Below are 57,671 nucleotides of genomic sequence, written 5' to 3'. Positions count from 1 at the left end.
GCGCCGCCCCTTCTCCGGCGACGGAGAGAGGCGAGCCTCCGGAGGCTCGTGGCTCCGCGTGGCTTCCGGAGGCTCCGCGTCGAGTCGGCCGGCGTCTCGCGGACACACCGGCGGCCGACCCGCCTGGTGGAGGTACGGGAGGGACGGGAGGAGGCGGAGCGGGCGCGGTTGCCGGGACCGGTCCCGGCCGCTTCTCCCCCGGCCAGGAGTAGCCTGGTCGTACCGAGAGCTTTTCGCGCAGCGCGGTCAGCGGTGCCGTTCCCGGCGAGCGACGCATCGGGCGGCCTCGCCGCGGCGCCCGGGACGGGATCGCACGATGGGACGCAGCACAACGCCGGCTGCCGACGCGCACACGTACGGGATGCCCATGCCCCGCCTGAGCCTCACCCGGGGTGTCGGCAGCGGCCCGCTGGACGGCGCCTGGTGGCCGCGCTGTGGCGCCCTGGAGCTTGAACTGCCCTCGCTCGTCGGCGAGTTGGAACCGGTTCCGGAAGCCCAGGTGCGGGTCACCGTGGACCTCGCCGACTGGCCGGACGCCCCGCGGACGGTCATGGCGCCCGGCCGGGTGATCGCCGTGGAGCCGGCCGGCCCGGGCAGCGGGGCGCACGTCATCACCCTGGACTGCGGCACCGCGGGACGCCTGGCGCTTCTGGTCGTCCCGCCCGAGGAGTCCGCCGGGACGGCCGCCCGGCTGCTCGCCGCCGCCGACGCCGAGCACCCGCTGACCGCCGGGCGGATACCGGCGCTCGCTCCTGCCGGTCGCCCCAGGGACAGGGCAGGGGAGACGGGGTGAGGTCCGCGGCGCCGGGGCCGGGGGAATCCCCGACGGGCCCGGCCGAGGGGCCGCGACCCTCCTCCCCGGGTGAACCGCGGACCCCTCCGGGCGAAGCTCCCGCGCTGTTCGAGGAGTGCCGCATCGTCCGCGCGTACGGCGAACTGGACGCGCAGACCGTGGCACCACTGGTCCGTGCCCTGGCCGAGGTCCGCGCGGCCCGGCCCGGACGGCTCCTGGTCATCGTGGACCTGAGCGAGGTCACCTTCGCCGACTGCAGCATTCTGCCGCCGCTGTGCCAGGCGTGGGCCGACTGCCGCGCCCGGGGCGGCTGGATCCGCGTCGTCTACGACAACCACACGACCCACCTGGTCTTCCGCAGCACCGGCATGCTCAGCCGCTTTCCCGCCTACGCGAACGCACAGGACGCCTGGGAGGGACGAACGGCCGACACGACGGCGTACCGTGCCCGGATCAGGGCCCTGCTCGACGGCCGGTGACGACGTGCGGCGGCTCACCGGGTTGCGCGTGGACGGCCGGCGGACGGACATCGGGGTGCAAACGGAAGAAAGTCTGTCACGGCGAGGCCACATGTCCGTGCCCGGCGGCGCTAGGGTTGTGGGACGACGCAGATGGCGCTGATTCCTTCGATGCACAGGTGCCACGCACACCTGGGTCCCTCGTAGCGCTCCCGGAACGAAGGTGTCATGCCCGCCGAGAACGGCCCCGTCGTCGGCAACCTCGACGACGACGACTACCCCGCCTACACCATGGGGCGGGCCGCCGACGTGCTCGGCACCACCCCCGCCTTCCTGAGGGCCGTCGGTGAGGCGGGGCTGATCACCCCCCTGCGGTCGGAAGGCGGCCACCGCCGGTACTCCCGCCGTCAGTTGCTGGTCGCCGCCCGCGCTCGCGAGCTGGTCGGCCAGGGCACCCCCATCGAGGCCGCGTGCCGCATCATCTCCCTTGAGGACCAGCTGGACGACGCCCTCCGCACGAACCGGGAAATACGCCGGAAGCTGGACGAGGGCGACGCGCATATCTAGTTCCGCCGGTACAGAAATACGGACTCCGACGGGACAGGAATTGCCCGACGGGTGCGAAAACCTATGGCCGGTTCCTCCCGGACTGTGTTAACGTGATAGCAGTTGCAGTTTTGGTTGCCAGAGAATTTTTTCTTTGCAGAGCTTTCCGGATCTTTCCGGAGGGGTGATCATCGCGGCGACTCGGGTCCGTAAAGTGCGGATTCCGGTACTGCCCCCCGAGGGAGATTCAATATGGCATCTGGCACCGTGAAGTGGTTCAACGCGGAAAAGGGATTTGGCTTCATCGAGCAGGACGGCGGCGGCGCTGACGTGTTCGCCCACTACTCGAACATCGCCACCTCCGGCTTCCGTGAGCTTCAGGAAGGCCAGAAGGTTACCTTCGACGTCACGCAGGGCCAGAAGGGCCCGCAGGCCGAGAACATCGTTCCCGCCTGACGCCGACGCGAACGCCGCGGGCCACTGGCCCGCGCATCACATGGCTGGGGCCCGCGCTCTTGGGGTGCGGGCCTCAGCCATTGCATTGCCCGGGCACCCGGGCCCGGAGACCCGGGCAGCCGGCCGCCTGGAAACCGATTCCGGGATCTCTGGATCGATGACGGCCCCGGCTTCGAACCGAGAGGCCCCGCTTTCCGATTTTTTCTTCGGCCCATTCTTGTGATTCCTCGTACGGCCGCCCGCCGTCGGACGGAATTCCTCGATACGCCGCATCGAGGAAGGTTCCTTCATGAACCGCACCCGTCGCACCGGCGGCAGTTCCGGCCGCCACCGCGCGGACCGGAGTACCACGCGCTCCACGGCCCCTGCCCGCGACAGCCGCTTCCGAGCGCAGGAGTCGGGCCGGCCGCGTCCGGGCACCGGGCGCAAGAGCGGCCAGGGAGCGCACTCCGCCGCACGACGGGAGTTCACCGCGCCGGTCACCCTGACCGAGCCGCTGCCCGCGGTCGAGGCGTTCGCCGAACTGGACATGCCCGCGCGGCTGCTGGCCGCGCTCCGCGCCGAGGGCGTGACCGTGCCCTTCCCGATCCAGGCGGCCACCCTTCCGAACGCACTCGCCGGCCGGGACGTCCTGGGCCGGGGTCGTACGGGCTCGGGCAAGACCCTCGCCTTCGGCCTGCCGGTGCTGGCCCGCCTCGACGGGCAGCGCGCCCAGCCCCGGCAGCCGCTCGCCCTCGTCCTCGTCCCCACCCGGGAACTGGCCCAGCAGGTCACCGACGCGCTCACGCCCTACGCCCGCGCCCTGGGACTGCGGCTCGCCACCGTGGTGGGCGGTATGTCGATCGGCCGTCAGGCGAGTGTCCTGCGCGGCGCGGCCGAGGTCGTCGTCGCGACACCCGGCCGTCTCAAGGACCTCATCGAGCGAGGAGACTGCCGGCTGGACCGGGTCGCCGTCACCGTCCTCGACGAGGCCGACCAGATGGCCGACATGGGCTTCCTGCCGCAGGTGACCACACTGCTCGACCAAGTCCCTTCCGGCGGGCAGCGGTTGCTGTTCTCGGCCACCCTGGACGGTGACATCGACCTCCTGGTGCGCCGCTACCTCCACGACCCCGTGGTGCACTCGGTCGACCCGCCGGCGGGCAGCGTCACCACCATGGCGCACCATCTGCTGCACGTGCGCGACGGGGACAAGGACACCACCGCGACCGAGATCGCCGCCCGCGACGGACGCGTGATCATGTTCCTGGACACCAAGCACGCGGTCGACCGGCTGACCGAGCACCTGCTGTCCGTCGGAGTGCGCGCCTCGGCGCTGCACGGCGGCAAGTCCCAGCCGCAGCGCAACCGGACGCTCGCCCGGTTCAAGGACGGCCACGTCACGGCCCTGGTGGCCACCAACGTCGCGGCCCGCGGAATCCACGTCGACCAGCTCGACCTCGTCGTGAACGTCGACCCGCCCGGCGACCACAAGGACTACCTGCACCGCGGCGGCCGCACCGCCCGCGCGGGCGAGTCGGGCACCGTCGTCACCCTCGTCCTGCCGCACCAGCGCCGGGCGATGGACCGTCTCATGGCCGACGCGGGCATCACCCCGCGTACCGCGCGGATCCGTCCCGGCGCGGCCGAACTGCATGCCATCACCGGGGCCCGGACCCCGTCCGGCGTGCCGGTCACCATCCCCGCACCGGTCGCCGAACAGCGCGAGGGCAAGGGATCCGCCGGCCGTGGCCGCCGGGGCCGGGCCGCCGGACGAGGCGGGAACGGCCGGGCCGCGGCCCCGGCGCGCCGCTCCGCCTCCGGGCCCACCACATAGCCCAGTCACGCGGAACGCGCGCCCCGCTCCCAGCAGTCACGCCGAGACGCCGCCCTCCTGCCCGCCCCGACGAAGAGGAGAAGCCCTTGACGCAGACGACGCCGGTTCCGCCCCGAGCACACCGGTCAGGCAAGGCCGACGGCACCGGTCTGACCGCCCGCGACGCCATGCTGCACGCCCCCGGGCCGCAGGTCGACGACCACATGGCGGTCGACGTGGCCCTGTCCGTGCTCATCGGCGCCCGGGTCCCGCACCTGCTCCTGCAGGACGAGGACGGGCGGTGCACGGGCCTGGTCACCCGGGCCCAGCTCGCCGCGCACCGCGGCGGCTCGTGGTTCAGCGACCGGACCCGGCTGCGGGACATCCCGCTCGACCGCGGACCGTTCACCGCGTCGACGGCCGCACTCGGCGAGGCGGAAGCCGCCATGCGGATACGGATACTGAACGTCTCCCCCGTGGTCGACGAACACGGCTACGCCTTGGGCGTCCTCGCGCTCACCCCCTGACCCTCCCGTTGACCGTCCCGTCCGGCCGCCGTCGCGCGTCCGGCCTCCCCAGAGCCGTTCCCCGGCGTTCCCACCCATCCCCGCGGAGGAATCCATGCGCTGTGTCATCGCCCGTTTCCCCTTCGACCTGACCAAGAGCGAGGTCGAGCAGTCGATGGACGGCATCACCCCCGAACCCGTCACCGGCGTGTCCGTGACCATCGACGGCCAGATCTACCCCGTGATGCAGGTCGGAGAAGTGATCACCAGGCAGAACCGCCGGGACTTCACGTCGTTCGAGATGCGCCGCGCGCTGACCCGGCTCGGCTTCACCTGCCACGACGCGCGCCCGGTCGCGCCGCCCCGGGACGCGCGGGCCGACGAGGACGCGCTCGGCTGGTGACGAACTCCGGGGTGACGGCGACTCAGATGCCGTTCGCCGGCCGGAAAACCGAGGATCCGGCGGAATCCTGCGCCGTGTCCGGCTCCGGCACCGGGGCGGGTGCTGAAGCCGGGGCGGGCTTGCGCAGGGCGAGGGCGGCCAGCGCGGAGAGAACGGTGAGCGCGGCCGCGACCCAGCCGGAGACGCGCAGACCGTCGATGACGTCGGAGACCGGCGGATGCGCGCCCGCGCGGATGTCCAGCCCCGCGTCGGCGACGGCCACCAGCACGGCGAGCCCTATGGCACCGCCGACCTGCCGGAACGTCGACACCAGACCGGAGGCCACACCCTGCTCGGCGGGCGGCACACCCTGCGCGGCGGCCACGAACATCGGCGGGAAGCCGAGCCCGCCGCCCAGCCCCCACACCAGCGCTCCCGGCAGCATCCACCCGTACGACCCGCCGTCGGTGAGGCTCGCGGAGACGCCGGCGAGCCCGATCGCGGTGAGCAGTACCCCGCTCACCACCGCGGTGCGCACCCCCCACTTGCCGATCACCTTCGGGGTGACCTTCAGGGCGGAGAACATCGAGACCGCCGTGGCCGGCACGAACGCGAGGCCCGCGTCCAGGGCGTCGTAGCCGAGGCCGTTCTGCAGGTAGGTGGTGAACAGGTAGTACGTGTAGCTGAGCGCGCCCTGGAAGACGAAGATCACGATCATCGTGGTGAGCAGGTTGCGGTTGCCGAACATCCGCAGCGGGACCAGCGGATCCCGGGTGCGCGCCTCCAGCACCACGAACAGCACGAGCAGGACGGCGCCGACCGCGACGGTGCCCGCGCCCGCGAAGCTGCCCCAGCCCTTGTCCGGCCCGCTGACCAGCCCGAAGACGACGAGGGTCAGGCCGGCCGTGGCGACCAGGGCGCCCAGCAGGTCGAACTTCTTGTCCTTCGTCGCGGAGGGCGGGTCGGCCACGAGCACCCGGGGTGCCGCCGCGGCGGCGATCAGCGCGAGCGGCACGTTCACGAAGAACACCCAGGACCAGCCCAGGTAGTTGGTGAGCACACCGCCGAGCAGCGCGCCGACCGACAGGCCCGCGCCGCCCGCCGCGCCCCACACGCCCACCGCACGGTTGCGGTCACCGCCCTCGGCGAAGTTGAGGTAGATCAGCTTCAGCGTGGCGGGGGTGACCAGGGCACCGCCGAGCCCCTGCACGAAGCGCGCGGTGACCAGCAGCCCCTGGTCCGAGGAGACCCCGCCGACCAGGGACGACAGTGCGTACAGGGCCATGGCCAGGGAGAACATCCGGCGCGGCCCGAACCGGTCCACGGCGCGCCCGCCCAGCAGCAGGAAGCCGCCGAGGCCGACGACATAGGCGCTGACCACCCACTGCAGCGACTGCGCGTCGAAGCCCAGTTCGCGTCCGATGTCAGGGAGCGCGATGAAGACGATGTTGACGTCGATGGTGGCGATGAGCTGTGCGAAGGCGAGCAGCGCAAGCCTCAGGCCCAGCCGTCGGCTCACCTGGTCCGGTGCAGCGACCATGGTCGTATGCCCTTCTTGAAGAACGGAACGGCGGAACAGAAGATCCAGGGGGTGGTGTTGGTCGTGAGAGCGCGAGCCCGACGGGCGACCCCACCTACTCTGAAGTGAGCGGGACATGTCCACGAGGGCCTCAAGTGACAGACGTGCGGAGGATCGCGCCATGCACCGGATCGCCCTGCTCGCCGTGCCTCCCGTGACAGCCGCCGAACTGTCCATCCCGGAGATGGCCCTCGGTCTGGCGCAGGTGGACGGGCGGCCCTGTTACGAGGTGGTGCCCTGTACCGCGCAGGCCGGGACGGACGTGGGCACCGGCCCCCTGCAGATCGTGCTGCGGCACGGCCTGGAGGTCCTGGAAGCGGCCGACTCGGTGCTGGTGGTGGGCGCGGGCGGCCGTGAGGAGGCGGATCCGGAACTGCTCGGGGCGCTGCGGGAGGCGGCCGCCGGGGGCAAGCGGATCGCCTCCGTGTGCGGCAGCGTCTTCGTGCTGGCGCAGGCCGGACTGCTGGACGGGCGGCGCGCCACCACGTACTGGACGTACGCGGCCGAACTGCGCCGGCGCTTCCCCCGGGTGACCGTCCTGCCGGACGTGCTGTACCTGCAGGACGGGCCGGTGGTGACCTCGGCCGGGCTGGCCGCCGCGCTGGACCTGTGCCTGCACATCGTCCGTACCGACTTCGGCACCGCCGTGGCCAACGACGTGGCACGCCTGGTGCTCGCGGCGCCGCTGCGTTCCGGCGAACAGACGCAGCTCATCGCGGAACCGGTTCCCGTCAGGCCGGGGATCTCGCTCGCCGACACCCGGGAGTGGGCACTGCAACGGCTGCACGAACCGCTCACCCTCGCCGACCTGGCGAGGCACCACAGCAGTAGTGTGCGGACCGTCATCAGGCGGTTCCAGGCCGAGACGGGACAGACGCCGCTGCAGTGGCTTCTGGACCAACGCATGGACCGGGCACGGGAGTTGTTGGAGACTACCGATCTGGCACTTGATCAGGTCGCGCAGCGCAGCGGCATCGGTTCGGTGGATTCGCTGCGCCGGCACCTGGTCCGCCGGTCGGGCCTGACGCCGAGTGCCTACCGCGCCGCGTTCGGCCGGACCGACCACGTCCGGTGGGCGGCCGGGAGGGGCGGGCCCGGTCATGTCCGGCCGGGAATCGCCTGATCCCCGGTGCGGACCGGGTGACAGCACTGGGATTTCCCGGAAGGGGCCACCTATGCTGGCGCTCGGCAGGACAGGGGGAGGGTCAGCTGATGGACTGGTTCTGGTGGGTTCTCATCCTCTTCTGGACGGGGGGCTTCGCATGGGTCGCCGACAACGTCCGTACCGCACTGCGCAATCGGCATGAGCGGAAGGTGCAGTTGCTGGAGGTGGCGAAGCAGGAACGGCTGGCCGTCGAAGCCGCGAACAAGCCGCCGGAGGCGGTCTGCGGATGCACCCACCACCTCGCCAAGCACGACAAGCAGGGCCGGTGCCACGAGCGCGTCGAGGTGCCGACGGCCTGGGACGAGAACAAGAATCCGCTGCGCTACGAGGCCGGGCAGTGCAACTGCCAGCAGTACGTGGGACCGCAGCCCCTGTCGCAGGTGTTCGCGGAGGACCTGACGGACCGGATCTGACCAGGACGGACCGGATCCGAGCCGCGTGATCGCCACTGGCCGAGCGGGGCGCACGGCCCCGCCGCCAGTGCGCTACCGGTCCTCGGGGGCGTGCTACTTGCTTGCGGCGAAACGCATCAGGGCGTGCTCGTCCCCCTGCTTGATCTTTCCCGTCACGTTGATCACCTCAAGCTTCCAACTGCCGCCGACCCGCATCGCCTTGGCGACGGCGCAACCGTTGTCCTGGGTGAGCAGGCTCGGCCAGATGTCGGCGACCTGCTGAGAGCTGCCCCCGGTCGCGTCGTAGACCTTGAAGCTGATGTTGCGTGCCTTCTGGAAGGAACTGCCCTTCTTGTAGGCGGCGGCTATGAACACGATCGACGTGATGTTGGGCGGGATGCGGGCGAACTCGACGGTCACCGTCTCGTCGTCTCCGTCCCCGCGCCCGCTCTGGTTGTCGCCGCTGTGGACCAGCGAGCCGTTGCCCATGGGGTCGAGTGAGTCGAGACCCGCGAGGCGCACCGGGTCCCCGCCCTGCATGGCGATGGCGATCAGGTCGAGGTCGGTGCCGGTCGTGCGGCGCAGCCTGCCCAGCACCCCGCCGCTGCTGCCGGCGGTGGGATCCCATGAGACCCCGATGGACAGGTGGGTGACTCCGTCCAGGTCCGCCGGGCCGTCTTCCTTGGTGAGCGTGATCATGTATGGCTCATCCTTGTGTCAGAGGGACTACAACACGCAGAGTGTGCACGGCACTCCCGTGGTTCCATGCGCCGGGTCCGGGCCGAGCGCGGCGGCGCCCTCCGGCAGCCGTATGCCGCCGCAGCCGTGCAGGCCACCGGGGCGGGACGTCGCCCCGCTCCATCCCGGGCGGTGACCAAGGTCCGCGAGGGTCGCTCGACTCCCCTCGACGGCCGCAGCCTCTCTCACATGGCGCGCAGGCCCCGGTCGGCGAAGGTGATCAGCCACTCGAAGCTCTCGTCGATGTCGGCGCTCCACTGGAAGCCGTTGTCCGCCTGCAAGGTCGCGAAGCCGTGGCACAGGCTGCGGAGCATCCGCAGGGCGTGGTCCACGTCGGACGCCGGGATCTCGTAGCCGCGCAGGACCGCCATGAACGCGCCGAGCAGCCGCTGCCCCGCGGTGGCCAGCGGATCGTCCGGGCCGGACGGTTCCACGCCGATCGTCGCGGCGTAGCGGCCGGGGTGCGCCAGGACGAAGGCGCGGAAGGCGCGCGCCGCGGCCGCCAGGGCGTCGCGGCCCGCGTGTCCCTGGACCGCTCCGCCGACGGCGTCGGCGGCCTCGCCCAACGCCCGTACCGCGATGCGCCGGTTGAGGTCCTCCTGGCTGCCCACGTGCTTGTACAGGGACGGGGTCCGCACGCCCACCCGCTCGGCCAGCAGGCCCATCGTCAGGTTGGCGAAGCCCACCTCGTCGGCGAGGGCGGCACCGGCCGTGACCACGGCCGCCGGGTCCAGACCGGCCCTAGGCACGGGCGGCGGCCGGTCGGAGGAAGGAGAGCATGAGCGAAACCACCTGGTCGGGGAACTGGTCGTGCGGGTAGTGCCCGGCACCCTCGATCATCTCAAGGCGGCCGAGGCCGGCCGGCAGGGCATCGACCACCGCCGAACCCTCGGCATGCGGGTCGGCCCAGTCGGGGTCGAGCGTGCCCATCACGACCAGCACCGGGCAGCGGACGTCGCCGAGCCGCTCGCCGGCGTCGGCCGGAGCGGTGCGGCCCATGCCCTGCAGGGCCTTCATCCGGCCCGGCTCGCGCAGCAGCGAGTCGATGCGGCCGAGCCGCTCGGTCCAGTCGGCCGGCTTCACGCCGGGGTAGGCGACGTCGAGGTACGAACGCCAGAGCGGCACGCTGCCGAACGCGCCCGCGCCGAGCAGGCGCAGCATGCCCTGCCGGAAGCGCTTGACCCGCAGGTCGCCGAGGCGGATCGACTGCTTGCGGGTGAACGGCGCCAGCTCGACGACCGCGGTGATCAGTGCGGGCTCCTGGGCCGCGGCGACGGTGGCGGCGCCGCCGGAGATCGAGTGGCCGACGAGCACGGCCGGGCCGCCCAGGTGGCGGATCACGGCGAGCAGGTCGCCGGCGATGGCGGTGCGGCTCCAGGCCGGCCAGCCGACGCCGGACTCGCCGCAGCCGCGCAGATCGACCGCGGCGACCCGGTAGCCCGCCGCCACCAGCCGCGGGATCACGGCACGGTAGGCGGCGCGGCTGTCGCCCATGCCGTGCGCGAGAACGACCAGCGGGCCGGACCCCGCCACCTCGTAAGCGATCGTGCCGCCGTCGACGGCGAGGAACTCGGTCATGACATCCTCCACATGGCTAACGTTGTTAGCTAAAAGCTAATCCCGTTAGCCATCCTTGTCAACGGCGAAGCCGCGGCAGGCCGGCGTACCCGTCCGCCGGCCTGGCCGGCGGCATCGGCCGAGGCGCCAACACGCGTACTGTGAACCGGTCTTGAGGGCGCCCGATCTCCCGACCGGGCGCCCTTGGACGGAACCGCGTGCCCTCTTCGCCTGTCCTCACTTCAAGGCGATGTCGACAGAGAACGGAACAGCATGACCTTGCAGAGACGGAAGTCCGGGCGGCGGCTGGTGCCGGCCGTCGCCGGAACCGCCGTGGCGGCCGGGGTATTGGCGCTCCTGCCGTCCGGAGCGCAGGCGCAGACCGAGACCCCCCGGCCGTCCGGTGCCCAGGCCGACTTCGCGGCCGCGGCGACCAAGTACGACGTCCCCCTGCCCGTGCTCATGGGGGTCACCCGCGAGGAGTCCGGCTGGCAGTCCCACCCGGGCTACAGCGACAAGGGCGGTTACGGCCTCGGCAACCTCACCGACGTGACGACGGGCATGCTCGTCGACGGAGCGGCCGGCGCCGGCGGCCGCTCGGACCTGGCCTCGCTGGTGAACCGGGCCGGCATGCACACCCTGCGGACGGCGGCGAAGCTGACCGGCATATCCGAGTCCCGGCTGCGGACCGACCGCGGGGCCAACCTGGAGGGCACGGCCGCCCTGCTGGCGTCCTATCAGAAGACCCTCACCGGCAGCCTGTCGGAGAACCCGTCCGACTGGACCGCGGCCGTGGCCAGGTACAGCCGGCTCACGGACGAGAAGGCCGCCACCGAATACGTCGAGGACGTCTTCGGGTCCATCGCGTCGGGTGCCGAGCAGCAGACCGCCGGGGGAACGCTGAGCCTGCCCGCGGACGAGGCCGCCGAGCCCGAGCTGTCCCAGCTGGACAAGCTGGAGCTGAAGAGCGCGGCCGCCACCGCCGGCGCCGAGTGCCCGTCCTCCATGGACTGCACGTACGCGCCGGTCGCCGTCACGGGCAGCAACGGCCAGGTGTCCGACCGGCCCGCGAACGGCATCCAGATCGACCGGATCGTCCTGCACACCGCCGAGGGCTCCTTCGCCAGCGCGCTGGCGACCCTGTCCGCCACCGGCGCGGTCGCCTCCGCCCACTACCTGATGGACACCGACGGCAGCACCACGCAGCTGATGCCGGTCGAGGACATCGCGTACGCCGTCGGCAACTACCACTACAACCTGCACTCGGTCTCGATCGAGCACGCGGGCTTCACCGCGCAGGGCGCCCAGTGGTACACCGACGCCACCTACCGGCAGACCGCGGAGCTGGTCGGCTACCTCGCCCAGCAGTACGGCGTGCCGCTGGACCGGCAGCACATCCTGGGCCATGACAACGTTCCCGGCTCGCTCGACTCGAACCTCGCCAAGCAGCACTGGGACCCGGGCACGGCCTGGGACTGGAACCGCTTCATGAAGCTGCTCGGCGCGCCCGCCGGCACGGGCCGGCACGGTGTGGGCCAGGCCGGCTCGGTGGTGACCATCGCTCCCGCCTTCGAGAAGAACATCCAGTCCTACACGGTCTGCCCGGCCGACGACCCGTCCGGCGCGACGACGGCCTGCGGTGAGGTCGCGCAGCCGTCGAACTCGCTGTTCGTGCGCCAGGCACCCGCCGCCGACGCACCGCTGCTCCTCGACCCCGACGTGCACCCCGGCCTGACGGCGGGCACGGACGGGATCAGCGACTGGAGCGACCGTGTCCAGGCCGGTCAGCAGTTCGTGGTGGCCGACCGCGAGGGAGACTGGACCGCGATCTGGTACGACGGCCAGGAGGGCTGGATCTACAACCCGTGCGGGCGGAACACCGTCCCGACCACGGGCGTGACGGTCATCGCGGCCGTGGGCCCCGACGCCGCGCCGCTGTACGGCCAGGCGTACCCGGCGGCGTCCGAGTACCCGGCCGGCCTCTCGCCGTCGAGGCAGGTCGCGCTCACCGCGCCCGGCTACCGGATCCCGGTCGGCCAGGCCTACGTCGTGGACCAGCCGGCCGCGGCCGCCGACGACTTCTTCACCTCGGGCGCCGTGGTGAAGGGCGCGGTGAAGTACTACCAGGCCCAGTTCAACAACCGGACCATCTACGTGAACGCGGCCGACGTGACGGCCACCGAGGCCGGCTGACCCCGGACCCCGTACACGGGAGAACCCGAACACCGAGACGTGCCCGGAGCCGAACGGCTCCGGGCACGTCCGCGTCCGAGCCCGGCCGCACACGCGTGCCGCCATGGTGACGCAGTCACATTTGCGCCGCGGTCCGCTGAGCGGACTCCTGCCGTTCTGGAATCGGAATGCCGGCCGAACAATGAACCAACTCGATTCCAGGGGCTCCGCTGAGAGGCGGGCCCGCACACCGTTCAGGCCGACCTTCACAAGAGCCGGCTTAGCAGCGTCCTGTTGACCGTGTCCTCGCTGTACCGAGGACGTCACCGCGCACCGGCCCCACTCCGGCGCCCACCCGAAGCCGGGCCATGCCCTCGGCTTTCCGAACCCGCACCCACTCGGGGACCGCCCTGCCGTTCCCGACATCGCGCGGACTCGTACCGCGATTCGATCCCCCGACGCCGGAGGTTCCGTTGACACGCTCGCGCCTTACTCTCACAGCCACGGCCGGTGCCGCCGGGCTGGCGCTCCTGACCGCCGCGTGCGGCGGCGGGAACAGCGCCTCGTCCGGTACCGCGAAGGCCCAGAACCCGGACGTCCTGACGGTTGCCTCGGCCATCGCGCCCAACAGTCTCAACCCGGCTCTGGGCGGTTCCGCCGACCCGCAGCAGTACTACTTCGAGCTGGCGTACGACACGCTGATCCGTCAGACCGCGGACGGGAAGTACGTACCCGACCTCGCGGTCAAGTGGGGCTACGTCGGGTCCGGCAGCAAGACCTTCGACATCACCCTGCGGTCCGGCGTGAAGTTCAACGACGGCTCCGCACTCACCGCCGCGGGCGTGAAGAAGTCGCTCCAGTACTACGCCAAGGCCGGCGGTCCGCTGGCGGCCGACCTGGCGCCGGTGGGATCGATCGACGTCCTCTCCCCTCTCAAGCTCCGCCTCCACCTCAAGACGTCCGATCCGCTGATACCGCTCTATCTCTCCAGGCCGACGACCGGAGAGATCATCAGCCCCACCGGTCTCGGCAGGACGGACGAACTCGGGACCACGACGCACGGCGCCGGGCCGTACATGATCGACGCGTCGCAGACCGTCTCCGGGCAGACCTACACGTACGTCCCCAACCCCACGTACTTCGACAAGTCGCGGGTGCACTGGAAGAAGGTCGTCGTCAAGGTCATCAAGGACGAGAACACCATGCTCAGCGCCTTCCGCTCCGGGGAGGTCGACTACGCGCTCGGCGACTCCACGACCGCCAAGTCCGCGAGGTCCGCCGGGTTCCAGGTCCTGTCGAGCCCCTACTCGGTCATGGAGCTGATGGTCATGGACCGCACGGGTGCCATGGTCAAGGCCCTCGGTGACCTGCGGGTACGGCAGGCCATGATGTACGGCATCAACCGCGACTCCATCGCCAAGGCCCTGTACGGCACGTACGCCAAGGGCTGGGACTATCCGGTCCTCCCGGACACGAGCGGCTACACCCGGGGCAGCGAAGGAAAGTACGCCTACGACGTCACCAAGGCCAAGAAGCTGCTGGCGGACGCGGGTTACCCAGGCGGCTTCACCCTGCCCATCACCGTGAACCTCACGGGCGTCGGGGAGTCCCAGGCCGCGGAGGCCTTCGCCGCGGAGATGGCGAACATCGGGATCAACGTCAAGATCAACGTCCCGGCGAACGTCAACGAGCTCTACTCCACCTACACCAAGTACCCGGCGATGATGTTCGACTACGGCGCCGGAATCGCCCCGCCGTACGCCCAGGGCAACGACCTCCTGTACAGCTGGGGCAACCCGTTCAAGGCCGCCGACAAGCAGCTCGACACGCTCTACGGCCAGGCCGCGTCCGCGTCGACCGCCCAGCTCCAGGAGCAGGGCTGGCAGAAGTTCGAACAGCGCCTGTCCGACCTGTCCTGGACGATCCCGATGGCCTCCTTGCAGAAGATCGTCTACGCCCGGCCGGGTCTGAAGGGCATCGACCTCTCGTCCACGAACCTCACGCCGGACCTGACGTCCCTCCACGCCGCCAAGTGACCCCACCGAGAAAGGCACCACGTCATGTGGCGAACCAGCGGAATGCGGATCGTGCAGGCCGTCCCCCTGCTGCTTTTCGTCTCGGCGCTCACCTTCTTCCTCCAGCTGTTCGTACCGGGTGACGCCGCCCGGTCCATCGGAGGACTGAACGCCTCACCCCAGGCGGTCGCCGCACTGCGGCACCGCCTCCACCTCGACCAGCCGGTCTGGGAGCGCTACTGGGCCTGGCTGAAGGACGCGGTGCACGGCGACCTCGGGCAGTCGATCAGCAGCAACGAGTCGGTCTCGGGAGCGCTCAACACCCGGCTGGGGGTGACGCTCTCCCTGGTGATCGCGACCACCCTGCTCGCGCTGGTCGTCGGAGTCGTCCTGGGCATGGCCGGCGCGCGCGGCGGGCGCGCCACGCGGGTCACCGCGGACATCGCGTCCATCGCCGGTATGACCGTCCCCGCGTTCTGGGTCGGTCTGCTGGGCATCTGGATCTTCAACACCCGGTGGGGCCTGCTGCCGGCGAACGGATACGTGTTCTTCGGGACGTCCCCCGGCGGCTGGCTGCGCTCGCTGCTGCTGCCGGTGGCCGCCCTGGCCTTCGCGCTGGTCACGGTGATCGCCAAGCAGACGCGCGAGCAGCTCGCCGACGTGCTGAGCCGGGACTTCGTACGGAACCTGCGGGCCAACGGCGTCAGCGAGCGGTCGATCCTGTTCAAGCACGCCCTGCGGCACGTCTCCGTCACGGTCCTCACCGTGGCGGGCAACAACCTCATCGGACTGCTCGGCGCAGCCGTGGTGGTCGAGGAACTCTTCGGCCTGCCCGGTCTGGGCAGCGCGGCGGTCACGGCCGCGTCCAGCGGCGACATCCCGGTCATCCAGGGAGTGGCGGTGTACTTCACCCTCATCGTGGTCGGACTGAACCTCCTGCTCGACCTCGCCGTCGGCCGGCTGAACCCGCAGGCGGTCGCCGCATGAACGCACAGGAGACCTCGATGCCCGACGTGTCGGTCCTGCGTCGCGTCCTGCGTCGCGTCCTGCGCCGGCCGCGCATCGCGATCCCGGCCGTGATTCTGCTCCTGGAGCTGATCGCGTCGTTCGGCGCCCGCTGGCTCGCGCCGTATCCGCCGCAGCAGGCGGACTTCACCGCGGCGCTGGCCGGGCCGAGCGCGAAGCACCCGCTCGGCACCGACCGGCTCGGCCGCGACGTGCTGTCGCGGCTGATGTACGGCGGCGCGGACACGTTCCGGGAGATCGCGATCGCCGTGGTGATCACCCTGGTGGTCGCGGTGCCCCTCGGCCTGGTCATCGGCCTGCGCCGGGGGCCGCTCGACGCGGTGCTGATGCGGACGGCCGACGTGGTGATGTCGATCCCCGGCATCATCCTGCTGCTGATCGTGCTGGCCCTGTTCGCGCAGAGCATGACCGCGGCCATGGTCGTGATCGGCCTGCTGTCGGTGCCCGGCATGATGCGGGTCGTCCGGTCGGCGACACTGACGGTCGGCCGGGAGACCTACGTCGCCGCGGCGCGGGTGTCCGGGCTCGGCACCTGGCGCGTGGCCCGCCGGCACGTGCTGCCGAGGATCACCGGCCTGATCCTGGTGAACGCGGCGCTGGCATGCGTGGGCACCCTGCTCATCGCGTCCGGCATCAACGCCATCGGTCTCGGCGTGAAGCCGCCCGCCCCCTCCTGGGGCGGCATGATGGCCGACGCCTCGCAGACCCTGAACGAGAGCGTCTGGCCGGCCATCCCGACGGGCGGGCTGATCGCCGTCACGGCCGCGGCGCTGATCGTCCTCGGCGACGGCCTGCGCGACATGCTCGCCGAGCGCTGGTCCGGCGCGTCGGCCGCGGCGCCGGCCCGGCGCCGCAGGGCATCCGGCCCGGCCGTGGCCGCCGCGGCGGTACCCGAGTCCGACGACGCCTGGCTGCCGGCGGAGCCGAACCCGGTCGTACGGCTGACCGGCGTGACCGTCACCGCGGACACCGCGGCCGGTGCGGTCGACCTGATCAGCGACGTGAGCCTGACCGTGGGGCAGGGCCGCACGGTGGGACTGGTCGGCGAATCCGGCTGCGGCAAGTCCATGACCGGGCTGGCGCTGCTCGGCCTGCTGCCGAACGGGGCCCGCGTCTCCTTGGGCACGGTCGAGATCGACGGCGTCGACGTCGGCTCGTTCGACGCGGTCAAGTGGCGGGCCCTGCGCGGCGGCACCATCGCCTTCGTCTCGCAGGAGCCCATGGTCGCCCTCGACCCCCTGTTCACGATCGGCCACCTGCTGCGCGAGGCGGTGCGCACCCACGAGAAGCTCTCCCGCAGGCAGGCCACGCTCCGGGCCCGGGAACTGCTCACCCAGGTCCAGATCCCCGATCCCGACCGGGTCCTGAAGCTGCGCCCGTCGCAGATCTCGGGCGGCATGGCGCAGCGCGTCTCCATCGCCGTCGCGCTGGCCGGACGTCCGCGCATCCTCGTCGCCGACGAACCGACCACCGCGCTCGACGTCACCGTCCAGCGCGAGATCGTCCAGCTGCTGCGCACGATCCAGCGGGACACGGGCATGGCCCTGCTGATGATCAGCCACGACTGGGACGTCATAGCGGAGGCCTGCGACACCGCCCTCGTCATGTACGCGGGCCAGGTGGTGGAGGCCGGTCCGACGGACCGCGTCATGACCGCGCCGGTCCACCCCTACACCCGCAGGCTGCTCGCCGCGAACCCGCGGCTGGCGGCGGTGGGCGAACCCATCCCCACCATCCCCGGCACCGTGCCGCCCCCGGGACAGTGGCCCGTCGGCTGTCACTTCGCCGACCGGTGTCCCGACCGGGTCGACCGGTGCACGCAGGCGCCGATCGCCCTCACACGGCCCGGTGACGACGTCGTCGCCCGCTGCGTCCTGGCAGGCGAAGAGCTGGAGGTGTCCTCGTGACGACGACCGACGCGACCGACACGACCGACACGACCGACGCGACCGGACGGCCGCTGCTCGACGTCCGCGGCCTGTCCGTGTCGTACCACCGCCGCGGCAAGGGCACTCCGGCCATCCGGGACGTGTCCCTGGACATCCGGCCGGGCGAGACCGTCGCCCTGGTCGGGGAGTCCGGTTCCGGCAAGTCGACCCTGGGCCGTGCCGTGCTCGGTCTGACGCCCGCCACGCGCGGCACGATCCTCTTCGACGGCCAGGACGTCACCCATGCCGCCGGTGCCCGGCGCAGGGAGCTGAGCAAGAGCGTCCAGGCCGTCTTCCAGGACCCCAACGGTTCCCTCAACCCGGCGCTGACCGTGGGCCAGACCCTGGCCGAACCCCTGCTGGTGCACTCGCGTGACGAGCGGTCCGTGGTCCTGGAGCGGATCCGGGAGGTGCTGGCGCTGGTGGGGCTGCCGGGCGAGGCGGCCGGCCGTTACCCGCGCCAGTTCTCCGGAGGCCAGCGGCAGCGGATCGCGATCGCCCGCGCCCTGGTGATGTCGCCCAGGCTCATCGTGTGCGACGAACCGGTCAGCGCGCTCGACCTGTCGGTCCAGGCACAGGTCCTGAACCTCTTCACCACACTCCAGCGGGAGACGGGCGTCAGCTACCTGTTCATCTCCCACGACCTCGCCGTGGTCCGGCATCTCGCCCAGCGGATCGTCGTCCTGTACCGCGGCGACGTCGTGGAGAAGGGCACGACCGAGGAGGTCTACGCCGACGCCCGACATCCCTACACCCGACGGCTGTTGGCGGCGGCCGGGATCGAAGGGGCTCCGGCCCCTTCCGCCCGCTGACCCGGAAACCCCCCGACTTCGGCATGCGGAGGCACACATGCGGCAGTTCACCGACCGCTTCGGCGTCACCAGGCCCCCGGAGCGGTCCGGGTTCAGCGCCGAACGGCTGGGGCGGATCACCGAGTTCTTCGACCGGCAGACGGAACTCGGGGTCGTCCCGGGATGGTCGGCGCTCGTGGCCCGGAACGGAGAGCCCGTGTACGCGGCGGGCGGCGGACTACGGGACCTCGAACTCGGGCTCCCGGTCGAGCCCGGAACGCTGTGGCGTCTCTACTCCATGACGAAACCGGTGACCTCCGTCGCCGTCATGATGCTGGTGGAGCGGGGCCTGCTCGGACTCGACGACCCGGTCGGCGCGTACATTCCCGAGTTCACGGACATGACGGTGTACGACGGCGGTTCGCCGGGGAGTCTGCGGGTCCGCCCGGCCGCCCGCCCGGTGACCGTGGGCCACCTGCTCACGCACACCGCCGGGCTGACCCTCGGGCTGGCCCACATGGACCCGGTGGACGCGCTGTACCGCCAGGCGGGCCAGGACGTGCTTCCGCTGCCGGGCACGACACTGGAGCGGATGTGCGCCGACGTGGGCGGGCTGCCGCTGCTGTTCGAACCGGGCACCGCGTGGAACTACTCGCTCGGCGTCGACGTGCTCGGCCGGATCATCGAGGTCTGCAGCGGCGAGAGCCTCGACCGGTTCATCGAGGCGAACGTGCTCGGCCCGCTCAGGATGACCGACACGACGTTCTCGCTGGCGCCCGAGCGGGTGCCGGACCTGGCGGAGATCTACAGCCCCGACCCCGCTTCGGGCCGGCTCGCCGTGAACCAGGAACTGCGGTCCACGTTCCGCCGGCCGGCGGAGTTCCCCTCCGGCAGCGGGGTGCCCGGACTGGTGTCGACCCTGGCGGACTACCACCGGTTCGCCGCCATGCTGGTGCGCGGCGGCGAACTCGACGGCGAGCGGCTGCTCGGTCCCCGCACGCTCGCGTTCATGACGGCCGACCACCTGCCCGGCGGCGCCGATCTGAACTCGTTCGCGAGGTACCCCGACGACGAGCACCGCGGCTGTGGTTTCGGGCTGGGGTTCTACGTCGTCACGGATCCCGTCCGCGCGGGTTCGTTCGGCAACAAGGGGGAGTTCGGCTGGTCCGGAGCGGCGAACACGCACTTCTTCGTGGACCCGGTCGACGGCGTCACCGCCGTGTTCTGCACCCAGGTCGTCACCTGGGGCAGGCACCGGCCGCCCGTCCGCCGCCAGTTGAGGAACCTCGTGTACCAGGCCATGACCACGTGAACCGGCCCCGGCCGGCTCATGGCGCGGGTAGTTCCACGGCGATGCGGAGGCCGCCGGCCGGGCGTGGGCCGAGGGTGAGCCTGACGCGCAGGGCCGGCCAGGGTGCCCTAGGGCCTGTCTGACAATTCCCGTCGTCGCCCGGAGGGCGGCCTCGCGGCGTGCCGGGCGTAGGCCCTCGTACTGGACGTACTTGGGTCTGCGCCCGGTGCGGCGAGAGTGCGTGCATGGCGTCGCGAGGCAGACGGGAATTGTCAGACAGGCCCTAGCCACGTCCGCCCCCCCTCGGGTCCGGCCGCCGGCCGCGTGGCGATGCGGTACCCGGCGCCGGGCACCGTGGCGATGATCCAGGGTTCGCCGAGACGCTTGCGCAGTGCCGAGACCGTGATGCGGACGGCGTTGGTGAACGGGTCGGCGTTCGCGTCCCACGCGCGTTCCAGGAGGTCCTCGGCGCTGACGACACCGCCTTCGGCGGCGACGAGGACTTCGAGCACGGCGAACTGCTTCCTGGTCAGCGCGACATAGCGCCCGTCCCGGTAGACCTCCCTGCGGAACGGGTCAAGACGCACACCCGCGATCTCCCGTACGGGGGGTCTGCTGTGGGCGCGTCTGCGGTCGAGCGCCCTGAGCCTGAGCGCGAGTTCCTGGAGCTCGAAGGGTTTCGTGAGGTAGTCGTCGGCGCCGAGTTCGAACCCGGACGCCTTGTCGTCGAGACGGTCCGCCGCGGTGAGCATCAGGATCGGCATGCCGCTGCCGGAGGCGACGATGCGCCGGGCGATCTCGTCGCCGGAGGGTCCGGGGATGTCGCGGTCGAGGACGGCGATGTCGTAGCTGTTGATGTCCAGCAGCTCCAGAGCCGTGCCGCCGTCGCCCGCGATGTCGGCCGCGATCGCCTCCAGACGCAGGCCGTCGCGGATGGCTTCGGCCAGGTAGGGCTCGTCCTCGACAATCAGCACACGCATGCCTTCGAGGCTACGAGCCGGCACCTGTCGTCGGCGTATCGAAAACCGCATACGCGCCGGCAACACGGCGTCGCCTCGGCTGGCGGTGTGCATCGAGCCCTGCCCTCGGCACGAACCGTGTCCCGCCGGATCCGACGGCCGGCTCGCCCACCGGTTTTCCCGTCACTTCGTGAAGGTGAGGTACTTCCAGGCGCCGTACGTCGTCGTGTTCACGCTGTCGCCCGAGCCGCTGATGTACGAGTCGCGGACCCGGAAGCGGTAGCCGGTGGGCGGGGTGCCCGTGAGCGTGACGACGGACTTCCCCGAGGAGTCGAGCCTGAAGTACTCCTTGTCCGTGGTCTGCCAGACGCCGTCGTAGTGGACCTGGACCTGCAGCAGCTGCTTGCGGCCCGGGTACGCCGTCATCGTGGTCGTGACGACCGGGTCCTTGGACTGCCTGAAGAAGTAGTACGTGTGGCCCCACGTGTACGTGGTCCGGTAGGCACCGGCGAGTGTCGAGGAGACCTTCACCCGCGCGCCGACCGAGCTTGTCACCGTCCTCGGCGCGTAGCGCGCGTCGCCCGCGAACTTCGCCGTCAGCCTGGTCTTCCGCTTCAGGGTGACGGCGACCGAGAGGTTGCCGGCGGAGTTGACCGTGCCCGACTTCACCAGGGTGTCGGGCTTGTCGGAGCCGGACGGGTCGGCCCAGATCTCGACCTTGCGGTTCTTGTACGTCGAGCCCAGGTGCGCGGTGAACGTGACGGACTTGGCGTAGTCGTACGCCTTGCCGTTGTTGTTCAGCGTCAGCGTGGGCGTGGCGCGCGAGACGTCGACGCTGTCCGAGGCGGTCGCCGCGGTGTGCGTGGTGTCACCGGCGTACGTCACCGTGTACTTCACCTTGCCGCCGGCCGGCGGGGTGTCCGTGAAGGAGTACGAGCCGCCCGTGCCGAGGTACCTGGTGCCGAGGGACTTGCCGTTCGGCGAGTCCAGGTCGGTGCGGGTGACCTGGAGCGGGGTGCCCGCGGGCAGCGCCAGGTTCGCGGTGAGCCTGCCCTTGACGGTGAGGGACTCGGCGCGGGCGGCCTTCGCCGGGGCGTCCGCCGTCAGGGTGGGGGCGTACAGACGGGGCGCGTCGACGGTCTGGAACCGCATGGCGTTGGCGGACCCGGTCAGCACGAACAGCCGCGAGCCGTCGGCCGACCAGATGGTGGAGTGGCCGCCCGGCATCCAGTCGCGCGACAGGTTGCGGACGCTGGTCGGCTGGGCCGGGTCGGTGCTGAAGACATACGTGTCGCCGACGTCGTCGGTGTCGAGGACGGTGGCCGCGACCGTGCCGTCCGGGGCGATGTCGACCGTCTTTGGTGCCGAGACGGTCGGGAAGGTGCGCACCTCGGACAGGTCGGAGAGACGGTACTCGGTGAGCGCCCGGGTCCCGGGTCCGGCGACGACCACGTTCTGGCCGTCCGGAGTGAGGGCCGCGTCATTGAAGAAACCATTCTTCTCGGCGGAGACGCGGATCACCGGGGTGCCGGAGGAGATGTCGTAGACGATCATCGGGCCGGAGCTGATGCCCGCGTCCAGCGCGAGCAGCGTGCCCGGGTTGTCGGGGTCGGCGCGGAGCACGGGTGGGCTGGAGAAGTCGTGGCCGGCCGCCAGGTCGAGGGTCACCGTGGGTGTCGCGGCGCTCAGGTCGACCTCGCCGAGCCCGGAGTCCCACTGGTCGCCGTAGCCGAACCACAGCCGGCCGTCGGCGTAGGCGAGGTGGGCGGGGACCGTCTTGTCGCCCGTCGGGTACTCGGCGCTCTGCGTGAGCTGCGCGGTGTCGATGGCGACGATCTTGTCGGCGCCGTAGACCGCGGCCCACAGCGTGCCGGAGTCCGGGCTCAGCTCCAGGTCGAGGACCTGGGACAGGCCGGTGAGCTTGGTGACGACCTGGCCGGTGAAGTCGGTGACGACGATCTGGTTGTCGTAGGCGTCGCTGATGAACACCCGCTGGTGGACACCGTCCACGACGGTGTCGTTCACGCCCCAGACCGGTATGGGCGTGCTGGAGTCGGCGGCCGCCGGTGCGGCGAGTACCACGGAGCCGAACAGGGCTGCCAGGGCGGTGGCGGCCGGAAGAGTGCGCAGACGCACGGTGTCGATCCCCCCGGAACGAAGATGAGCGCAAGTGGGTGCCACCCGTGCGTCCGCTGTGCGTGAACCATGGGCCGTGGGTGGCGAGTGAGCGAAGAATAGATGATGTCCCGGTAAAGCGCGGCGCAGGGGTACCCCTCGGTTCATCGGGTCCCGGAACCGTCGCAGAGGTCGAGGATCCTGGTGAACGGCCTGCGGAGCACCACGGCCATCGGCTCCGTGTCGTCCTCGGCGTACCGGGCCAGTCCGGCGCGCGCGACGCCCGTGTCCTCGCGCGGGTCCCGCCCCGCCAGGACCGCCTCCAGGGCCCGCCCGGCGGCCTCGGCGACCGGGAGGAGACCGGTCCGGGCCCGGGAGAGGGCCGGGGCGGGCCCGTCGCGCACGCTGAAGAACTCGACCTCGGCGGCCAGGGCCAGGAGATGGGGCACCGCCTGGACGGCGCGGTCGATCCGGTCGCCCAGTTCGGCCACCTCGGCGCGGTGGCGGCGCCGCAGCGGATTGAACCGCATGGCCATTTCCGCCTCCCGCGCCTGCACCCCGTAGCGGCGCAGCCGGTCCGCCTCCGCCTGCGCCGCCGCCCGGTTCGCGGACGCCGCGTCCGGTGACCCGATCGCGCGCGTGCTGCGTACGAGGCTCTCCGCCAGGCCGGCCGCACACTCCCGCGCCAGCGTCGCCACCTCCCGGCGGGGGTCCCGCGGCCAGAGCACCGGACCGAGGACGGCGGTGACCGCGCCCCCCAGCGCGTTCTCCCACAACCGCGCGACGCCGTACGCGTCCGGCGAGGGATTGGCGAAGACCAGCAGCGAGGTCACCGCGACCTGCACGTTCAGCGTGGTCCCGGAACTGACGACGGTTCCGCAGAGCAGGGCGAGACCCATCACGACGGCGAGGACGAGCGTGCTCGGCCGGAAGAGGCTGACCACGGTGACGCCCAGGGCCACTCCGGCCATCACACCGAGGATCCGCAGCAGCAGTGCCGTCAGGGAGGAGGCGGAATCACCGCGCAGGCACAGCAGCGGAACGATGGCGGCGAACACCGGCGGCTGATCGGCCCCGGCCCACAGTGCCGCCTGCCAGCAGAGCACCGCGATCACCAGGATCCGGGCCGCCGTCGGCCCCTGCACGCGGAGCCTCCGGCGCACCTGTGCCCACGGGGAAACGCCCGTCACCTGCCCACCATAGGCACACACCACGGTCCGCCGCCCTCCGGTGACGCCCCGTGTCCGGTCTCCCCGTCGGTGCCGGAGGTCACCCGGTGGTGTGAACTTCTTCCCGTATACCCTTAGTTGCCTGGGAAGAAGCGGTTTTGGGTTGCTCTGTCCGGCCTAGGCTCCGCGGACATGTCGCTGTGGCTGCTCAACCATTTCAGCACCTTCACGCTGGCCGTCGTCACCGTCGGCGGGACCGTTCTCCTGGCCGTCACCGGCAGCGTGCTGTTGCGGCGCAGGTACCCGTCGCTGGCCGGCGGAGAGCACAACGACATGGTCGGCGTGACGCTGGGGATGTTCGGGGCCATCTACGGGATCATCCTCGCGTTCGTGATCGTCACGCTGTGGACGCAACTGGAGGACACCCAGACCATCGTCGCCTCCGAGGCCACCGACGCGGCGCTCATCACCCGCGACGCCGCCGCGTTCCCGGCGTCGGTGCGGGCCCGTCTCGACGCCGCCATGAGCGGTTACGTCCACGCGGTCGTCGAGGACCAGTGGCCCCGGATGCGCACCGGGCACCCCAGCTACGGGGCGACGGAAACCCATCTCCGGGCCGCCTTCGACGTGTTGCAGACGTACGACCCGAAGAGCGAGCAGGAGCAGGTCTTCTACCAGCAGAGCGTCAGCCATCTCGACGACGTCGCCTCCCAGCGGCGCGCCCGCATCACCATGGCGCGCCAGGAACTCCCCCTGCTGCTGCAGGTCCTGGCCATCGGCGGCGCCCTTGTCCTGGTCCCGCTCACGTTCCTCTACGGCATGCGCAAACTGAGAGTCCAGATTCTGTTCGTCGCCTCGGTCGCCGGGCTCGTCGGCTTCAGCCTGCTCCTGGTCTTCGTCCTGGACCGCCCCTTCGCCGGCGACCTCAGCGTCAGCCCCGCCCCCTACCGCGAAGGGGCTCTCGCCCAGTACTGGACCCGGTGAGCCGTCACCAGCTGACGGCGTCGTCCATCGACTGCTGCCAGTACGTGACCTTGAGCGAGTCGTCGACGTAGACGCCCTTGGCGGGCAGCGACGGGTGCGCGCCGGTGCCGACGCTCTCGTTGCCGGAGCGGCCCTGGAAGTAGACGGTCAGGGACTTCACGGTGTGGCCGTTCGTGCCGCTGCCGTCGGTGGCGGACAGGTTCACCGAGGCGTAGCCGGACTCGCCCGGCGCGAGGGTGACGACCGCCTGCGGCTGCGAGTCCCCGATGACCGGGGGCACGGCCTGCGCCTCGCCGAAGCGGACGGCCGGGTAGCCGTAGAGGTAGCAGGTCCTGCTGCCGGTGTTGGTCACCGTGAGGAGCATGTGGTTCACGGGGCGGTTCAGCGGGGCCGCGACCGTCCGGGTGACGGACCCCTCGCAGGTGACCGGCTTGCCGGCCGAGGCGGGCGCCTTCGCCGCGGGGGTGGAGGTGCCCGCGGCGGACCTCGGCGTGCCGGTGGCGGCCGTGGCCTCGGTGGCGGAGGTGCCGGAGGCGGACGCGGGGGCGGAGGACTTCGCGGGGGCAGGGGAGTTCGCGGCCGGGGTGGCGGCCGGGGTGCTGGCCGCCGCCACGCTCTCGGCGTGGACGCCCGTGCCGTCGTTGCACGCGGTCAGGGACAGCGCGGCGAGTACGACGGTGGTGGCGGCGCCGACGAGACGGGTGCGGGAGGTGCGGAGGCTGGACATGTGGCTGTGCCCCTTCGGTGTTCGGGTGGCGGTGGTGATTGGATGACCGAAGCCTGCGAGGCGATCTGTCCCAACCGCCAGGCACAGCGGGCAGTTGGGGACGCTGGAACGCAGAAATGCGCTCCGACCAGGGAGAACGTGGTGGCCCTGGAACGCGGGACTGGAATACGAGGGGATGGGGAAACGGGTGCCAGGGGCAACAGGGGCCGACGCGACAGAGGCGTTCGCGCTGCTGCTGCGGGAGCTCAAGGACCGCTCGGGGCTGAGCTACGGGGTGCTTGCCAAGCGGCTGCACATGAGCACGTCGACGCTGCACCGCTACTGCAACGGCACCGCGGTGCCCGTCGAGTACGCCCCGGTGGAGCGCCTCGCACGGGTCTGCCGGGCGACGCCGCAGGAGCTGGTGGAGCTGCACCGGCGCTGGATCCTGGCGGACGCGGCACGAGGGAGCCGGGGGGAGCAGGCCACGGCGCCGGACACCGTCCCTGCGGCGGATCCCGGTCCCGGATCTCAGGCGACGCGGGCGACACAGGCGACGCACGGGCCGGGCGAGGGCGCGGGCGCGGGCCGAGGCGAGGGCGAGGACGAGGGCGGTGAGCCGGTCGTCGTCGACGTGCCGCGCGAGCCGGTGGCGCCGCGGCGGCGCCGTACCGTGCTGATCGCCTCCGTCGCGGTGGCCGCCGTGCTGGGGGCCGTCGTGGTCGCCGCGCAGCTGCCGCTCGGCGGCGGGAGCGGCGGCGCGGGCGGCCGGCGGGCGGCCGGTGACACCGCCCCGATCACCGGCACGATCACCGGCTCGGCGGCCACCGGGAAGACGTCCGCCTCCCCGTCCCCGACCGCCAAGGGACACCGGCCGTCCGCATCGGCCTCCGCCACCCCCACCGGGTCCGGCCGTTCGGACGGCGGCGCCGAGCAGGGGAGCGGGGCCCAGGACGCCGGCGGCACCACCACCGGCGCCGCCGTCCCGCTCACCGTCAACACGCGTCCCTACGTCTACGACGACCCGTGCAGCCAGCACTTCCTCGTCGACAGCGAACCGGCGCAGGTCGGCCCGCCGGCGAGCGAGCAGGACGCCCCGCGCTGGGCCGCGGCGTACGGGGCGGTCTCCTCGGGCGAACAGGAGGTCGCCCTCACCGTCCAGGGCACCGGCGAGGAGACCGTCGTCCTGGAGGCGCTGCACGTGCGCGTCCTCAGCAAGGGCGCGCCGCTCGCCTGGAACGACTACTCGATGGGCGTCGGCTGCGGCGGCGGTGTCGGGACCAAGTCGTTCGACATCGACCTCGACAAGGGCAGCCCCACGGTCACCGCCAAGAACGGCCAGCGGGACTTCCCGTACAAGGTCAGCGAGTCCGACCCGGAGGTCTTCTACGTCTTCGCCCGCACCCAGGCCCACGACGTCCGCTGGGACCTCACCCTGGACTGGTCCAGCGGGAGCCGCCGTGGCACCGTCCGCGTCGACAACGCCGGCACCGCGTTCCGCACCAGCGCCGACGCGGGCCGCCCGGGTTACGACTACCCGCTGGGCGGCAGCGAGTGGATCGCACGGGAGGGCGGCTGACAGGGGCCGGCAGCGGAACCCGCGTCTCTCAGCCGGCCTGCGAGGGGGTCTGCCTGATGCCGTCGACGATGGCGCGCTTCAGCACGGCGCTCGTGAAGACGACCGTGCCGGGCTTGATGAGGGCGTCCGTTCCGGTGCCCCGCTTCACCTGGACCGTGCGCTCGCCCAGGTAGACATGGGTCTTCCTGTCGAAGATCCATTCCTCGCGCTGACCGCTGGTCTCGTCGAGGCGGGCCACCGCCACGCCGTGCCGGCCGACCGCGTCCACCGCGTCCTCGACCACGACCACGCCCGGGATCTTCGCGGCGGTCCTGAAGAGGGCCGAGTACAGCCCGGCGGGGGGATAGCTCTCGCCGAGCAGGTCGCCGATGGTGGAGAACGCCTCCTGGGCGGGGGAGTTCCCGTGCCCCGCGGTCTCCTTGTAGATCTTGGCCAGCAGGGCGTCGGGGTCCGTGGTGAGTCCGGCCAGGTAGTCGTACGAAGGATTGTTCAGGAACGCCTCGGGGGTGTTGCCCTGCTCGTCGGGGAGGCTCAGGGTCTCGCCCTCGGGGCTGTCGTTGACGGCCGGGTCGACCAGCCAGCCCTTGGTGCCGTCCGGGGACTCCCACACCTGGCGGCGGTGCAGCTTGTGACCGGCCACGGTGGTCTTGTCGCCGACGGTCTTCAGGAAGGTGTCGGCCATCTGGGACTCGATGTAGACGTACTGGCCGGGCCTGACGGCCGACTGGTCCTCCGCGGCCGCCGCCAGCGCGATCCGGTCGAGCAGCTGCGGTACGCCCTTGGTGGTCGCGGCACCGACGGTGGTGGTCAGCACCGGCCCGGTGGCGACGTCCTTGGCGCCTCCGTCCTGCACCCCGCTGCCGCCGCCGGAGACGACCACCCCCGCGACGACCACCCCGGCGACGGCGGCGGCCAGCGCCGGCAGGACGACCGCGGCGCGCGGCACCCACCGGGCCTTCACCCGGGCCGCCGCCGTGCGCTGTTCCGTCCGGGTCTCGTGTATCTGGGCCATCATGCGCTCCTTGTGGAACTGGTGACGGCCCGTCGGCAGGTCGCGTGCCGTCCGGTCGAAGAGCTGTGCGCCCTCCGCCCGCTCGGCAGCGGTCTGCCGGGACGTGTCCGTGTTCATCGGTTTTCCTCCCGTGCGGGCCGGATCACGTGTGCGTGATCGCCTCTTGTCTGTCGGCGAGCGCTGCCGACTTCCCGATTCCCGGGACTTTCTTCGGGATTCCCGCCGAACGCCGGTGCCGCCACGGAACGCCTCGACTTCCCTTTCCCGCCGTCGAGTCGGGATACCCGAAGCCGAGCCGGTTCGGACTCGGCGTGCTTGCGGAGCTTCTTGCGGGCGCGGGACAGCCGGGAGGCGACCGTGCCGACCGGAATGCCGAGAGCCTCCGCGGCGGCCTCGTAGTCCAGGCCCTCGCCCAGGCAGAGCACGACGACCTCGCGCTCCGCGCGGCGCAGTGACGCGAGGGCGGTGAGGGCCGCCGCGAGGCGTCTTCGGCCGTCGAGCCGGTCCGCCACCTCCTCGGCGTGGTCGGGCACCGACAGCTCGGCCGCCGCGGCCGCCTGCGCCGCCGCCCGGTAGCGCCGGTTGCTCCGGTACTGGTTGCGCGCGGTGTTGGTGGCGATGCCCAGCAGCCACGGCCGCAGGGAGCCGCCCTCCGGGTCGACCCTGTCGCGCAGCCGCCACGCCTCCATGAAGGTCGCGGCCATCACGTCCTCGGCCGTCGACCAGTCCGCGGTCAGCCGGAAGGCATGGTTGTAGACCGCGCGGGCGCAGCTGTCGAAGAGCTCGCCGAACGCGCTCGGATCCCCGGCCCGTACCCGGGTTCGCAGATGAGTGCTCACCTTGATGAGCTGTCCGGCACCCCGCACCGACTTCCCGTGACCTGCGCCACACGAGCCCCGGCCCGGCCCCTCGCCCCTTCCGAGGCCCGCGGACCGTCCTGCGGCCGGTTCGGCGCGTGACCGTCACCTGCCGGGACGGCGGGGAAGCGGCGTCTGTGCGAAGGCATGGCAGCCCGGTCTCCGTTCGAACGTCAGGGCGGGGATTGTCACACGGGGTCCCGCACCCGCGCGGGCCGCGCTCCGGCCGGCGCTCACATGTCGTACGCGCTCGAACGCGGAGCGTGCCGGTGTCGCGAGCGGGTGCGCCGCAGGGGTGATGTGAGCTCACCTGTTTGGTGTTATATGAGCCGTATGCACCAACTGCTCCGGCGGCTGCGAACCTGGTACGGGATCCGCAGCCTTGCCGGCCAGATGTTCCTTCTGCAGGTCGGAGTCGTCCTGGTTCTCGTGGCGACGGCGGTCGCCGTCCTCCTGCTGCAGTCGCGAGCCGACGCCGACCGGGAGGCCCGCAACCGCACCCTCGCCGTGGCCTCCGCCGTCGCCTCGGAACCCACCGTGCGGCAGGCGCTGACCGGTACGCATCCGACCGCCGCGCTCCAGCAGTTGGCCGAGGAGACCCGCAAACGCTCGCACGTGGACTTCGTCGTCGTGATGAGTCCCACGGGCATCCGCTACACCCATCCGAACCCCGCCCAGATCGGCCGCCGCTACATCGGCAGCATCGCGGCGGCGCAGCACGGCGGCATCGTCACCGAGACGACGACCGGGACACTGGGGCCCTCGGTCAGGACCGTCGTTCCCGTGACCACCCCCGAGGGCAAGGTCGTCGGGCTGGTCTCGGCGGGCATCACCGTCCACCAGGTGAGCGTCGCGGCCGGCCGGCAGGCACCGCTCGTCCTGGCGGGCACCGGGCTGGCGATCGCGGCCGCCACCGGTGGCACGGCCCTCATCGGCAGGCGCCTGAGCCGCCAGACCCACGGTCTGGGCCCGGTGCAGATGACCCGCATGTACGAGCATCACGACGCCGTTCTGCACGCGGTACGCGAAGGCGTCCTCATCGTCGGTCCGCAGGGCCGTCTGCTCCTGGTCAACGACGAGGCGCGGCGCCTGCTGGGACTCGCGGCGGACGTGGACGGCCTGCCCGTCACGGAGCTGGGGATCGCCCCCGGGGCCGGACAGCTCCTCTCGTCCGGCAGGGCGACCACCGACGAGGTGGTCGAGGTCGGCGACCGGCTGCTGGCCGTCAGCCAGCGCCCCATGGACCGGCCGCCCGGACCCGGCGGCTGGGTCGCCACCCTGCGCGACACGACCGAACTCAGCGCGCTGATGGGCCGGGTCGAGGTGGTCCAGGAACGGCTCAGGCTGCTGTACGACGCCGGGCTGCGCATCGGCACCACCCTCGACGTGCGGCACACCGCGGAGGAACTGGCGGAGTTCGCCGTGCCCAGGTTCGCCGACTACGTCACCGTCGACCTGACCGACGCCGTACTGCGCGGCGAGGAGCCCGACGAGGTGAGCGCGGCGGAGCTGCGCCGGGTCACCCTGCACGGCATCCGGCAGGGCGTGCCGCTCTACCCGCCCGGTGCGCTCATCCACTTCGACCCCTCCACCCCGCAGGGCGAGGGCTACGGTTCCGGGCGGATGGTGCTGGAGGCCGACATGGCGGCGTTCTCCGGCTGGCAGGCCCAGGACCCCGAACGGGCACGGCAACTGGTGGCCTACGGCATCCACTCCATGATCGCCGCCCCGCTGCGGGCCCGCGGCGCGATCCTCGGCGTGGCGACCTTCTGGCGTTCCAAGGAGCCGACCTCCTTCACCTGGGAGGACCTCTCGCTCGCCGAGGAGCTGGTCGCCCGCGCGGCGATCAGCATCGACAACGCGCGCCGCTTCACGCGGGAGCGCACCATGGCGGTCACGCTGCAGCGCAGCCTGCTGCCGCACGCCCTGCCGGAGCAGAACGCCGTCGACGTGGCGCACCGCTACCTTCCGGCAGGGGCGGGGCCCGGGGGAGTCGGCGGCGACTGGTTCGACGTCATACCGCTGCCCGGAGCACGCGTCGCCATCGTGGTGGGCGACGTCGTGGGGCACGGACTGCACGCCGCCGCCACCATGGGCCAACTGCGCACCGCCGTACACAACCTCTCGACGCTCGACCTGCCCCCCGACGAACTTCTCTGGCACCTGGACGAGCTGGTCACCCGCCTCGACCAGGACCGCGAAGGCGACGGCGGCAGCCCGACGCTCACGGGCGCCACCTGCCTGTACGCGGTCTACGACCCGGTCTCACGGCTGTGCACCATGGCCAGGGCCGGTCACCTGGAACCCATCATCGTGCCCCCGGACGGCCGCGCCCACCTGCCCGGGGTGCCGGCCGGCCCGCCGCTGGGGCTGGGCGGAATGCCCTACGAGAAGAGCGAGGTGGTGCTGCCCGAGGGCAGCGGCATCGTGCTCTACACCGACGGCCTGATCGAGGACCGGCGGCAGGACATCGACGAGGGCATCGAGCGTCTGCGCCGGTCCCTCGCGGTGGCGGGGCGTACGCCGGAGCAGATGTGCCGGGCGGCGATCGACGCCATGGTGCCCGGGGCGCCCCGCGACGACGTGGCCCTGATCGTGGCCCGCACCCGGATGCTGGACGACAAGCACACCGCGTCCTGGGCGGTGCCCTCCGCCCCGGCGGCCGTCGCCGGTGTCCGTGCGGCGGCCGCCGAGCTCCTGCGCGACTGGGGTCTGGAGGAGGAGGCGTTCACCCTGGAGCTCATCCTCAGCGAGCTGGTCACCAACGCCATCCGGCACGCGACGGGTCCGGTCGGGGTGCGCCTGATCCGTGACCGCAGCCTCATCTGCGAGGTCTCCGACGGCAGCAGCGTCTCTCCGCACCTGCGCCGGGCCGCCACCATGGACGAGGGCGGCCGCGGGCTCTTCCTGGTGGCCCAGTTCGCCGACCGCTGGGGGACCCGCTACACCGCCGAGGGAAAGGTCATCTGGACCGAGCAGCGGCTCTGCACGCAGCTGTGACGCGCGGCGGCCGCCCCGGCCTCCCGGATGTTCGCGACCGGGCGCGGACGGGAAGCATGCCTGGCATGTCGACGTAGGGGGTGTTGCGGTGAGCAAGCCCGAGCTGGAGTTCCATCTGCCCGCCGGGCCGTGGCGGGCCCCGGCCGGCGCCGGTCCGGGCGTCGAGGAGTGTGTCCTGGCCGACGACCCCGCCCGCGGATCCCGTACGGCGCTGGTCCGCTGGGCGCCGGGCACCGACACCTCGGCGGACGGCGTGACACGCCACGACTTCTGGGAGGAGGTCTACCTGGTCACGGGTGCCCTGCACGACCTGACGCTCGACCGGACCTTCACCGCCGGCATGTACGCCTGCCGCCCGCCCGGGATGCCGCACGGCCCCTGGATCTCCCCGGACGGCGTCACCATGCTGGTGATCACCTGTCCCTGACCCGGCGGGCACTGAAGGGCGCCTCCACCCCGATCAGTTCGGGTTGCGGCGCCGGCCGGCGCGCCGTCGGTTCGGTGCGCGGGGCCCAGCGGTTGACGGTCCGTACGTAGTCGACGACCACCGAGGCCGGCGCGAGGACGAGAAGCGGTCCGGACGCCCAGGGATGCGTGGCCATCTCCAGCGGCAGCCAGCGGTAGGACACCAGGAGCGCGGCGAAGACCGCCGTACCGTGGGCGACCAGCCGGACGCCCGACGGGTCCCAGCCGCGGTCGAGCGAGCGCAGGGCCGCCTCGACCGTGAGCGCGAACACCGCGCCGGCGACGAGATCCGCGCCGTAGTGGTAGCCGAAGCCCAGCGTCGCGGTGAGCGTGGCGACCAGCCAGAACGTGCCCGCCCAGCGCAGCACCCGGGGGCCCTGCCGGGAGTGCAGGAAGATCGCGGTGGCCCACGCCGTGTGCAGGCTCGGCATGCAGTTGCGCGGGGTGAACCCGTCGTACGGCAGGGGGTGCGGGGCGGTGACCGGCGGCACCCTGCGCGGCCACAGGTCGGCCGTCGGCCAGTGTCCGCCGTGCGGCGGGTGCTCCGGCCAGAGGCTGACCGAGGCCCAGTGGTCGGCGCCGGTGCCGTAGGCGAAGACCGGCCCGACCACCGGGAAGATCATGTAGACGGCCGGCCCGAGCAGACCGATCACCAGGAAGGTGCGCACCAGATGGTGGCGCGGAAAGCGGCGCTCGGCCGCCACGTCGCGCAGTTGGTACAGCGCGACGGCGACCGCGGCCAGGGCGAGCTGGCCGTAGACGACGTCGAGGACGTTGAAGCCGATCGGGCCGGTGGCCGTGACGATCCGGCCCACCAGCCACGACGGGTTGCCCAGGGCGTGGTCCGCGGTGGCCACGTACTGGTCGAGCACCGTCGGACGGGTCTTCGAGGTGATGAGCAGCCAGGCGTCGCCGGTCTTGCGGCCGGTCACCAGCAGCAGGCCCAGCCCGACGCCCTTGAGCAGCAGGACGCGTTCGCGGCCGGCGCGGCGGGTCACGGCGACCACCGCACAGCCGAGCATCACCCACAACGCGCCGTTGCCGAACGGCTGGCCGCGGGTCGCCTCGGCACCGCACGCCCACCGGAGCGTCGCGAAGGCGAGGTCGATGCCGATCGCGGCGCCGAGGGCGATGAACCGCTGCTGCCAGGTGAGCACCACCATCGTCAACGCCAGGCCGGCGTAGAGCAGGAAGCCGGATTTGGGGGCGCATATCGCCTCCCGTGCCTGGTTGGTGATCGGCCCCGGCAGACCGTAGTGACGTGCGGCTGCCTCCAGTGCGACGAGGAACGCGAAGGCCGTGGCGGCTGCCACGGCCCAGAGTCTCGGTGGTGTCTGTCTCAAAGTCCGGCCGTTTAGGTAGAGGTTGCGGGACAGTGGGGGTGCTGTTCGACGTAGGAAGACGGCAAGGCCGCGGCCCGGGTTCCAGCCTTGTGCCCGTCGACGGTGCGGTCAATGGTGGGTTACCACGGGGTAAAGGGTTCGGCATCGTCCGTTCAACGTACTTGATCTGTGCATGACCCGTTCGATGGGATGCGCGAAGACCACGTCGAGATCTCCTCGGAGACCGAGACCACTTCGTGAGACTCCGAACCACAGGGGGATTCATGCACACAGCCCGTACCGGGCGGGCCGTCGCGGCCGCCACGTCCGTCGCCGCACTCGCGGCCACCGCGCTGACGGCCGCCGCGCCCACCGCCGTACCGCACACCCTCGCGGTACCGGCCGTCGTCGGGCACACCCTGGTGCACGGTGTGAGCAGCCCGCTCTCCAGCGAGCAGTGCCAGGCCAAGTGGCAGATCAACTGCTACAGCCCGCTCCAGTACCGCACCGCGTACGACCTGAACGCCCTCTACCGCAAGGGCGTCACGGGCAAGGGGCGCACCATCGTCATCGTCGACTCGTACGGCTCCCCGACCGTGCAGCACGATCTCGACGTCTACAGCAAGCAGTTCGGGCTGCCCAGCACCAAGGTGAAGGTCGTCAAGTGGGGGCACGTCCCCGCCTTCGACCCGAAGAACTCCGACATGACCGGCTGGGCCGGCGAGACCACCCTCGACGTCGAGATGGCGCACGCGGTGGCGCCCGCCGCGAAGATCGTCGTCGTGGAGACGGCGGTCTCCGAGACCGAGGGCACCACCGGTCTGCCGGAGATGATGGACGCCGAGAAGTACATGATCGACCACGGCGTCGGCGACGTCATCAGCCAGAGCTTCGGCGCCACCGAGAACACCTTCCCCGGCTTCGCCAAGGGCGACTTCTCCAGCATCAAGAAGCTGCGGTACGCCTTCCAGGACGCCAACCGCAAGAAGGTGACCGTGCTCGCCGCCTCCGGTGACGGCGGCGCCACCGACCTTCAGGCGGACGGCAAGACGTACTACAAGAAGCGCGTCAACTCCTGGCCCTCCTCGGACCCGCTGGTCACCTCGATCGGCGGCACCCAGCTCCACCTGGACGACAAGGGCGACCGCGTCAAGCCGGACAGTGTCTACAACGACTACGGCTCCGGCGGCGGCGGCCAGTCCCACGTCTTCACCCGCCCGTCCTTCCAGAACGGCGTGAAGAAGGTGGTCGGCACCCGTCGCGGCACCCCGGACATCTCGATGTCCGCCGCGGTCAACGGCGGCGCCTGGATCTACTCCAGCTTCGACCCGACCGCCACCGGCTGGGACGTCAGCGGCGGCACCAGCGAGGCCACCCCGCTCTTCGCGGGCATCGTCGCCCTCGCCGACCAGGCCGCCGGCCACCGCCTCGGCAACATCCAGCAGCGGCTGTACGACCTCTCCTCCTACCGCTCAAAGCTCACCGGCATCGTCGACGTCAACGACGGCACGAACAACAGCTACCAGGGCGTGACCGGCTACAAGGCCGTCAACGGCTACGACCTCGCCACCGGCGTCGGCACCGTGGACGCCCTGCGCTTCGTCCCGGCCCTCGTCAAGCAGAAGCCCTGACACTGCCCGCACCACACCGCACCACACGGCCGACGGCCCGGGTCCCGCACCCGGGCCGTCCCCGTCCCGCCCCGACCACGCCCGCGCCCTCAGCGGCGCTCTCCGCCGCGGCTGTGCGCGGCTGTGCGCGGCTCCCCGGCCGCGCCTCCTTCCGCAGCCGTGCCCCCCTTGCTCAGCTGCGCCTTCTTCCTTAACCGTGCCCCCTTCCTCGGCCGTGCGCCCTTCCTTAGCCGCACCCTCGTCCTCAGCGGCGCCCTCAGCGGCGCTCTCCGCCGCGGGGTGTGCGCGGCTGTGCGTGGCTCCCCGGCCGCGCCTTCTTCCTTAGCCGTGCGCCCTTCCTCAGCCGCGCCTTCTTCCTCGGTCATGCCCTCCGCCTCAGTCACCTGTGCCGCCGGGGGCGGTGCAGGTGACGTGTGGGGGTGGGCGAAGGACGATGGAGGGGAGGTGTGAGGGCGACGCGGTGAGACCGGTCGGCTGCGGTGTCCCGTGGCCTCCTCGGCGTCCGCCCGGGGCCACGGCGGCCGAGCCGGCAGAACGGGCGGTGACCGGCATGCGTGATGCCACCCCGATCGGCGGGAGCGGCGCCGTACCGCCCGACCCGGCGGACCCGGCGGACCCGGCCACGGCGGTCGTCGACGACCGGGGCGTCGTGACGGGGTGGAGCGCGGGCGCCGAGCGGCTGCTCGGCTACCCCTGCCAGGAGGCCGTCGGCAGCCCCGTCAGCCGTCTGATCGCCTCGGCACCCGGCGGCGGGGACGGCCTCACGGACCTGACCGCCGCCGCGACGACGGCCCTGCTCCGGCACCGGGACGGCCGGACCGTCGCGGTGCGGGTACGGGCGTATCCGTCGGTCGACCGCGAGGGCCGTGCCCAGCGGCTCCTCGTGGTGACGCCCCCCGAGCCGCCGCGGCCGGACGCGGTGACGGGGGACGAGGCGTTCGCCCAGTGCCGGCTGCCCGTGATGGTGTACGACTCCGCGCTGCGGGTCGTGCGGGCGAGCGCCGGTGCCGCGCGGGAACTCGGCCTGCGCGAGGAGCGGATGCGCGGCCGGCCCGTCACCGACATCCTGCCGCCCCACCTCTGCCACCGGATCGAGACCGGCATGGGCCGGGTGTTCGCGACGGGCGAGCCCGAGGAGTTCCACATCCGGGGCCGGGTCCGGCCGGACGCCCCCGAGAAGGTCTGGTCCGTCGCCGTCTCCCCGCTCGTCACCCCGGCCGGTCAGGTGCGGAACGTGGAGGTCTCCGCGCTCGACGTCAGCGAGCAGTACCTGGCCAGGGAGCGGCTCGCGCTGCTGAACGACATCAGCGCCCGGGTGGGCAGCACCCTGGACGTGATGCGCACGGCGCAGGAGATGGCCGACGTGACGGTGGACCGGCTCGCCGACTTCATCACCATCGACCTGCTCGACTCCCTGTGCCACGGCGTCGAGCCGAAACCGTCCGGCACCGGCCGGGTCCCGCTGCGGCGCGCGGCACAGCAGTCCGTGCTGCGCGGGGCGCCCGAGGCGGTGATCGAACCCGGAGACGTGGACGACTACCCCGCGTCCGCACCCCCCGTCCGCTGTCTGGCCACCGGCAGGTCCTCGCTGCACAACACCGGGGACGAGGCGATCCGGGCCTGGGAGCTCGCCGATCCCGAGCGGTCGTGGGTGGTCCGCAGGTTCGGGATCCACTCGATCATGGTCATTCCGCTGCGGGCCCGCGGCATCACCCTCGGCGTGGCGGTCCTCGTCCGGCACCGGCGCGAGGACCCGTTCACCCGCGACGACCTGCTGCTGGCCGAGGAGATCGCCGCGCGCGCCGCCGTGGCCGTGGACAACGCCCGCCGCTACACCCTCGAACGCGGCACCGCGCTGGCCCTGCAGCGCAGCCTCCTGCCCCACCGGTTCTCGGCCCAGGACGCGGTCGAGGTGGCCCACCGCTACCTCCCGGCCCGGACCCGGGCGGGGCCGGGCGGCGACTGGTTCGACGTGATCCCGCTCTCCGGCGCCCGGGTCGCGCTGGTGGCGGGAGACGTGGTGGGCCACGGACTGCGGGCCTCGGCCACCATGGGACGGCTGCGGACCGCGGTGCGCACCCTGGCCGACGTCGACCTGCCCGCCGACGAACTGCTCACCCACCTCGACGACCTGGTCACCCTCCTGGCGGCCGAGGAGGAGAGCACCGCGGAGCACGAGCCCGACCTCGAACCCTGCAGCGATCTCATCGCCACCTGCCTGTACGTGGTCTACGACCCGGTCTCCCGCCGGTGCACGGCCGCCAGCGCGGGCCACCCGCCGCCCGCCGTCGCCGGACCGGACGGACCGGCGGAATTCCTCGACGTGCCGCCCGGCCCGCCGCTGGGCGCGGGCGGGCTGCCCTTCGAGACCGCCGAGCGGGAACTGGCCCCGGGCAGCCTCCTCGCGCTGTACACCGACGGCCTGCTCAAGGGGCCCGGGCAGGACCTGGGCGACGGTCTGGCGCGGCTGCGCCGCTCCCTCGACCGGGCTGCCGCCCGGCCGCTGGAGGAGCTGTGCGACGAGCTGATTCCGGCGCTGCTGCCCGTGCAGCCCGAGGACGACGTCGCCCTGCTCGTCGCGCGCACCCGGGCGCTCGACGCCGACCAGGTCGCCACCTGGGACCTGCCCTCCGATCCGGCCGTGGTCGCCGACGCCCGGGCCCGGGTGCTGGCCCGGCTGGAGGCCTGGCAGCTGCCGGACGTGGCGTTCACGGCCGAGCTGGTGGTCAGCGAACTCGTCACGAACGCGATCCGCTACGGGCAGCCTCCCGTCCAGCTCCGGCTGATCCGGGGGACCACACTGCTCTGCGAGGTCTCCGACGCCAGCGGCACCGCACCGCACCTGCGCCGGGCCCGCGGCTACGACGAGGGCGGCCGCGGCCTGCTGCTCGTCGCCCGGCTCTCCCGCCGCTGGGGCACCCGCCAGCAGCTCCGCGGCAAGACCATCTGGGCCGAGATCGGCCTCACCGGACCGGACGACCCGTGACGGCGACGGCCACGGGGCCCCCGCGACCGCTGCCTCCCCCGCGACCGCTGCCTCCCCCGCGACCACGCGTCGCCCGCGACCGCCGCGCCGCCCCGGAAGGCGGCCGCCCCGGCCTCAGCCGTGCCGGTCGTCCCGGCCTCAGCCGTGCCGGTCGTCGCGGACCGGCGACTGCGTACCGTCGTCGTCGCGGCCGACCGTCAACTGCGCCGGGGCATACGGCACATAGGCCGCCCCGTCCAGGCCGAGCGCGGTGGCGGACCGCTGGAGGGCGGCCGGTGTCGCGGCGTCGTCCCAGCGGCCGGTGTCCACACGGTGTTCGAGGGCGTGCAGCGAGGCCACGGTCTCGGCGGTGGTGAACGCGCAGTGGCCCTGCCGTTCGACGTACGCCTGCCGCAGCAGCGCGCCGTCGCCCGAGGCGCGCACTCGCCCGGCGAAGCGGTTCTCCTGCTCCACCGGGACCAGGTTGTCGGCGGTGGTGTGGACGTCGAGCAACGGCACCTCCAGTCCCTGGCCCGCGGAGGACGTCCGCCGCGCGGTACGGACCGCCGCGGGATCGGCGGTGATCGCGGCGCCCGCGGTCAGTGTGCGCAGGTCGGCGCCCAGGTCGAGCCCGGCCGCCGTGTACAGGGCGCGGACCTGGGGCGCGTGTTCGGAACCGGCGAGCAGACCGGTGTAGTCGACGCCCTGGTTCCACGAGTTGTTGCCGCCGACCGACTGCTCGACGGCGTACCGGCCGCCCTCGACGAACGCCAGGATGCCCTGTGCGAACCAGTCGTACTGCTGGGCCTCCTGGCCCGCCCAGTCGGTCGCGGCGGGCCTGGTCTTTCCGGGCGACCAGGCGGGCAGGTTGAGGAAGGCGGCGGCGAGCGCGATCCTGGCCCGGCCCTGCGGGGTGGCCTGCGCGGCGGTGACCGCGTCGGTGAGCTGCTTCGCGACGGCGGCCGCCGCGTCGGCGGAGCCGAAGCGCACCAGCTGCACGTCCTGTGCCGGCAGCAGCAGCCGGGCGATCGCGTACTCGGCGTCCAGCTGGTAGTCGTCCAGGTCCGTGGCGCCCGCGACCAGGCCGCACTGGCCGAGCGCGCCGTCGATGCGGCCGCCGCCGTCCCGGGCCAGCTGCGCGTTCACGAGCCCGCCCATGGACTGCCCCATGGCGAGCGTGCGCCGCGGCGTGCCGATCTTCGCGGTGACGGCGTCGAGGGTGGCGAACTGGTCGCGCTCGGCGCTGTTCAGGGCCCACATCGAGCCATGGGGGTCGTACGAGGACCCCGCCAGCGCGTAGCCCTCGGCGAGCAGCTCGGTGCGGACGGCGTCGGTGGGGGCGTCCCTGGCGACGGTGGGACCGAAGCCGTGGCTGAACAGCAGCAGGGTGCCGTTCCAGTGCTCGGGTACGTCCGCGATCCAGGTGGCGCCGTCGGAGAGGGTGCCGGTCAGGCTGCCCGCGGCCGGCGTGTCCGCCCGGGCGGCGGGTGCGGGCAGGGCGGTGAGGGCCGTGGCGGTCAGGGTGGCCAGCGCGGCCAGGGCGATGCGCAGTCGGGTGCGGGAGGCGCGGGTGCGGGTGCTGGCTGACATGGAAGCGGCTCCTTGCGCGCGGGGGGTGACGAACGGGGGAGCAGTGCTCGGTGCGCTGAGCGAGGGCACCGAGGAATGTAGGGCCTGTTTGTTGCGGCCGTCAATGGATTGCACAACATGAGGCTGGTCGTGCCTGCCGCGACGAGTTCCGGGCGGGGCGGGGGCGTGTGCCGGTGAGTGCCGCAGGGTGCGCGTCGTTGATGTCAGCAGTTCTTGAAGCGCTTCAGGCGGGGCGGTCGCCGAGGGGTGACGGCGGTACCGAGGAGTAGCGACCGTGAAGAGGGCGAAGACTGCGAAGGTGCTGCGGAGGTGCTGCGAAGGCGGCCAAGCGCCGGATATGGATGGCCTGTTGCCCGGCGCGCCCCGCTCCGGACCTTCCGTGACGCACGGTCCGCCACCCCCGCGAACTCCCGCCGCACCGGCCTGAACTGCGCGAACCGCCACCCGTCCGCAGGTCTCGGGGTGTCGCGCACGGCATGCTCCAACTGCCTTGTTGTCCTTACGTCTTGACGTACCCCGTCACTACGCGTTTGCTTCCTTCACACCATCGGTTGCGCATGACGCTCCCCCCACCCGGAAGGCGCCTGATGTGAGCGTTCCTACCCTCCGCGGGACCCCCCTGCCCCGCCTCGCGATAACCCTGGCCGCCTCCGCGTCCGCGCTCACGCTCACCGCGTGCGGCGTCGTCGACGGCATCGGCGGCGGTGACACCTCCGCGTCCCCGACGAAGGGCGACGACATCACGGTGGGGCTGCTCCTGCCCGACAAGGACACGGCCCGGTTCGAGGCCTTCGACCACCCCATCTTCAAGAAGGAGGTCGCCTCCCTCACGCACGGCAAGGGCAAGGTCGACTACGCCAATGCCGAGGCGAGCAAGGACAAGCAGAGCCGGCAGTTCCGGGAGATGGTGGCCAAGAAGGTCGACATCATCGTGGTGGACGCGGTGGACGCCGCGGCCATCGCGCCGGACGTCCGGAAGGCGAAGGACGCCGGTATCCCCGTCATCGCCTACGACCGGCTCGCGCAGGGCCCGATCGACGCGTACGTCTCGCACGACAACGAACTCGTCGGCGAGGTCCAGGGCCGCGCCATCCTTGAGGCGCTCGGCAGCAAGGCGGCGACCAGCAGGATCGTCATGATGAACGGCGACCCCGCGGACCCGAACACGGCGAGTTTCAAGGACGGCGCCCTCGCCGAACTCAAGGACAGGGTCCGCATCGCCGAGCAGTACGACACCGACAAGTGGTCGCCCGAGGTCGCCGGGGCGAACATGAAGAAGGCGATCCAGGCCGTCGGCCTGAACAACATCGCCGCCGTCTACTCGGCCAACGACGGCATGGCCGGCGCCGTCATCGACGCGCTGAAGCAGGCGGGCGCCACCACGATCCCCCCGGTGACCGGGCAGGACGCGAACCTGGACGCGGTGCAGCGGGTCGTCTCGGGCGAGCAGTACATGACCGTGTACAAGCCGTTCCTGGACGAGGCCACCGACGCCGCGCAGATGGCGGTGTACAAGGTGCAGGGCCGTGACATCCAGTACGACGCGCTGACCCAGGACAAGGTCGACAGCCCGACCGAGAAGGACATCCCCGCGACGCTCGTGCCGGTGGTCGCCCTCACGAAGGACAACATCAAGGACACGGTGATCGAGGACGGCGTCTACACCGTCGCCGACATCTGCACCCCGAAGTACCGGTCGGCCTGCGCCGCGATCGGCCTCAAGTAGCGGTGCCGATCAGGCCGTTGCGCTCTGGCGGCCCTGCACCTCGGCGCGGAACCGCCCCGGAGTGGCTCCGAACTCCCGCTTGAAGGCGTGCGAGAGGGCGTAGGGAGTGCCGTAGCCGACCCGGCGGGCGATGGCGGCCAGCGGCTCCTCGGTGTCGCGGAGCAGTGTCGCGGCGAGGGTCAGGCGCCACCAGGTGAGGTACGTCATCGGCGCCCGGCCCACCAGGCCGGCGAACCGGCGGGCCAGGGTCGGCCGGGAGACGCCCACCTCGGTGGCGAGGCGGTCGTTGGTCCAGGCGGCGGCCGGGTCCGCGTGCAGCGCGCGCAGCGCGGCGGCGGTGACCGGATCGGTCAGCACGGCCGGCCAGGCACCGGTCGCGCCCTCGGCCATCCAGGACCGGATCATGTAGACGAACAGCAGGTCCAGCAGGCTGGGGACCACCGTGCCCGAGCCGGGCCGCCGCGCCTCCAGCTCCCGGCCCAACAGGTCGATCGCCGCCCGGAGTTCGGGGTGGCTGCCCACCCGGTTGGGCAGGTGGACGGCCACGGGCAGCTCCGCCATGAGCGGGTGGGCGTGGCTGCGGTCGAGCCGGTACTTGCCGCACAGCAGCTCGACCCCGCCGTACGCCCCGTACGCCGTCCGCTCGTCCGGCCCCTCGTCCCCCGCCCAGCGCTCGAACGGCACCGCGCGCCGCACGGCCGCCGCGTCGGCGGCGGAGTCGGCGAGCACGTGCCCCGTGCCGTGCGGGAGCAGCACCGCGTCTCCGGTGCCCAGCGGGACCGGGGCGCCGCCGTCGGGAAGCAGCCAGCAGGTCCCCTTCAGTACGACGTGGAAGCCCGCGCCCTCGTACGGAGCCAGCCGTGTGCACCAGGTGCCGCTCACCCGCACCCGGTTGGACGAGGGCTGTCCGACCCTGACGGCCGCGATCGCGTCGCTCAGCACATCCACGGCGGCAGGATATCCCGCAGGGCTCGGAGGTGAGCCGGGCGCGTATTCCGATGAGCACGAAGAGCATTGAGACGCTCACCAGTGCTCCCTAGGGTCGATTCCATGGAGAGCGAGAATTCCCCGAACATAAATTCCCCGAGCATCCCGAGCGGCCCGAGTATCCGGAGCGGCCCGAGTATCCGGAGCGAGAGTTCCGGACGCGACGATTCCCGGCGCGAGGGCTTCGTGCAGCGCACCGTGCTGGGTGACGTCGAGGTCATCCGCGTCGTCGAGTGGCAGGGGCCGTTCACGCCGGCCCGCACCCTCGTGCCGCAGTCGTCCGCCGGGGTCTGGGCGGACAACGCGGACTGGCTGGCGCCGGACCACTGGGACCCGGCGGCCGACCGGGCGGTGGCCGCGCTGGGCACCTGGGTGCTGCGCAGCGGCGGGCGGACCGTGCTGGTCGACACCCCGGTGGGCAACGGGCGCGAGCGGCCGGGCCTGCCCGGGTTCCACCAGTGGCAGGGCGACTTCCTCGGGCTGCTGGCCCGGGCCGGGGTGCGGCCCGAGGACGTCGACGTCGTCGTCAACACCCATGTGCACGCCGACCACGTCGGCTGGAACACGGTCGGCGTCGAGGGCGGCTGGGCGCCCGCGTTCCCCAACGCCCGGTACCTCGTCCCGACCGCCGACGACTTCCACTTCGGGCCGGAGAACGGATACGGAAACGGGGTGGGGGAGGACGACCGGCTCGTCTACGAGGACAGCATCGCGCCGGTCCACCGGGCCGGTCAGGCCGTCCTGTGGGACGGCGTCCACCGCATCGACGAACACCTCACCCTGGAGTCGGCGCCCGGCCACACCCCCGGCTCCTCGGTGCTCCGGCTCGCGTCGGGGAGCGACCGCGCGGTCTTCGTCGGCGACCTGCTGCACAGCCCGGTCCAGATCCTCCGGCCGCAGTGGAACAGCTGCTTCTGCCTCGACCCCGCGCAGGCGGAGGCCAGCCGCCGCCGGATCCTCGAACGGGCCGCCGCCACCCGCGAACTGGTTGTCCCCGCGCACTTCGGCGGACCGGGCGCGGTGGAGGTCCGCAAGGCGGGCGAGGGGTTCGCACTCGGCCCCTGGGCGGCCTTCGCGCTCTGACGGTCCGCAGGTCCCCCGACCGTCCGCGGCGGCGCCGGCCGTCGGCCGGATCGTCAGGCCGGATCGTCAGGCCGGCGACGCGGCCGGGGTCTCGCCCCCGGCCGGGGGCGGGGGCGCCGCCAGGAACTCCACCACGGCCAGCACGAACAGCAGGCACAGGGCGATGCCGACCACCACCCAGCCGGTGGGGAACGACCACAGCAGGTAGACCAGCACCGCCACGGCGACCAGGACCCAGGTGATCCAGGTGCGGTACCGGCGTACGAAGGGGCCGACCGGGCCGGTGCGCAGTCCGGCGCGGTCGGCGGTGCCGCGTACCGCTCCGATCCCGGACGTCCACAGGCCCCGGACCAGCCCGGCGTAGCGGCCGGCGCCGGTGAGCCAGGCGGCGAGGGCGACGACGACGGCCAGGGCCACGACCATGCGCACGCCGGTGCGCAGGAAGTGGGTCAGCGCGTCGTAGACGGCGGCCGCCGCGCCCGGGGAGACGCCCGCGGGCAGCCGGTCCAGGTAGAACACGCGGAACACGCGCAGCCCGATGCCGAGCAGCCCGGTGGTGACGGCGACCCCGATGCAGCCGGCCACCAGGGCCCGGCGCCGCCGGACCGCGAGCAGTACCCCGGCGGCGACCAGCAGCACGGCCAGCAGGGGCAGCCAGTTCCCGGCGAGCTGGAGCAGCCGTACGTAGGTCTTGACCTTGCCGACCTGGTCGGACCTGGCGAGGGTGAAGTCGGTGTGGACGGCGGGGATGTGCTCGGCGGGGGTCAGTCCGGCGTCGACGAGCCGCTGCTTGACCTGGTCCACGAGGGGGCCGATGTCGAGGGTGACGCTGTCGTTCGTCAGCTGCACCGCGCCGCCGCCGCTGCCGGTGAGGGCCTTGTCGAGGCTGCTGTGGATCCGGCGGTTGGCGTCGGTCCACACGGTCCGGAACGCGTCGGACGCGGCGACCTCGCGGGCCTTGTCGTGGACGAAGCTGCGCACGGCCCCTTCGAGCGCGTCGCCGAGCCTGCCGCCCAGCGCCTGTTGCAGACGGGGCCGGTCCGCTGGGGCCACGTCGGCGAGCAGGGCGGGCAGGTCGAGGTGGCTCATGAGCGCGTCGGTGGCCCGGTTGGCCACGGCGTTCTGCACGTCGGGATCGGAGGCGAGCGGGGCGACCGTGCTGACGTAGCGGTCGGTGTCGCCCACCTGGCCCGCCGCCCACGAGGCGACCACGGCGAGCGGGGCGAGCAGACAGCCGACGACGACCAGGACGACGGCGAGGAGGGACCTGACGTGGTGCCGGGGCGGCCGGGCCCGTTCCTTCTCCAGGGCCGCGACCCGGGCCCGCAGTTCCCGGACGTCGTCGGACCGCCCGGCCTCGCCGTCCGCGTGCGCGCTGTCCTCCGTCACCCGTACCTCCAGGTCGCTCCGGCCCTCCTCCAGCCGAACCGCCAGGGAGCACACCCGCGAGCAGGAGGGGGCCGTCCGGGTCACCGGCGCGGCCGGCCGGGCCCCGCACGGGCGCTCAGCCGCCGCCGAGAACCTGCCGGAACACGTCCGCGTGTGCGGTGCACCAGTCGGCGAAGGTGCGCGGCTTGCGGGCGAGGAGAACGACCTCCTGGACGCACCCGGCGCTCCCGCCGGCCGGATGTGACCTTTCGCCGGGACGGTCGGTCAGGCGAGGTCGAGATAGCGGTCGATGCGGGAGTCGTCCTCGTCGGTGGCGAGCCACCGTGAGCAGGGGAACGACCATTCCTTGTCGGAGTCCTCGTCCCGGATCGTGATGCGGTCCAGGAACCACCCCGGCCTGGAGCCCGAGTTGTCGTGGCGGATGCGGACCCGGTAGAGATCCCCCAGGTCCTTGAGGGTGTGGGTGAACGTGTCCGCGCTGTCGCGCTCGAAGTCGTCCCTTCCGCTGTCGAGTTGCAGTTCGTCGCTGCTGCCGTTGCTGCCGAAGACCGTGAGGCAGACGTTGGCGTCTGTTCCGGCGCCGTCCACGTTTCCGGTGTGGACGGTGATCCTGTAATCCGGCATGGCCACCCCCTGGGCATGTTTTCCGGCATGGTCCTGCAATTTCTCGTACGACCGCAATCCGTCGCCGGACAGCCGCGGGCGGCTCGATGTGGCAGTAGTCCGGGTACTCGGAATGCATTGCCGGAGTCGGACGAAAAGCGGGCGCGCCGTACCGTGAGATCGTCGATCGATTCGGAGTGCGGTCTCCTACTTCCATATGCGGGCTTTCTTTTTCCCGTCGTATCGAGGAGTGTGATTCGGCGAACCAGGTCTCCGGCAGAATGGGGTGGAGTTCCGATGGCGACCGTCTGGCTCGAAAAAGTGTTCAATCAGAGCGACTACAGTTTCACGCTCCTGCAGAACGACGGAACGTGGCGGCCGTACTGCAGGGAGCGGGGAAAGAGCTACGGCAGGGACGAGGAAATCGTACTGAGCGGCGGTGACGTCCTGACGTTCGACCACTTCTTCCTCCCCTGGGTCGACTGGGGCAGGCTGCGCGTACAGGGACCGGAAGGCGGAATCGATTTTGTCGTCGGGCCCGTCAGTTGGTCCAGCCTGGACAATCTGCGCGGGTTCGACGACCGGCAGGAAGAGATATTCACCGCCGAGATGGGTCCCAGGGGGTCGTGGTGGTCATCCTCCGTCTCCCTGCACCTCACCTTTCACAACGACGGCATGAGGTGGTCGATCTGGTCCGCGACCAAGGTCGGCACGGACGTTCTCGGCAAGGCCGCCTCCTATCTGGACCTGGCCGCCACCGAACTCATCAAGAAATTGATCGGGAGCCTGTTCGAAAAACCGCACGTGTGAGAACCAGCAATCCCTGATTTCCTGGAGAAAACACGACGCCCTCCGGACCGCAGCGGTCCGGAGGGCGTGGTTCGGTGTGTGATACCCGGGTTACTTCACCGGCTCGGGCTCCGGAGCGGGCTCCTGCTCCGCCTCGCCCGCCGGGTCGACCGGGGTCCGGACCGAGTCGAGGAGCAGCTGGGCCACGTCCACCACCTGGATGGACTCCTTGGCCTTGCCGTCGTTCTTCTTGCCGTTGACCGAGTCGGTCAGCATCACGAGGCAGAACGGGCAGGCGGTGGACACGATGTCGGGGTTGACCGACAGGGCCTCGTCGACACGCTCGTTGTTGATGCGCTTGCCGATCCGCTCCTCCATCCACATCCGCGCGCCACCGGCGCCGCAGCAGAAGCCGCGCTCCTTGTGGCGGTGCATCTCCTCGTTCCTGAGGCCCGGGACGCTGGCGATGATCTCGCGCGGGGGCGTGTAGATCTTGTTGTGGCGGCCCAGGTAGCAGGGGTCGTGGTAGGTGATGATGCCCTCGACCGGGGTGACCGGGACCAGCTTGCCCTCGTCCACCAGGTGCTGGAGCAGCTGGGTGTGGTGGATGACCTCGTAGTCGCCGCCGAGCTGCGGGTACTCGTTGCCGATGGTGTTGAGGCAGTGCGGGCAGGTGGCGACGATCTTCTTGGCCGACTTCGGCTTGCGGGACTCCTCGGTCACCTTGCCGTCGTCGTCCAGCTCCTCGCCGAACGCCGTGTTCAGCGCCATGACGTTCTCCATGCCGAGCTCCTGGAACAGGGGCTCGTTGCCCAGGCGGCGGGCGGAGTCGCCGGTGCACTTCTCGTCGCCGCCCATGATCGCGAACTTGACGCCCGCGATGTGGAGGAGCTCGGCGAAGGCCTTCGTCGTCTTCTTGGCACGGTCTTCGAGGGAGCCCGCGCAGCCGACCCAGTACAGGTACTCGACCTCGGTGAGGTCCTCGATGTCCTTGCCGACGACCGGGATCTCGAAGTCGACCTCCTTGAGCCACTCCAGGCGCTGCTTCTTCGCCAGGCCCCAGGGGTTGCCCTTCTTCTCCAGGTTCTTGAGCATCGTGCCCGCCTCGGACGGGAACGCGGACTCGATCATCACCTGGTAGCGGCGCATGTCGACGATGTGGTCGACGTGCTCGATGTCCACCGGGCACTGCTCGACACAGGCGCCGCAGGTGGTGCAGGACCACAGCACGTCCGGGTCGATGACGCCGTTCTCCTCGGCGGTGCCGATGAGGGGGCGCTCGGCCTCCGCGAGAGCGGCCGCCGGAACGGAGGCCAGCTGCTCCTCGGACGCCTTCTCCGCGCCCTCCGCGTTCTTGCCGCCGCCGGCCAGCAGGTAGGGCGCCTTGGCGTGCGAGTGGTCCCGCAGGGACATGATCAGCAGCTTGGGGGAGAGCGGCTTGCCGGTGTTCCAGGCCGGGCACTGCGACTGGCAGCGGCCGCACTCGGTGCAGGTGGAGAAGTCGAGCAGGCCCTTCCAGGAGAAGTGCTCGATCTGCGAGACGCCGAAGACGTCGTCCTCACCGGGGTCGGTGAAGTCGATCGGCTTGCCGCCGGAGGTCATCGGGAGCAGGCCGCCGAGCGAGGTCTCACCGGTCGCGTTCCGCTTGAACCAGATGTTCGGGAAGGCGAGGAAGCGGTGCCAGGCGACGCCCATGTCGGTCTTGAGGGAGACCGTGATCATCCAGATGAAGGAGGTCCCGATCTTGATCATCGCGGTGAGGTAGACCAGGTTCTGCAGCGTGTCGACGCTCGTGCCCCGGAAGGCGGCGACCAGGGGGTACGAGGCGAAGTACGCGGCCTCGTAGCCGTGCACGCCGGCGAGGGCGCCCTCCAGGCCGCGCAGGGTCATGATGGCGAGGCCGATGATGAGGATCACGGCCTCGACGAAGTAGGCCTGGCCGAAGTTCGAGCCGGCGAACCGGGACTTGCGGCCCGGCCGGCGCGGGTGGCTCAGCTGCCGGATGACGATGAGCGTGAGGATGCCCAGCGTGGTCATCGTGCCGATGAACTCGACGAACATCTCGTACGGCAGCCAGTGGCCGATGACCGGCAGCATCCAGTCGGCCTGGAACAGCTGGCCGAAGGCGTTGATCAGCGTCAGCACCAGGGAGAAGAAGCCGACGGCGACGAACCAGTGGGCGACACCCACCACACCCCACCGGTTCATCCGGGTGTGGCCGAGGAACTCCCTGATCACCGTGGCGGTGCGGGCGGTCCAGTCGTCGGTGCGGGTGCCCGCCGGGACGTCCTGGCCGAGCCGTACGAACCGGTAGATCTGCGCGATGGCGCGGCCGAACAGCGCGACGCCGACCACGGCGAGTACCAGCGACACGATGATCGCGGCGAGTTGCATGGGGGCTCCTCGGGCCTGCGAGGGGTCTCTTCGGGTTTCTTCGCGTCGCATCGCGAGGTGCCCGAAATTACTAAGCGGTAACTTATGCAGTCGGTCTGAGACTACCCGCATCTTTACTCGCACTGTAGTCAGGTGCGGGGTGATCTGGATCGCTGAGGTCTGCCTGAGGCCCGCCTGGGCGGTACGCCCCAACCCGATCGTGTTATTCGTACAGAATTGTTACATCCAGGTCTAATTTGGACCCGTGCTCTACGGGATCGCCGCCGCCACCACCGCCTTCCTGCTCGCCGCCGTCCTCGCCGCGCTCATCCGGCCGTGTGCCCTGCGGCTCGGGCTCGTCGACCGCAGGCGGGCCCGGCGCGTGCCCGCGCTGGGCGGCCTCGCCGTGGTCGGCGCCACCTGCCTGGTCGCGTACGCCGGCGACTGGACCGGGGTCGCCCCGCTCGGCACCGGCGTCGGGGAGCTGGTGGCCGCCGGGGGAGCCGTGGCCCTGCTCGGGCTGGTCGCCGACGTGTGGCGGCTCAAGACGCGGTTCCTGCTGCTCGGTACGGCGGTGGCGGCCGCGTGCGTCGTGCCGTACGGCGAGTTCGGCGCGGTCGGCGGGCTGCTCGGCGCCGGGTGGATCGCCTTCGTCGCCGTCGCCTTCAAGGGGCTCGACCACGCGGACGGGCTGGCCGGGACCGTCGGGGTGGTGACCGCCTTCGGGGCCGGGGCCTGTGCCGCGGCCGAGGTGATGGACGGGCTCGCCGTGCTGCTCAGTGTGCTGGCGGCCGCGCTCACCGGGTTCCTGATGCACAACTGGCATCCCGCGCGGATCGCCCTGGGCGCCGGCGGCTCGCTGTTCGCCGGGTTCGTGCTGGCCGCGGCCGCGCTGGTCACCCGGACCGGGCACGATCCCGCCGCGAGCGCGGGCGTGCTGTTCGCGCTCACCGCCGTCGCGAGCGCCGACGTGCTGCTCGTCCTGCTGTCGCGGCTGCTCGCCGGGCGGCCGGTGCTGCGGCGCGGGCCCGACCATCTCGTGCACCGGCTGCGGCGCCTCGGGTTCACCTCGCCGGGGGCGACCGTCGCCCTCGGCACCGGATCCTTCGCCGGGGTGCTCGTCGCGGTGCTCGTGCACGGCGGCTGGGTCGGCCGGACCGGCGCCACATGGGTCGCCTGCGTCACCTTCGGTGTCGTGCTCGTACTCCTTCGAATCCCGGTGTACGGGCCCCGGCAGGGAGAATCGTCGCAGGTCAGCGGGCACTTGCGTGTAAGGAGCGGATAAGACTTGAGTCTGTCCCACTCAGGTCTGTTGACCCAGGGCGAGGCTTGATGCACACTTGAGTCCGTTCCACTCAAGTCAGCTGGAGGAAATCACCATGGCACGTGCGGTCGGCATCGACCTGGGCACGACTAACTCCGTCGTCAGCGTTCTTGAAGGCGGCGAGCCCACCGTCATCACCAACGCCGAGGGTGCCCGGACCACGCCGTCCGTCGTCGCCTTCGCGAAGAACGGCGAGGTTCTGGTAGGCGAGGTCGCCAAGCGCCAGGCGGTCACCAACGTGGACCGGACGATCCGGTCCGTGAAGCGTCACATGGGTACCGACTGGAAGATCCAGCTGGACGGGAAGGACTTCAACCCCCAGCAGATCTCCGCGTTCATCCTGCAGAAGCTCAAGCGGGATGCCGAGGCGTACCTGGGCGAGAAGGTGACCGACGCGGTCATCACCGTCCCGGCTTACTTCAACGACTCCGAGCGCCAGGCGACGAAGGAGGCCGGCGAGATCGCCGGTCTGAACGTCCTGCGCATCGTCAACGAGCCCACCGCGGCCGCGCTCGCGTACGGCCTCGACAAGGACGACCAGACGATCCTCGTCTTCGACCTCGGTGGCGGCACCTTCGACGTGTCCCTCCTGGAGATCGGCGACGGCGTCGTCGAGGTGAAGGCCACCAACGGCGACAACCACCTCGGTGGTGACGACTGGGACCAGCGCGTCGTCGACTACCTGGTCAAGCAGTTCGCCGCCGGTCACGGCGTGGACCTCGGCAAGGACAAGATGGCCCTGCAGCGCCTCCGCGAGGCCGCCGAGAAGGCCAAGATCGAGCTGTCCAGCTCCACCGAGACCTCGATCAACCTGCCCTACATCACCGCCTCCGCCGAGGGTCCCCTGCACCTCGACGAGAAGCTCACCCGCGCCCAGTTCCAGCAGCTGACCGCGGACCTGCTGGAGCGCTGCAAGACGCCGTTCCACAACGTCATCAAGGACGCCGGCATCCAGCTCGGCGAGATCGACCACGTCGTCCTCGTCGGCGGCTCCACCCGGATGCCCGCCGTCGCCGAGCTCGTCAAGGAGCTGACCGGCGGCAAGGACGCCAACAAGGGCGTCAACCCGGACGAGGTCGTCGCCATCGGCGCCGCCCTGCAGGCCGGTGTGCTCAAGGGTGAGGTCAAGGACGTCCTGCTCCTCGACGTGACCCCGCTGTCCCTCGGTATCGAGACCAAGGGCGGCATCATGACCAAGCTCATCGAGCGGAACACGACGATCCCGACCAAGCGGTCCGAGATCTTCACCACCGCCGAGGACAACCAGCCCTCCGTCCAGATCCAGGTCTACCAGGGCGAGCGCGAGATCGCGGCGTACAACAAGAAGCTCGGCATGTTCGAGCTGACCGGTCTGCCGCCGGCCCCGCGCGGTGTCCCGCAGATCGAGGTCGCCTTCGACATCGACGCCAACGGCATCATGCACGTGACCGCGAAGGACCTCGGCACGGGCAAGGAGCAGAAGATGACCGTCACCGGCGGCTCCTCGCTGCCGAAGGACGAGGTCGACCGGATGCGCCAGGAGGCCGAGCAGTACGCGGAGGAGGACCACCGCCGCCGCGAGGCCGCCGAGACCCGCAACCAGGGCGAGCAGCTCGTCTACCAGACCGAGAAGTTCCTCAAGGACAACGAGGACAAGGTCCCGGGCGAGATCAAGACCGAGGTCGAGGCCGCCATCGAGGAGCTCAAGGAGCACCTCAAGGGCGAGGACACCGCCGAGATCCGCACCGCCACCGAGAAGGTCGCCGCCGTCTCCCAGAAGCTGGGCCAGGCCATGTACGCCGACGCCCAGGCCTCGCAGGCCGCCGCCGGCGGTGCCCCCGCCGGTGACGCCGCCGACGACGTGGTGGACGCCGAGATCGTCGACGACGAGCGCAAGGACGGTGCCGCGTGACGGAGGAGACCCCGGGCTTCGAGGAGAAGCCCGACGTCCCCTCCGGCGCCACCCCCGACGACGCCGCGCCGAAGGCCGCTCCCGCACAGGGGGCGGCCCCGGCCGGGGACTCAAGCGCACAGCTTGCCGGCCTGACGGCACAGCTGGACCAGGTGCGCACCGCGCTCGGCGAGCGCACCGCGGACCTCCAGCGCCTCCAGGCCGAGTACCAGAACTACCGCCGCCGGGTGGAGCGCGACCGGATCACGGTCCGGGAGATCGCCATCGCGAACCTCCTGACCGAACTCCTGCCCGTGCTCGACGACATCGGCCGCGCGCGGGAACACGGCGAACTGGTCGGCGGTTTCAAGTCGGTGGCCGAGTCGCTGGAGACGGTCGCGGCGAAGATGGGCCTGCAGCAGTTCGGCAAGGAGGGCGAGCCCTTCGACCCGACGATCCACGAGGCGCTGATGCACAGCTACGCGCCGGACGTCACCGAGACGACGTGCGTGGCGATCCTGCAGCCCGGGTATCGCATCGGCGAGCGCACCATCCGCCCCGCGCGGGTGGCGGTCGCCGAACCGCAGCCGGGAGCGACGGCGGTGAAGGCCGAGGGGGCCGACGAGGCCCCGGCGGCCGGCGACGAGAAGGACAACGGCCCTGAAGAGGGCTGACGCAATAAGTACCGAGCGGAAGGAGGGGCGTCGGGGATGAGCACCAAGGACTTCATCGAGAAGGACTACTACAAGGTCCTCGGCGTCCCCAAGGACGCCACCGAGGCCGAGATCAAGAAGGCGTACCGGAAGCTCGCCCGCGAGTTCCACCCGGACGCCAACAAGGGCAACGCCAAGGCCGAGGAGCGCTTCAAGGAGATCTCCGAGGCGAACGACATACTCGGCGACCCCAAGAAGCGCAAGGAGTACGACGAGGCCCGCGCCCTCTTCGGCAACGGCGGCTTCCGCCCGGGGCCGGGCGCGGGCGGCGGCAACTTCAACTTCGACCTGGGCGACCTCTTCGGGGGCAACGCCCAGGGCGGGGGCGGCTTCGGCGGGGGCGGCGGCGGCTTCAGTGACGTCCTGGGGGGCCTGTTCAACCGGGGCGGCGGCACGGCCGGCCGGACCCAGCCGCGGCGCGGCCAGGACATCGAGTCCGAGGTCACGCTGAGTTTCACGGAGGCCATCGAGGGCGCCACGGTCCCGCTGCGGATGTCCTCGCAGTCCCCCTGCAAGGCCTGTTCGGGCACCGGCGACAAGAACGGCACCCCGCGGGTGTGCCCGACCTGTGTCGGCACCGGCCAGGTGGCGCGAGGATCCGGAGGCGGCTTCTCGCTCACCGACCCCTGCCCGGACTGCAAGGGCCGCGGCCTGATCGCCGAGCACCCCTGCATGGAGTGCAAGGGCAGCGGCCGCGCCAAGTCGTCCAGGACCATGCAGGTCCGCATCCCCGCCGGGGTGACCGACGGCCAGCGCATCCGCCTGCGCGGCAAGGGCGCGCCGGGCGAACGCGGCGGTCCGGCGGGCGACCTGTACGTGATGGTCCACGTCGACACCCACCCGGTGTTCGGCCGCAAGGACGACAACCTCACGGTGACCGTCCCGGTGACCTTCACCGAGGCGGCGCTCGGCGGCGAGGTCAGGGTGCCCACCCTGGGCGGACCGCCGGTCACCCTGAAACTGCCCCCGGGCACGCCCAACGGCCGCACCATGCGCGCCCGTGGCAAGGGCGCGGTCCGCAAGGACGGCACCCGCGGCGACCTCCTGGTCACCGTCGAGGTGAGTGTCCCGAAGGACCTGTCGGGGAAGGCTCGTGACGCGCTGGAGGCGTATCGCGAGGCGACCGCGGGCGAGGACCCGCGGGCCGAGCTGTTCGAGGCCGCGAAGGGAGCATGACAGAGATGGACGGCCGTCGACGTAACCCGTATGAACTGACCGAGGAGACCCCGGTCTACGTCATCTCGGTGGCGGCCCAGCTCTCCGGACTGCACCCGCAGACGCTGCGCCAGTACGACCGCCTGGGGCTGGTCTCCCCCGACCGCACGGCCGGGCGGGGCCGCCGCTACTCGGCCCGTGACATCGAACTGCTCCGCCAGGTGCAGGCGCTGTCGCAGGACGAGGGCATCAACCTGGCCGGCATCAAGCGCATCATCGAACTGGAGAACCAGGTCATCGCGCTCCAGCAGCGGGTCGCCGAACTCCAGGCGGCGGTCGACGGCGCGGCGGCCGCGATGCAGCAGCGCGAGGCCGCCGTCCACGCCTCCTACCGCCGCGACCTGGTCCCGTACCAGGAGGTGCAGCAGACCAGCGCACTGGTGGTGTGGCGGCCGAAGAAGGCGAAGGACTGAGCAGGACCGAGCAGACGGGAAGGGCCCGGAGGTCGTGGACCTCCGGGCCCTTCCCGTGCCGGTCACGGCTCCAGGACCGCCGACTCCGCGCCGGGCGCCGACTCCGTGCCGTCGGCGTACAGCGCGGTCACCCAGTAGTGGTGGAGTTGCCCGCGTTGTCGATCGCATCCACCCATTGACGTCCTCTCCAGCCCGAGGACTGGAGATTCCGGTCCGTACCGCTTCGCGGTACCACCGTGGGTTCCTGCTTCACGGGTCCGTGCCGGTCGGTGAGGACCGGTCTTACCAGACCTCCACCGGCCTGACTTCCCGCCCGTCCGGCGGTAGGTCCGACAACTACGTTGCCGGACAGGGCGATCATGCCATGGCTCTGCGGCCCTCCGGGCCGCCGGGGCGAGTATGCCGTACACCTCTCCACCCTGAAGGATGGAGCGCCCGGCACCGCCCGCCAGGTCACCGTGGCCGTGGTGTCCGTGACCGACCAGCCGAGGCCGGTCGGCGCGGCCAGCGTGATGCTGGTGACCGACTGGTCGGCGGTGCCGGCGGATTCGTTGCCCGCCTTGTCGTAGGCGCGCACCTCGTAGTAGTAGACGGCGCCGGTCGCGGGCGGGGTGTCGGTGTACGAGGTCGCGGTGGTGGTGGTCAGCCGGGTCCAGCCGGTGCTGCCCCGCAGCCGCCGGTAGACCCGGTAGCCCGCGAGGTCCAGCTCCTGGTTCTTCGTCCAGCTCAGCTTCGTCGTGTTGGATCCGCTGTCGTAGGACACCAGCGGATCCAGCGGGGTGAGCGGCTTGACCTTGTCGACGGCGGCCGAAGTACTCGGCGTGTAGGTGAACTTGGCCTTGGCGGCGCCGGTCCAGTTGGCGTAGTCGACGCGGAGGGTGTGCCTGCCCTTGGGGACGGTGACGTTGACGGTCTTGGCGACGGTCTTGGTGGTGTTCTTCCACAGGTCGATCCTGCGGGTGCCGTCGAGGTAGACGCGGATGCCGTCGAGTCCGGAGGCGGCGAGGGCGAAGGGTCCGCCGGAGCCGAAGTCCCGGGTCACCGTCCAGCGGACGCCGAAGTTGTCCTTCGGCAGCCCGGACGCGGGCGCCCCGCTCCAGCTCTCGCTGATCGCGGAGTCGCAGTCGGTCTTCTTCGGGGTGCCCTTGAACGTGGTGTTCGCGAACAACTCCCGCTTGAAGACGGGGGACGCACAGGTCGTGGCGGCCGAGGCGGTCACGGCGGTGCTGCCGAGCAGGGTGCCGGCCGTGGCGAGCACCACGGCGACGGCCGCGGTGCCTCTGGCTGGGTTCATTCGGTCCTCTGGTCGTATGGCCGCGCCGGGGGCGGCTGTCGCCGATGACGACTCACGAGGAAAGGACTTGGTTGTACCGATCTTTGCCTTCTCGTGAACTCCCGTTGGATGGAGGGTCCGTAAAGAGTGTTTGGAGAGGGTTCCGCTCCGCCTTCACAGGTGCAGCGGAGCGTGGTGTTGCGCACTCGTTAAGTAGTTCCGCTTGACGCCGGGTGTGGCGTACGCGTTGGCTTTTCAGACATCTGGGTCGCAAAGCAGCCCACGTCCGGAACGCACCTGAAGTGAGCCCCCGTATGCGTCGTATAGCCATGTTTGTGGCCGCGTCCACGATGACCCTTTCGCTTGCCGGCTGCGGCATGCTCAACGCGACAGGATCGTCGACCACCGCGACCCCGACGAAGGGCAACGACATCACGGTGGGCGTGCTGATGCCGGACAAGATCAACACCCGGTACACCAACTTCGACTACCCGATCATGAAGGCGAAGATCGCCGAGCTCACCAACAAGCAGGGCCAGGTCGACTACCAGAACGCCGCGTCGACCGCCTCCACGCAGGCGAAGCAGATGCAGAAGATGATCGACGACAAGGTCGACGTGATCATCCTGGACTCGGTCGACTCGCACGCCATCGCCGGCACGGTGAAGAAGGCCAAGGAGGCGGGCATCCCGGTCATCGCCTACGACCGCCTCGCCGAGGGCCCCATCGCCGGCTATGTCTCCTTCGACAACGAGCTGGTGGGCGAGGTGCAGGCCCGTACGCTCCTGGAGGGCCTCGGCAGCAACGTCGACACCTCCGACAAGGTCATCATGATCAACGGCTCGCCGACCGACCCGAACGCCAAGCAGTTCAAGACGGGCGCCCTGTCCGAGCTGACCGGCAAGGTGACGATTCCGACCGGGGCCATGTTCGACACCAAGGACTGGGACCCGGGGATCGCCCAGCAGGAGGTCACCAAGGCGATCGGCTCGATCGGCAAGGACAACATCGCCGGCGTCTACTCCGCCAACGACGCGATGGCGGGCGGCATCGTCAAGGCCCTCAAGGCGGCCGGCGTCACCACCATGCCGCCCATCACCGGCCAGGACGCGGACCTCGACGCCATCCAGCGGATCCTCATCGGCGAGCAGTACATGACGGTCTACAAGCCGTACCCGGACGAGGCCGAGGCCGCCGCCGAGATGGCCGTCTACAAGGTGCAGGGCAAGGACATCCAGTTCGACGCGCTCACCCAGGACACCGTCGACAGCCCGACCAACAAGAACATCCCGTCCCAGCTGGTCCAGGTGAACGCCGTGACCAAGAGCAAGATCAAGGACACCGTCGTCGCGGACGGCATCTACAAGATCTCGCAGATCTGCACGGCCACGTACAAGACCGCTTGCGCGGAGGCGGGCCTCAAGTAAAGCCTTGCCTGGCAGCCCCGTTCCCTTCGCAGGGAACGGGGCTGCTGTGCGCTCCGGGCGGGGTGTCACTTACCGGCGCTGGCAGGGTGCCGCTGCGCCCACCCGTGCCGCCCTGCGGCACGCCTGCCCGCAGCTATGTCCATGTAGGAGGCGGCTGAGCAGCGCGCCCCTTCAGGGGCGCGGGGAACTGCGCGACCAGCCCCCGCCGGCCCGCGGGCGAACGACTACGCCACCCTCGTGAACTCCACGGTCACCTCCGGAGCCCCTCCCGGGACCCCCCGGTAGATCCCCTTATGAGGCGTGACGTCGTCGTAGTCCCGGCCCCGGCCCACCACCACGTGGTCCTCCCCGGCCCGCACCCGGTTCGTCGGGTCGTACCCGCACCAGTCGCCGGCCCAGTACTCGATCCACGCATGGCTCTGCCCGGCGACCGGCCGGTTCAGTTCCGCCTCCCGCTCCGGGTGCAGGTACCCGGAGACGTACCGGGCCGGCAGCCCCAGCCCCCTCAGCAGGGCGATGGTGAGATGGGTGATGTCCTGGCA

Annotated in this window: 47 protein-coding genes and 1 pseudogene (1 of these 48 only partly in view); 30 read left to right on the top strand and 18 right to left on the bottom strand. The window is 71.4% G+C overall.

Annotated features, from left to right (window positions below; all coding sequences use genetic code 11):
• Positions 1 to 316 precede the first annotated feature (316 nt).
• The 7 genes from SSP29_RS55230 to SSP29_RS09695 all read left to right on the top strand — a co-directional run bounded on the left by SSP29_RS55230 (position 317) and on the right by SSP29_RS09695 (position 4,957).
• Positions 317 to 793: a DUF5994 family protein gene (locus tag SSP29_RS55230; RefSeq protein ID WP_245883056.1), complete on the top strand. Its 477-nt coding sequence runs from the start codon at positions 317 to 319 to the stop codon at positions 791 to 793.
• A complete protein-coding gene (locus SSP29_RS55225) occupies positions 790 to 1,272 on the top strand; it encodes an STAS domain-containing protein (RefSeq protein ID WP_107436164.1) in 483 nt (160 codons plus the stop codon). Before SSP29_RS55230 ends, SSP29_RS55225 begins: the two co-directional genes overlap by 4 nt.
• 207 nt (positions 1,273 to 1,479) lie before the next feature.
• On the top strand, positions 1,480 to 1,818 hold the full coding sequence (locus SSP29_RS09715) for a helix-turn-helix domain-containing protein (RefSeq protein ID WP_089100146.1): 339 nt from the start codon (positions 1,480 to 1,482) through the stop codon (positions 1,816 to 1,818).
• 231 nt (positions 1,819 to 2,049) lie between these two features.
• A complete protein-coding gene (locus tag SSP29_RS09710; protein ID WP_007383480.1) occupies positions 2,050 to 2,253 on the top strand; it encodes a cold-shock protein in 204 nt (67 codons plus the stop codon).
• 289 nt (positions 2,254 to 2,542) lie between these two features.
• Positions 2,543 to 4,069: a DEAD/DEAH box helicase gene (locus SSP29_RS09705; protein ID WP_089100145.1), complete on the top strand. Its 1,527-nt coding sequence runs from the start codon at positions 2,543 to 2,545 to the stop codon at positions 4,067 to 4,069.
• Positions 4,070 to 4,236: 167 nt separating this feature from the next.
• Positions 4,237 to 4,575, top strand: a complete 339-nt coding sequence (locus SSP29_RS09700; protein ID WP_089100729.1) for a CBS domain-containing protein — start codon at positions 4,237 to 4,239, stop codon at positions 4,573 to 4,575.
• A 94-nt stretch (positions 4,576 to 4,669) separates the two neighbouring features.
• Positions 4,670 to 4,957 (top strand): SCO5918 family protein, encoded by a 288-nt coding sequence (locus SSP29_RS09695; RefSeq protein ID WP_089100144.1) that lies wholly within the window; start codon positions 4,670 to 4,672, stop codon positions 4,955 to 4,957.
• A 22-nt stretch (positions 4,958 to 4,979) separates the two neighbouring features.
• Here the strand turns inward: SSP29_RS09695 and SSP29_RS09690 are convergent, their stop codons facing one another.
• Entirely contained in the window at positions 4,980 to 6,476 is a 1,497-nt protein-coding gene (locus tag SSP29_RS09690; RefSeq protein ID WP_089100143.1) for an MFS transporter, read from the bottom strand.
• 160 nt (positions 6,477 to 6,636) lie between these two features.
• On the opposite strand from SSP29_RS09690, the gene SSP29_RS09685 reads away from it, so the two are divergent.
• Both SSP29_RS09685 and SSP29_RS09680 read left to right on the top strand, forming a co-directional pair.
• A complete protein-coding gene (locus tag SSP29_RS09685; protein WP_089100142.1) occupies positions 6,637 to 7,638 on the top strand; it encodes a GlxA family transcriptional regulator in 1,002 nt (333 codons plus the stop codon).
• A gap of 89 nt (positions 7,639 to 7,727) precedes the next feature.
• Positions 7,728 to 8,093, top strand: a complete 366-nt coding sequence (locus tag SSP29_RS09680; protein WP_089100141.1) for a hypothetical protein — start codon at positions 7,728 to 7,730, stop codon at positions 8,091 to 8,093.
• Between the two features lie 93 nt (positions 8,094 to 8,186).
• Here the strand turns inward: SSP29_RS09680 and SSP29_RS09675 are convergent, their stop codons facing one another.
• The 3 genes from SSP29_RS09675 to SSP29_RS09665 all read right to left on the bottom strand — a co-directional run bounded on the left by SSP29_RS09675 (position 8,187) and on the right by SSP29_RS09665 (position 10,388).
• Complete coding sequence (locus tag SSP29_RS09675) at positions 8,187 to 8,771, bottom strand: TerD family protein (RefSeq protein WP_089100140.1); 585 nt, start codon at positions 8,769 to 8,771, stop codon at positions 8,187 to 8,189.
• 224 nt (positions 8,772 to 8,995) lie between these two features.
• The gene (locus tag SSP29_RS09670) at positions 8,996 to 9,529 is read right to left on the bottom strand and encodes a TetR/AcrR family transcriptional regulator (protein ID WP_089100139.1); all 534 of its coding nucleotides are present in this window, start codon (positions 9,527 to 9,529) and stop codon (positions 8,996 to 8,998) included.
• Positions 9,530 to 9,551: 22 nt separating this feature from the next.
• Positions 9,552 to 10,388 carry an alpha/beta fold hydrolase gene (locus SSP29_RS09665; protein ID WP_089100138.1) on the bottom strand — a complete coding sequence of 279 codons (837 nt, stop codon included), beginning with the start codon at positions 10,386 to 10,388 and terminating at the stop codon, positions 9,552 to 9,554.
• A 252-nt stretch (positions 10,389 to 10,640) separates the two neighbouring features.
• Here SSP29_RS09665 and SSP29_RS09660 point away from each other — a divergent pair, with 252 nt between their 5' ends.
• The 6 genes from SSP29_RS09660 to SSP29_RS09635 all read left to right on the top strand — a co-directional run bounded on the left by SSP29_RS09660 (position 10,641) and on the right by SSP29_RS09635 (position 19,611).
• Positions 10,641 to 12,560, top strand: a complete 1,920-nt coding sequence (locus SSP29_RS09660; protein WP_150133847.1) for an N-acetylmuramoyl-L-alanine amidase — start codon at positions 10,641 to 10,643, stop codon at positions 12,558 to 12,560.
• Between the two features lie 452 nt (positions 12,561 to 13,012).
• Entirely contained in the window at positions 13,013 to 14,575 is a 1,563-nt protein-coding gene (locus SSP29_RS09655; RefSeq protein WP_089100137.1) for an ABC transporter substrate-binding protein, read from the top strand.
• Between the two features lie 24 nt (positions 14,576 to 14,599).
• Positions 14,600 to 15,541, top strand: a complete 942-nt coding sequence (locus SSP29_RS09650) for an ABC transporter permease (RefSeq protein WP_150133845.1) — start codon at positions 14,600 to 14,602, stop codon at positions 15,539 to 15,541.
• Positions 15,538 to 17,487 carry a dipeptide/oligopeptide/nickel ABC transporter permease/ATP-binding protein gene (locus SSP29_RS09645; RefSeq protein ID WP_150133844.1) on the top strand — a complete coding sequence of 650 codons (1,950 nt, stop codon included), beginning with the start codon at positions 15,538 to 15,540 and terminating at the stop codon, positions 17,485 to 17,487. Before SSP29_RS09650 ends, SSP29_RS09645 begins: the two co-directional genes overlap by 4 nt.
• A complete protein-coding gene (locus SSP29_RS09640; RefSeq protein WP_089100135.1) occupies positions 17,484 to 18,320 on the top strand; it encodes an ATP-binding cassette domain-containing protein in 837 nt (278 codons plus the stop codon). Before SSP29_RS09645 ends, SSP29_RS09640 begins: the two co-directional genes overlap by 4 nt.
• Before the next feature lie 37 nt (positions 18,321 to 18,357).
• Positions 18,358 to 19,611, top strand: a complete 1,254-nt coding sequence (locus SSP29_RS09635; protein ID WP_089100134.1) for a serine hydrolase domain-containing protein — start codon at positions 18,358 to 18,360, stop codon at positions 19,609 to 19,611.
• Positions 19,612 to 19,862: 251 nt separating this feature from the next.
• Here SSP29_RS09635 and SSP29_RS09630 read toward each other — a convergent pair whose 3' ends face one another.
• The 3 genes from SSP29_RS09630 to SSP29_RS09620 form a co-directional block, all read right to left on the bottom strand.
• On the bottom strand, positions 19,863 to 20,570 hold the full coding sequence (locus tag SSP29_RS09630; RefSeq protein WP_089100133.1) for a response regulator transcription factor: 708 nt from the start codon (positions 20,568 to 20,570) through the stop codon (positions 19,863 to 19,865).
• 162 nt (positions 20,571 to 20,732) lie between these two features.
• A complete protein-coding gene (locus SSP29_RS09625) occupies positions 20,733 to 22,685 on the bottom strand; it encodes a YncE family protein (RefSeq protein ID WP_089100132.1) in 1,953 nt (650 codons plus the stop codon).
• Between the two features lie 143 nt (positions 22,686 to 22,828).
• Positions 22,829 to 23,854, bottom strand: coding sequence for an FUSC family protein (locus SSP29_RS09620; RefSeq protein ID WP_167449889.1), 1,026 nt, complete (start codon positions 23,852 to 23,854; stop codon positions 22,829 to 22,831).
• A 171-nt stretch (positions 23,855 to 24,025) separates the two neighbouring features.
• Between SSP29_RS09620 and SSP29_RS09615 the strand changes: the two genes are divergently transcribed.
• Positions 24,026 to 24,817, top strand: coding sequence for a bestrophin-like domain (locus tag SSP29_RS09615; protein WP_089100130.1), 792 nt, complete (start codon positions 24,026 to 24,028; stop codon positions 24,815 to 24,817).
• 4 nt (positions 24,818 to 24,821) lie between these two features.
• On the opposite strand, the gene SSP29_RS09610 is transcribed toward SSP29_RS09615, so the two are convergent.
• Positions 24,822 to 25,544, bottom strand: a complete 723-nt coding sequence (locus tag SSP29_RS09610; protein WP_089100129.1) for a DUF4232 domain-containing protein — start codon at positions 25,542 to 25,544, stop codon at positions 24,822 to 24,824.
• 175 nt (positions 25,545 to 25,719) lie between these two features.
• Here SSP29_RS09610 and SSP29_RS09605 point away from each other — a divergent pair, with 175 nt between their 5' ends.
• Positions 25,720 to 27,102 carry a helix-turn-helix domain-containing protein gene (locus tag SSP29_RS09605; protein WP_150133841.1) on the top strand — a complete coding sequence of 461 codons (1,383 nt, stop codon included), beginning with the start codon at positions 25,720 to 25,722 and terminating at the stop codon, positions 27,100 to 27,102.
• Positions 27,103 to 27,130: 28 nt separating this feature from the next.
• Here the strand turns inward: SSP29_RS09605 and SSP29_RS09600 are convergent, their stop codons facing one another.
• Positions 27,131 to 28,231, bottom strand: a complete 1,101-nt coding sequence (locus SSP29_RS09600) for a CU044_5270 family protein (RefSeq protein ID WP_089100128.1) — start codon at positions 28,229 to 28,231, stop codon at positions 27,131 to 27,133.
• Complete coding sequence (locus tag SSP29_RS09595; RefSeq protein WP_174855940.1) at positions 28,228 to 28,953, bottom strand: RNA polymerase sigma factor; 726 nt, start codon at positions 28,951 to 28,953, stop codon at positions 28,228 to 28,230. The genes SSP29_RS09600 and SSP29_RS09595 overlap by 4 nt, the downstream gene beginning before the upstream one ends.
• A gap of 351 nt (positions 28,954 to 29,304) precedes the next feature.
• Here SSP29_RS09595 and SSP29_RS09590 point away from each other — a divergent pair, with 351 nt between their 5' ends.
• Entirely contained in the window at positions 29,305 to 31,971 is a 2,667-nt protein-coding gene (locus tag SSP29_RS09590; protein WP_089100127.1) for a SpoIIE family protein phosphatase, read from the top strand.
• Positions 31,972 to 32,059: 88 nt separating this feature from the next.
• Positions 32,060 to 32,398 (top strand): cupin domain-containing protein, encoded by a 339-nt coding sequence (locus tag SSP29_RS09585; RefSeq protein WP_089100126.1) that lies wholly within the window; start codon positions 32,060 to 32,062, stop codon positions 32,396 to 32,398.
• Here the strand turns inward: SSP29_RS09585 and SSP29_RS09580 are convergent.
• Positions 32,385 to 33,749, bottom strand: a complete 1,365-nt coding sequence (locus SSP29_RS09580; protein WP_089100125.1) for a phosphatase PAP2 family protein — start codon at positions 33,747 to 33,749, stop codon at positions 32,385 to 32,387. The genes SSP29_RS09585 and SSP29_RS09580 overlap by 14 nt on opposite strands.
• Before the next feature lie 293 nt (positions 33,750 to 34,042).
• Between SSP29_RS09580 and SSP29_RS09575 the strand changes: the two genes are divergently transcribed.
• Together SSP29_RS09575 and SSP29_RS09570 are read left to right on the top strand one after the other, a co-directional pair.
• On the top strand, positions 34,043 to 35,389 hold the full coding sequence (locus SSP29_RS09575) for a S53 family peptidase (RefSeq protein WP_089100124.1): 1,347 nt from the start codon (positions 34,043 to 34,045) through the stop codon (positions 35,387 to 35,389).
• A 550-nt stretch (positions 35,390 to 35,939) separates the two neighbouring features.
• On the top strand, positions 35,940 to 38,375 hold the full coding sequence (locus SSP29_RS09570; RefSeq protein WP_089100724.1) for an ATP-binding SpoIIE family protein phosphatase: 2,436 nt from the start codon (positions 35,940 to 35,942) through the stop codon (positions 38,373 to 38,375).
• A 138-nt stretch (positions 38,376 to 38,513) separates the two neighbouring features.
• On the opposite strand, the gene SSP29_RS09565 is transcribed toward SSP29_RS09570, so the two are convergent.
• Positions 38,514 to 39,944 carry an alpha/beta hydrolase gene (locus SSP29_RS09565; protein WP_089100123.1) on the bottom strand — a complete coding sequence of 477 codons (1,431 nt, stop codon included), beginning with the start codon at positions 39,942 to 39,944 and terminating at the stop codon, positions 38,514 to 38,516.
• A 589-nt stretch (positions 39,945 to 40,533) separates the two neighbouring features.
• On the opposite strand from SSP29_RS09565, the gene SSP29_RS09560 reads away from it, so the two are divergent.
• Entirely contained in the window at positions 40,534 to 41,670 is a 1,137-nt protein-coding gene (locus tag SSP29_RS09560) for a sugar ABC transporter substrate-binding protein (RefSeq protein ID WP_438363784.1), read from the top strand.
• Between the two features lie 9 nt (positions 41,671 to 41,679).
• Here SSP29_RS09560 and SSP29_RS09555 read toward each other — a convergent pair whose 3' ends face one another.
• Positions 41,680 to 42,618 (bottom strand): AraC family transcriptional regulator, encoded by a 939-nt coding sequence (locus SSP29_RS09555; protein WP_089100122.1) that lies wholly within the window; start codon positions 42,616 to 42,618, stop codon positions 41,680 to 41,682.
• 102 nt (positions 42,619 to 42,720) lie between these two features.
• Between SSP29_RS09555 and SSP29_RS09550 the strand changes: the two genes are divergently transcribed.
• A complete protein-coding gene (locus tag SSP29_RS09550) occupies positions 42,721 to 43,740 on the top strand; it encodes an MBL fold metallo-hydrolase (RefSeq protein ID WP_089100121.1) in 1,020 nt (339 codons plus the stop codon).
• Between the two features lie 66 nt (positions 43,741 to 43,806).
• Here the strand turns inward: SSP29_RS09550 and SSP29_RS09545 are convergent, their stop codons facing one another.
• Entirely contained in the window at positions 43,807 to 45,129 is a 1,323-nt protein-coding gene (locus SSP29_RS09545) for a hypothetical protein (RefSeq protein ID WP_089100722.1), read from the bottom strand.
• A 264-nt stretch (positions 45,130 to 45,393) separates the two neighbouring features.
• Positions 45,394 to 45,753 (bottom strand): PLAT/LH2 domain-containing protein, encoded by a 360-nt coding sequence (locus SSP29_RS09540; protein ID WP_089100120.1) that lies wholly within the window; start codon positions 45,751 to 45,753, stop codon positions 45,394 to 45,396.
• 276 nt (positions 45,754 to 46,029) lie between these two features.
• Between SSP29_RS09540 and SSP29_RS09535 the strand changes: the two genes are divergently transcribed.
• Positions 46,030 to 46,542 (top strand): hypothetical protein, encoded by a 513-nt coding sequence (locus tag SSP29_RS09535; RefSeq protein ID WP_089100119.1) that lies wholly within the window; start codon positions 46,030 to 46,032, stop codon positions 46,540 to 46,542.
• Positions 46,543 to 46,632: 90 nt separating this feature from the next.
• On the opposite strand, the gene SSP29_RS09530 is transcribed toward SSP29_RS09535, so the two are convergent.
• Positions 46,633 to 48,915, bottom strand: a complete 2,283-nt coding sequence (locus tag SSP29_RS09530; RefSeq protein ID WP_089100118.1) for a (Fe-S)-binding protein — start codon at positions 48,913 to 48,915, stop codon at positions 46,633 to 46,635.
• A 244-nt stretch (positions 48,916 to 49,159) separates the two neighbouring features.
• Here SSP29_RS09530 and SSP29_RS09525 point away from each other — a divergent pair, with 244 nt between their 5' ends.
• From SSP29_RS09525 to SSP29_RS09505, 5 genes are all read left to right on the top strand, one after another.
• Positions 49,160 to 50,179, top strand: a complete 1,020-nt coding sequence (locus tag SSP29_RS09525) for an MraY family glycosyltransferase (RefSeq protein WP_089100117.1) — start codon at positions 49,160 to 49,162, stop codon at positions 50,177 to 50,179.
• 94 nt (positions 50,180 to 50,273) lie between these two features.
• Entirely contained in the window at positions 50,274 to 52,109 is a 1,836-nt protein-coding gene (gene dnaK / locus SSP29_RS09520; RefSeq protein ID WP_089100116.1) for a molecular chaperone DnaK, read from the top strand.
• A complete protein-coding gene (grpE, locus tag SSP29_RS09515) occupies positions 52,106 to 52,762 on the top strand; it encodes a nucleotide exchange factor GrpE (RefSeq protein WP_089100115.1) in 657 nt (218 codons plus the stop codon). The genes dnaK and grpE overlap by 4 nt, the downstream gene beginning before the upstream one ends.
• Positions 52,763 to 52,798: 36 nt before the next feature.
• Entirely contained in the window at positions 52,799 to 53,977 is a 1,179-nt protein-coding gene (gene dnaJ / locus SSP29_RS09510) for a molecular chaperone DnaJ (RefSeq protein ID WP_089100114.1), read from the top strand.
• Positions 53,978 to 53,982: 5 nt separating this feature from the next.
• Positions 53,983 to 54,429 (top strand): heat shock protein transcriptional repressor HspR, encoded by a 447-nt coding sequence (locus tag SSP29_RS09505; protein ID WP_089100113.1) that lies wholly within the window; start codon positions 53,983 to 53,985, stop codon positions 54,427 to 54,429.
• 403 nt (positions 54,430 to 54,832) lie between these two features.
• On the opposite strand, the pseudogene SSP29_RS09500 reads toward SSP29_RS09505, so the two are convergent.
• A pseudogene (locus tag SSP29_RS09500) lies at positions 54,833 to 55,723 on the bottom strand (PA14 domain-containing protein); the annotation flags it as partial.
• A gap of 293 nt (positions 55,724 to 56,016) precedes the next feature.
• Here SSP29_RS09500 and SSP29_RS09495 point away from each other — a divergent pair.
• On the top strand, positions 56,017 to 57,129 hold the full coding sequence (locus SSP29_RS09495; protein ID WP_089100111.1) for a sugar ABC transporter substrate-binding protein: 1,113 nt from the start codon (positions 56,017 to 56,019) through the stop codon (positions 57,127 to 57,129).
• A gap of 224 nt (positions 57,130 to 57,353) precedes the next feature.
• Here the strand turns inward: SSP29_RS09495 and SSP29_RS09490 are convergent, their stop codons facing one another.
• On the bottom strand, positions 57,354 to 57,671 hold the 3' end of the coding sequence (locus tag SSP29_RS09490) for a transglutaminase family protein (protein ID WP_089100110.1). Its footprint extends 525 nt past the window's final position; only the last 318 of its 843 coding nucleotides appear in the window; the start codon falls outside the window, past its right edge; the stop codon is at positions 57,354 to 57,356.

It is taken from the genome of Streptomyces hyaluromycini, assembly GCF_002217755.1.
Lineage (GTDB): Bacteria > Actinomycetota > Actinomycetes > Streptomycetales > Streptomycetaceae > Streptomyces > Streptomyces hyaluromycini.
Note: the sequence above shows the minus strand (reverse complement) of the source record. Positions and strands in the feature narration are given on the sequence as shown.

Excerpts from the sequence above, each read along its gene's own strand:
- SSP29_RS55230 (WP_245883056.1), top strand. The coding sequence starts at position 317 with ATGGGACGCAGCACAACGCCGGCTGCCGACGCGCACACGTACGGGATG.
- SSP29_RS09715 (WP_089100146.1), top strand. The coding sequence starts at position 1,480 with ATGCCCGCCGAGAACGGCCCCGTCGTCGGCAACCTCGACGACGACGAC.
- SSP29_RS09710 (WP_007383480.1), top strand. The coding sequence starts at position 2,050 with ATGGCATCTGGCACCGTGAAGTGGTTCAACGCGGAAAAGGGATTTGGC.
- SSP29_RS09705 (WP_089100145.1), top strand. The coding sequence starts at position 2,543 with ATGAACCGCACCCGTCGCACCGGCGGCAGTTCCGGCCGCCACCGCGCG.
- SSP29_RS09700 (WP_089100729.1), top strand. The coding sequence starts at position 4,237 with ATGCTGCACGCCCCCGGGCCGCAGGTCGACGACCACATGGCGGTCGAC.
- SSP29_RS09695 (WP_089100144.1), top strand. The coding sequence starts at position 4,670 with ATGCGCTGTGTCATCGCCCGTTTCCCCTTCGACCTGACCAAGAGCGAG.
- SSP29_RS09690 (WP_089100143.1), bottom strand. The coding sequence starts at position 6,476 with ATGGTCGCTGCACCGGACCAGGTGAGCCGACGGCTGGGCCTGAGGCTT.
- SSP29_RS09685 (WP_089100142.1), top strand. The coding sequence starts at position 6,637 with ATGCACCGGATCGCCCTGCTCGCCGTGCCTCCCGTGACAGCCGCCGAA.
- SSP29_RS09680 (WP_089100141.1), top strand. The coding sequence starts at position 7,728 with ATGGACTGGTTCTGGTGGGTTCTCATCCTCTTCTGGACGGGGGGCTTC.
- SSP29_RS09675 (WP_089100140.1), bottom strand. The coding sequence starts at position 8,771 with ATGATCACGCTCACCAAGGAAGACGGCCCGGCGGACCTGGACGGAGTC.
- SSP29_RS09665 (WP_089100138.1), bottom strand. The coding sequence starts at position 10,388 with ATGACCGAGTTCCTCGCCGTCGACGGCGGCACGATCGCTTACGAGGTG.
- SSP29_RS09660 (WP_150133847.1), top strand. The coding sequence starts at position 10,641 with ATGACCTTGCAGAGACGGAAGTCCGGGCGGCGGCTGGTGCCGGCCGTC.
- SSP29_RS09650 (WP_150133845.1), top strand. The coding sequence starts at position 14,600 with ATGTGGCGAACCAGCGGAATGCGGATCGTGCAGGCCGTCCCCCTGCTG.
- SSP29_RS09645 (WP_150133844.1), top strand. The coding sequence starts at position 15,538 with ATGAACGCACAGGAGACCTCGATGCCCGACGTGTCGGTCCTGCGTCGC.
- SSP29_RS09635 (WP_089100134.1), top strand. The coding sequence starts at position 18,358 with ATGCGGCAGTTCACCGACCGCTTCGGCGTCACCAGGCCCCCGGAGCGG.
- SSP29_RS09630 (WP_089100133.1), bottom strand. The coding sequence starts at position 20,570 with ATGCGTGTGCTGATTGTCGAGGACGAGCCCTACCTGGCCGAAGCCATC.
- SSP29_RS09615 (WP_089100130.1), top strand. The coding sequence starts at position 24,026 with ATGTCGCTGTGGCTGCTCAACCATTTCAGCACCTTCACGCTGGCCGTC.
- SSP29_RS09610 (WP_089100129.1), bottom strand. The coding sequence starts at position 25,544 with ATGTCCAGCCTCCGCACCTCCCGCACCCGTCTCGTCGGCGCCGCCACC.
- SSP29_RS09605 (WP_150133841.1), top strand. The coding sequence starts at position 25,720 with ATGGGGAAACGGGTGCCAGGGGCAACAGGGGCCGACGCGACAGAGGCG.
- SSP29_RS09600 (WP_089100128.1), bottom strand. The coding sequence starts at position 28,231 with ATGAACACGGACACGTCCCGGCAGACCGCTGCCGAGCGGGCGGAGGGC.
- SSP29_RS09590 (WP_089100127.1), top strand. The coding sequence starts at position 29,305 with ATGCACCAACTGCTCCGGCGGCTGCGAACCTGGTACGGGATCCGCAGC.
- SSP29_RS09575 (WP_089100124.1), top strand. The coding sequence starts at position 34,043 with ATGCACACAGCCCGTACCGGGCGGGCCGTCGCGGCCGCCACGTCCGTC.
- SSP29_RS09570 (WP_089100724.1), top strand. The coding sequence starts at position 35,940 with ATGCGTGATGCCACCCCGATCGGCGGGAGCGGCGCCGTACCGCCCGAC.
- SSP29_RS09565 (WP_089100123.1), bottom strand. The coding sequence starts at position 39,944 with ATGTCAGCCAGCACCCGCACCCGCGCCTCCCGCACCCGACTGCGCATC.
- SSP29_RS09550 (WP_089100121.1), top strand. The coding sequence starts at position 42,721 with ATGGAGAGCGAGAATTCCCCGAACATAAATTCCCCGAGCATCCCGAGC.
- SSP29_RS09540 (WP_089100120.1), bottom strand. The coding sequence starts at position 45,753 with ATGCCGGATTACAGGATCACCGTCCACACCGGAAACGTGGACGGCGCC.
- SSP29_RS09535 (WP_089100119.1), top strand. The coding sequence starts at position 46,030 with ATGGCGACCGTCTGGCTCGAAAAAGTGTTCAATCAGAGCGACTACAGT.
- SSP29_RS09530 (WP_089100118.1), bottom strand. The coding sequence starts at position 48,915 with ATGCAACTCGCCGCGATCATCGTGTCGCTGGTACTCGCCGTGGTCGGC.
- dnaK (WP_089100116.1), top strand. The coding sequence starts at position 50,274 with ATGGCACGTGCGGTCGGCATCGACCTGGGCACGACTAACTCCGTCGTC.
- dnaJ (WP_089100114.1), top strand. The coding sequence starts at position 52,799 with ATGAGCACCAAGGACTTCATCGAGAAGGACTACTACAAGGTCCTCGGC.
- SSP29_RS09505 (WP_089100113.1), top strand. The coding sequence starts at position 53,983 with ATGGACGGCCGTCGACGTAACCCGTATGAACTGACCGAGGAGACCCCG.
- SSP29_RS09495 (WP_089100111.1), top strand. The coding sequence starts at position 56,017 with ATGCGTCGTATAGCCATGTTTGTGGCCGCGTCCACGATGACCCTTTCG.